At 44.1% G+C, this 57,671-nt stretch carries 60 protein-coding genes and 2 pseudogenes (1 of these 62 running past the window's edge); 32 read left to right on the forward strand and 30 right to left on the reverse strand.

Annotation, left to right across the window (positions count from 1 at the left end):
- A partial coding sequence (locus F6K49_RS06795) for an Rpn family recombination-promoting nuclease/putative transposase (RefSeq protein ID WP_293095325.1) occupies positions 1-782 on the forward strand: 782 nt, incomplete at its 5' end.
- A gap of 86 nt (positions 783-868) precedes the next feature.
- Here the strand turns inward: F6K49_RS06795 and F6K49_RS06800 are convergent.
- On the reverse strand, positions 869-4,501 hold the full coding sequence (locus F6K49_RS06800) for an AAA-like domain-containing protein (protein WP_293095328.1): 3,633 nt from the start codon (positions 4,499-4,501) through the stop codon (positions 869-871).
- A gap of 155 nt (positions 4,502-4,656) precedes the next feature.
- On the opposite strand from F6K49_RS06800, the gene F6K49_RS06805 reads away from it, so the two are divergent.
- Positions 4,657-4,806 carry a hypothetical protein gene (locus tag F6K49_RS06805; protein WP_293057351.1) on the forward strand — a complete coding sequence of 50 codons (150 nt, stop codon included), beginning with the start codon at positions 4,657-4,659 and terminating at the stop codon, positions 4,804-4,806.
- Here the strand turns inward: F6K49_RS06805 and F6K49_RS06810 are convergent.
- Both F6K49_RS06810 and F6K49_RS06815 read right to left on the reverse strand, forming a co-directional pair.
- Positions 4,735-6,072 (reverse strand): AAA-like domain-containing protein, encoded by a 1,338-nt coding sequence (locus F6K49_RS06810; RefSeq protein ID WP_293095331.1) that lies wholly within the window; start codon positions 6,070-6,072, stop codon positions 4,735-4,737. The genes F6K49_RS06805 and F6K49_RS06810 overlap by 72 nt on opposite strands.
- Positions 6,073-6,527: 455 nt before the next feature.
- Entirely contained in the window at positions 6,528-6,761 is a 234-nt protein-coding gene (locus F6K49_RS06815) for a hypothetical protein (protein ID WP_293057357.1), read from the reverse strand.
- Positions 6,762-6,955: 194 nt separating this feature from the next.
- Between F6K49_RS06815 and F6K49_RS06820 the strand changes: the two genes are divergently transcribed.
- Together F6K49_RS06820 and F6K49_RS06825 are read left to right on the forward strand one after the other, a co-directional pair.
- Positions 6,956-7,099, forward strand: coding sequence for a hypothetical protein (locus tag F6K49_RS06820; RefSeq protein ID WP_293021429.1), 144 nt, complete (start codon positions 6,956-6,958; stop codon positions 7,097-7,099).
- Complete coding sequence (locus F6K49_RS06825) at positions 7,047-7,313, forward strand: hypothetical protein (protein ID WP_293021427.1); 267 nt, start codon at positions 7,047-7,049, stop codon at positions 7,311-7,313. The genes F6K49_RS06820 and F6K49_RS06825 overlap by 53 nt, the downstream gene beginning before the upstream one ends.
- Positions 7,314-7,343: 30 nt before the next feature.
- On the opposite strand, the gene F6K49_RS06830 is transcribed toward F6K49_RS06825, so the two are convergent.
- The gene (locus tag F6K49_RS06830) at positions 7,344-7,490 is read right to left on the reverse strand and encodes a hypothetical protein (RefSeq protein WP_293021425.1); all 147 of its coding nucleotides are present in this window, start codon (positions 7,488-7,490) and stop codon (positions 7,344-7,346) included.
- Positions 7,491-7,528: 38 nt separating this feature from the next.
- Between F6K49_RS06830 and F6K49_RS06835 the strand changes: the two genes are divergently transcribed.
- On the forward strand, positions 7,529-7,906 hold the full coding sequence (locus F6K49_RS06835) for a hypothetical protein (RefSeq protein ID WP_293021423.1): 378 nt from the start codon (positions 7,529-7,531) through the stop codon (positions 7,904-7,906).
- A 137-nt stretch (positions 7,907-8,043) separates the two neighbouring features.
- Here the strand turns inward: F6K49_RS06835 and F6K49_RS06840 are convergent, their stop codons facing one another.
- From F6K49_RS06840 to F6K49_RS06850, 3 genes are all read right to left on the reverse strand, one after another.
- Complete coding sequence (locus F6K49_RS06840) at positions 8,044-8,574, reverse strand: gamma-glutamylcyclotransferase (protein ID WP_293021420.1); 531 nt, start codon at positions 8,572-8,574, stop codon at positions 8,044-8,046.
- A 309-nt stretch (positions 8,575-8,883) separates the two neighbouring features.
- Positions 8,884-10,521 (reverse strand): 2-isopropylmalate synthase, encoded by a 1,638-nt coding sequence (locus F6K49_RS06845; RefSeq protein ID WP_293095415.1) that lies wholly within the window; start codon positions 10,519-10,521, stop codon positions 8,884-8,886.
- A gap of 88 nt (positions 10,522-10,609) precedes the next feature.
- Entirely contained in the window at positions 10,610-11,128 is a 519-nt protein-coding gene (locus F6K49_RS06850; RefSeq protein ID WP_044495347.1) for an NYN domain-containing protein, read from the reverse strand.
- A 207-nt stretch (positions 11,129-11,335) separates the two neighbouring features.
- On the opposite strand from F6K49_RS06850, the gene F6K49_RS06855 reads away from it, so the two are divergent.
- Positions 11,336-11,536, forward strand: coding sequence for a hypothetical protein (locus tag F6K49_RS06855; RefSeq protein ID WP_293021415.1), 201 nt, complete (start codon positions 11,336-11,338; stop codon positions 11,534-11,536).
- A gap of 168 nt (positions 11,537-11,704) precedes the next feature.
- Here F6K49_RS06855 and F6K49_RS06860 read toward each other — a convergent pair whose 3' ends face one another.
- The 3 genes from F6K49_RS06860 to petN form a co-directional block, all read right to left on the reverse strand.
- Positions 11,705-12,526: a sulfurtransferase gene (locus tag F6K49_RS06860; RefSeq protein ID WP_293095334.1), complete on the reverse strand. Its 822-nt coding sequence runs from the start codon at positions 12,524-12,526 to the stop codon at positions 11,705-11,707.
- Positions 12,527-12,722: 196 nt separating this feature from the next.
- A complete protein-coding gene (locus tag F6K49_RS06865; RefSeq protein WP_267872114.1) occupies positions 12,723-12,857 on the reverse strand; it encodes a hypothetical protein in 135 nt (44 codons plus the stop codon).
- Positions 12,858-12,864: 7 nt separating this feature from the next.
- Positions 12,865-12,954, reverse strand: a complete 90-nt coding sequence (petN, locus tag F6K49_RS06870; RefSeq protein ID WP_010871354.1) for a cytochrome b6-f complex subunit PetN — start codon at positions 12,952-12,954, stop codon at positions 12,865-12,867.
- 338 nt (positions 12,955-13,292) lie between these two features.
- Between petN and F6K49_RS06875 the strand changes: the two genes are divergently transcribed.
- Together F6K49_RS06875 and F6K49_RS06880 are read left to right on the forward strand one after the other, a co-directional pair.
- Complete coding sequence (locus tag F6K49_RS06875) at positions 13,293-14,525, forward strand: RtcB family protein (RefSeq protein WP_293069533.1); 1,233 nt, start codon at positions 13,293-13,295, stop codon at positions 14,523-14,525.
- A gap of 346 nt (positions 14,526-14,871) precedes the next feature.
- Positions 14,872-15,513, forward strand: a complete 642-nt coding sequence (locus tag F6K49_RS06880) for an RtcB family protein (protein ID WP_364304733.1) — start codon at positions 14,872-14,874, stop codon at positions 15,511-15,513.
- A 339-nt stretch (positions 15,514-15,852) separates the two neighbouring features.
- On the opposite strand, the gene F6K49_RS06885 is transcribed toward F6K49_RS06880, so the two are convergent.
- Complete coding sequence (locus F6K49_RS06885) at positions 15,853-16,587, reverse strand: hypothetical protein (RefSeq protein ID WP_293095339.1); 735 nt, start codon at positions 16,585-16,587, stop codon at positions 15,853-15,855.
- Between the two features lie 205 nt (positions 16,588-16,792).
- Here F6K49_RS06885 and F6K49_RS06890 point away from each other — a divergent pair, with 205 nt between their 5' ends.
- Entirely contained in the window at positions 16,793-16,915 is a 123-nt protein-coding gene (locus tag F6K49_RS06890; protein WP_293029767.1) for a hypothetical protein, read from the forward strand.
- 705 nt (positions 16,916-17,620) lie between these two features.
- On the opposite strand, the gene F6K49_RS06895 is transcribed toward F6K49_RS06890, so the two are convergent.
- A complete protein-coding gene (locus F6K49_RS06895; RefSeq protein ID WP_293029771.1) occupies positions 17,621-18,283 on the reverse strand; it encodes a TVP38/TMEM64 family protein in 663 nt (220 codons plus the stop codon).
- A 131-nt stretch (positions 18,284-18,414) separates the two neighbouring features.
- Positions 18,415-19,113, reverse strand: coding sequence for a TVP38/TMEM64 family protein (locus F6K49_RS06900; protein WP_293095343.1), 699 nt, complete (start codon positions 19,111-19,113; stop codon positions 18,415-18,417).
- A 494-nt stretch (positions 19,114-19,607) separates the two neighbouring features.
- Here F6K49_RS06900 and F6K49_RS06905 point away from each other — a divergent pair, with 494 nt between their 5' ends.
- Positions 19,608-19,739, forward strand: coding sequence for a hypothetical protein (locus F6K49_RS06905; protein ID WP_293095346.1), 132 nt, complete (start codon positions 19,608-19,610; stop codon positions 19,737-19,739).
- 344 nt (positions 19,740-20,083) lie between these two features.
- On the opposite strand, the gene F6K49_RS06910 is transcribed toward F6K49_RS06905, so the two are convergent.
- A complete protein-coding gene (locus tag F6K49_RS06910; RefSeq protein ID WP_293095349.1) occupies positions 20,084-20,386 on the reverse strand; it encodes a hypothetical protein in 303 nt (100 codons plus the stop codon).
- 105 nt (positions 20,387-20,491) lie between these two features.
- On the opposite strand from F6K49_RS06910, the gene F6K49_RS06915 reads away from it, so the two are divergent.
- The 3 genes from F6K49_RS06915 (at position 20,492) to F6K49_RS06925 (ending at position 25,419) form a co-directional block, all read left to right on the forward strand.
- On the forward strand, positions 20,492-21,670 hold the full coding sequence (locus F6K49_RS06915; protein ID WP_293095352.1) for a mechanosensitive ion channel domain-containing protein: 1,179 nt from the start codon (positions 20,492-20,494) through the stop codon (positions 21,668-21,670).
- A gap of 550 nt (positions 21,671-22,220) precedes the next feature.
- Positions 22,221-23,429: a mechanosensitive ion channel domain-containing protein gene (locus F6K49_RS06920; protein ID WP_293043537.1), complete on the forward strand. Its 1,209-nt coding sequence runs from the start codon at positions 22,221-22,223 to the stop codon at positions 23,427-23,429.
- 838 nt (positions 23,430-24,267) lie between these two features.
- A complete protein-coding gene (locus tag F6K49_RS06925) occupies positions 24,268-25,419 on the forward strand; it encodes a mechanosensitive ion channel domain-containing protein (RefSeq protein ID WP_293043535.1) in 1,152 nt (383 codons plus the stop codon).
- A gap of 23 nt (positions 25,420-25,442) precedes the next feature.
- Here the strand turns inward: F6K49_RS06925 and F6K49_RS06930 are convergent, their stop codons facing one another.
- From F6K49_RS06930 to F6K49_RS06975, 10 genes are all read right to left on the reverse strand, one after another.
- Positions 25,443-25,610, reverse strand: coding sequence for a hypothetical protein (locus tag F6K49_RS06930; protein ID WP_293043533.1), 168 nt, complete (start codon positions 25,608-25,610; stop codon positions 25,443-25,445).
- A 4-nt stretch (positions 25,611-25,614) separates the two neighbouring features.
- Entirely contained in the window at positions 25,615-26,460 is an 846-nt protein-coding gene (locus F6K49_RS06935; RefSeq protein WP_293095355.1) for a phosphate ABC transporter ATP-binding protein, read from the reverse strand.
- A 114-nt stretch (positions 26,461-26,574) separates the two neighbouring features.
- Positions 26,575-27,468, reverse strand: a complete 894-nt coding sequence (gene pstA, locus F6K49_RS06940) for a phosphate ABC transporter permease PstA (protein WP_293095358.1) — start codon at positions 27,466-27,468, stop codon at positions 26,575-26,577.
- A 150-nt stretch (positions 27,469-27,618) separates the two neighbouring features.
- The gene (gene pstC, locus F6K49_RS06945) at positions 27,619-28,491 is read right to left on the reverse strand and encodes a phosphate ABC transporter permease subunit PstC (RefSeq protein WP_293095361.1); all 873 of its coding nucleotides are present in this window, start codon (positions 28,489-28,491) and stop codon (positions 27,619-27,621) included.
- Positions 28,454-29,308 (reverse strand): phosphate ABC transporter substrate-binding protein, encoded by an 855-nt coding sequence (locus tag F6K49_RS06950; RefSeq protein ID WP_293043525.1) that lies wholly within the window; start codon positions 29,306-29,308, stop codon positions 28,454-28,456. The genes pstC and F6K49_RS06950 overlap by 38 nt, the downstream gene beginning before the upstream one ends.
- 149 nt (positions 29,309-29,457) lie before the next feature.
- Complete coding sequence (locus F6K49_RS06955; protein ID WP_293043523.1) at positions 29,458-29,763, reverse strand: metalloregulator ArsR/SmtB family transcription factor; 306 nt, start codon at positions 29,761-29,763, stop codon at positions 29,458-29,460.
- Positions 29,764-29,843: 80 nt separating this feature from the next.
- Positions 29,844-30,839, reverse strand: coding sequence for an arsenosugar biosynthesis radical SAM (seleno)protein ArsS (gene arsS, locus F6K49_RS06960; protein ID WP_293095364.1), 996 nt, complete (start codon positions 30,837-30,839; stop codon positions 29,844-29,846).
- Between the two features lie 230 nt (positions 30,840-31,069).
- Positions 31,070-32,038, reverse strand: coding sequence for an arsenosugar biosynthesis arsenite methyltransferase ArsM (gene arsM / locus F6K49_RS06965; RefSeq protein ID WP_293095367.1), 969 nt, complete (start codon positions 32,036-32,038; stop codon positions 31,070-31,072).
- A 407-nt stretch (positions 32,039-32,445) separates the two neighbouring features.
- A complete protein-coding gene (locus F6K49_RS06970; protein ID WP_366514138.1) occupies positions 32,446-32,799 on the reverse strand; it encodes a hypothetical protein in 354 nt (117 codons plus the stop codon).
- Positions 32,792-32,938: a hypothetical protein gene (locus F6K49_RS06975; protein WP_293095370.1), complete on the reverse strand. Its 147-nt coding sequence runs from the start codon at positions 32,936-32,938 to the stop codon at positions 32,792-32,794. The genes F6K49_RS06970 and F6K49_RS06975 overlap by 8 nt, the downstream gene beginning before the upstream one ends.
- Before the next feature lie 377 nt (positions 32,939-33,315).
- On the opposite strand from F6K49_RS06975, the gene F6K49_RS06980 reads away from it, so the two are divergent.
- The 3 genes from F6K49_RS06980 (at position 33,316) to F6K49_RS06990 (ending at position 35,392) form a co-directional block, all read left to right on the forward strand.
- Positions 33,316-34,134, forward strand: a complete 819-nt coding sequence (locus F6K49_RS06980; protein ID WP_293024304.1) for a uroporphyrinogen-III synthase — start codon at positions 33,316-33,318, stop codon at positions 34,132-34,134.
- Between the two features lie 164 nt (positions 34,135-34,298).
- Positions 34,299-34,781 (forward strand): VOC family protein, encoded by a 483-nt coding sequence (locus tag F6K49_RS06985; protein ID WP_293024306.1) that lies wholly within the window; start codon positions 34,299-34,301, stop codon positions 34,779-34,781.
- A gap of 83 nt (positions 34,782-34,864) precedes the next feature.
- Positions 34,865-35,392 carry a hypothetical protein gene (locus F6K49_RS06990; RefSeq protein WP_293024307.1) on the forward strand — a complete coding sequence of 176 codons (528 nt, stop codon included), beginning with the start codon at positions 34,865-34,867 and terminating at the stop codon, positions 35,390-35,392.
- Here the strand turns inward: F6K49_RS06990 and dcm are convergent.
- The 3 genes from dcm to F6K49_RS07005 all read right to left on the reverse strand — a co-directional run bounded on the left by dcm (position 35,352) and on the right by F6K49_RS07005 (position 37,689).
- Positions 35,352-36,545: a DNA (cytosine-5-)-methyltransferase gene (gene dcm / locus F6K49_RS06995; RefSeq protein WP_293070381.1), complete on the reverse strand. Its 1,194-nt coding sequence runs from the start codon at positions 36,543-36,545 to the stop codon at positions 35,352-35,354. The genes F6K49_RS06990 and dcm overlap by 41 nt on opposite strands.
- A gap of 213 nt (positions 36,546-36,758) precedes the next feature.
- Positions 36,759-36,998: an efflux RND transporter permease subunit gene (locus tag F6K49_RS07000; protein ID WP_293024309.1), complete on the reverse strand. Its 240-nt coding sequence runs from the start codon at positions 36,996-36,998 to the stop codon at positions 36,759-36,761.
- 202 nt (positions 36,999-37,200) lie between these two features.
- Positions 37,201-37,689, reverse strand: a complete 489-nt coding sequence (locus F6K49_RS07005) for a hypothetical protein (RefSeq protein WP_293024311.1) — start codon at positions 37,687-37,689, stop codon at positions 37,201-37,203.
- Positions 37,690-37,740: 51 nt separating this feature from the next.
- Between F6K49_RS07005 and F6K49_RS07010 the strand changes: the two genes are divergently transcribed.
- Positions 37,741-38,634, forward strand: a complete 894-nt coding sequence (locus F6K49_RS07010; RefSeq protein WP_293039875.1) for a phosphodiester glycosidase family protein — start codon at positions 37,741-37,743, stop codon at positions 38,632-38,634.
- 75 nt (positions 38,635-38,709) lie between these two features.
- Here the strand turns inward: F6K49_RS07010 and F6K49_RS07015 are convergent, their stop codons facing one another.
- Positions 38,710-38,835: a hypothetical protein gene (locus tag F6K49_RS07015; protein WP_293095376.1), complete on the reverse strand. Its 126-nt coding sequence runs from the start codon at positions 38,833-38,835 to the stop codon at positions 38,710-38,712.
- Between the two features lie 70 nt (positions 38,836-38,905).
- Between F6K49_RS07015 and F6K49_RS07020 the strand changes: the two genes are divergently transcribed.
- From F6K49_RS07020 to F6K49_RS07045, 6 genes and pseudogenes are all read left to right on the forward strand, one after another.
- Positions 38,906-40,417, forward strand: coding sequence for a GUN4 domain-containing protein (locus F6K49_RS07020; protein WP_293095379.1), 1,512 nt, complete (start codon positions 38,906-38,908; stop codon positions 40,415-40,417).
- 325 nt (positions 40,418-40,742) lie between these two features.
- The gene (locus tag F6K49_RS07025; RefSeq protein ID WP_293095382.1) at positions 40,743-41,726 is read left to right on the forward strand and encodes an endonuclease/exonuclease/phosphatase family protein; all 984 of its coding nucleotides are present in this window, start codon (positions 40,743-40,745) and stop codon (positions 41,724-41,726) included.
- An 11-nt stretch (positions 41,727-41,737) separates the two neighbouring features.
- Positions 41,738-42,100, forward strand: a complete 363-nt coding sequence (locus F6K49_RS07030; RefSeq protein WP_293039886.1) for a cupin domain-containing protein — start codon at positions 41,738-41,740, stop codon at positions 42,098-42,100.
- A 366-nt stretch (positions 42,101-42,466) separates the two neighbouring features.
- Positions 42,467-43,825 (forward strand): zinc metalloprotease HtpX, encoded by a 1,359-nt coding sequence (locus tag F6K49_RS07035; protein ID WP_293071960.1) that lies wholly within the window; start codon positions 42,467-42,469, stop codon positions 43,823-43,825.
- Between the two features lie 70 nt (positions 43,826-43,895).
- Positions 43,896-45,160: pseudogene (locus F6K49_RS07040) on the forward strand (RNA-guided endonuclease TnpB family protein).
- 31 nt (positions 45,161-45,191) lie between these two features.
- On the forward strand, positions 45,192-45,929 hold the full coding sequence (locus F6K49_RS07045; RefSeq protein WP_293095386.1) for a hypothetical protein: 738 nt from the start codon (positions 45,192-45,194) through the stop codon (positions 45,927-45,929).
- A 205-nt stretch (positions 45,930-46,134) separates the two neighbouring features.
- On the opposite strand, the gene F6K49_RS07050 is transcribed toward F6K49_RS07045, so the two are convergent.
- Entirely contained in the window at positions 46,135-47,928 is a 1,794-nt protein-coding gene (locus F6K49_RS07050; protein ID WP_293095389.1) for a sodium:solute symporter, read from the reverse strand.
- Between the two features lie 1,208 nt (positions 47,929-49,136).
- Between F6K49_RS07050 and F6K49_RS07055 the strand changes: the two genes are divergently transcribed.
- From F6K49_RS07055 to F6K49_RS07085, 7 genes and pseudogenes are all read left to right on the forward strand, one after another.
- Positions 49,137-49,454 (forward strand): urease subunit beta, encoded by a 318-nt coding sequence (locus F6K49_RS07055; RefSeq protein WP_293039899.1) that lies wholly within the window; start codon positions 49,137-49,139, stop codon positions 49,452-49,454.
- Positions 49,455-49,586: 132 nt separating this feature from the next.
- Complete coding sequence (gene ureC / locus F6K49_RS07060) at positions 49,587-51,305, forward strand: urease subunit alpha (protein ID WP_293039903.1); 1,719 nt, start codon at positions 49,587-49,589, stop codon at positions 51,303-51,305.
- 121 nt (positions 51,306-51,426) lie between these two features.
- Positions 51,427-51,609 carry a hypothetical protein gene (locus tag F6K49_RS07065; RefSeq protein WP_293024765.1) on the forward strand — a complete coding sequence of 61 codons (183 nt, stop codon included), beginning with the start codon at positions 51,427-51,429 and terminating at the stop codon, positions 51,607-51,609.
- A gap of 37 nt (positions 51,610-51,646) precedes the next feature.
- Positions 51,647-51,961, forward strand: a complete 315-nt coding sequence (locus F6K49_RS07070; RefSeq protein WP_293024780.1) for a TMEM14 family protein — start codon at positions 51,647-51,649, stop codon at positions 51,959-51,961.
- Positions 51,962-52,100: 139 nt separating this feature from the next.
- Positions 52,101-52,880: pseudogene (gene tyrS, locus F6K49_RS07075) on the forward strand (tyrosine--tRNA ligase); the annotation flags it as partial.
- Between the two features lie 198 nt (positions 52,881-53,078).
- A complete protein-coding gene (gene pyrF, locus F6K49_RS07080) occupies positions 53,079-53,798 on the forward strand; it encodes an orotidine-5'-phosphate decarboxylase (protein ID WP_293024142.1) in 720 nt (239 codons plus the stop codon).
- A 10-nt stretch (positions 53,799-53,808) separates the two neighbouring features.
- Positions 53,809-54,777, forward strand: a complete 969-nt coding sequence (locus tag F6K49_RS07085) for a hypothetical protein (protein WP_293095392.1) — start codon at positions 53,809-53,811, stop codon at positions 54,775-54,777.
- 504 nt (positions 54,778-55,281) lie between these two features.
- Here the strand turns inward: F6K49_RS07085 and F6K49_RS07090 are convergent.
- Entirely contained in the window at positions 55,282-56,478 is a 1,197-nt protein-coding gene (locus F6K49_RS07090) for a transposase (RefSeq protein WP_293024131.1), read from the reverse strand.
- Positions 56,479-56,586: 108 nt separating this feature from the next.
- On the opposite strand from F6K49_RS07090, the gene F6K49_RS07095 reads away from it, so the two are divergent.
- Together F6K49_RS07095 and F6K49_RS07100 are read left to right on the forward strand one after the other, a co-directional pair.
- On the forward strand, positions 56,587-56,931 hold the full coding sequence (locus F6K49_RS07095; protein ID WP_293024134.1) for a hypothetical protein: 345 nt from the start codon (positions 56,587-56,589) through the stop codon (positions 56,929-56,931).
- Positions 56,932-56,998: 67 nt separating this feature from the next.
- A protein-coding gene (locus F6K49_RS07100) for a peptide ABC transporter substrate-binding protein (RefSeq protein WP_293024136.1) crosses the window boundary here: on the forward strand, positions 56,999-57,671 show its 5' end (the start). It continues 1,046 nt past the right edge of the window; only the first 673 of its 1,719 coding nucleotides appear in the window; its start codon is at positions 56,999-57,001; the stop codon falls past the right edge of the window.

The following is a 57,671-nucleotide window of genomic DNA, read 5'->3' on the forward strand; positions in this document are numbered from 1 at the left end:
TAGTGGACAGAAGAGCAATTTTTGATATTTATTGTCAGAGCACAACCGGTGAACGCTTCATTGTGGAAATGCAAAAGGCAAAACAAACGTTCTTCAAAGACCGCAGTGTCTACTATGCCACTTTCCCGATCCAAGAACAGGCGCAACAGGGAAATTGGAATTATCAGCTAACGGCAGTCTACACCGTCGGTATTCTGGATTTTAGTTTTGATGACCATAAGCAGGATTCAGAACTGTTGCATGTGGTAGAACTAAAAAATCAGCGGTGTGAAGTGTTCTACGATAAGTTGAAATTCATCTATGTAGAACTACCGAAATTTACTAAATCTGTTGATCAACTAGAAACCCATTTTGATAAGTGGTTATTTTTATTCAGGCATCTCGCGAGCTGTAATGCTCCCCCTGAACCGTTGCAAGGGGATGTGTTTGCCCAGCTATTTGAAGTGGCCGAGATTGCCAATTTCTCCTCTGAAGAGCAAGCCCTGTACCAGGATAGTCTGAAGGTCTACCGGGATATGTACAGTGTTAATCAAACCTTGATTCAGGAAGGTAGACAAGAAGGTCTCGAACAAGGTAGACAAGAAGGTCTCCAACAGGGTCTCGAACAAGGTAGACAAGAAGGTCTCCAACAGGGTCTCGAACAAGGTAGACAAGAAGGTCAACAAGCAGGTGAACAAGCAGGTATACAAAAGGTTGTTAAACAGATGAAGGCCGCAGGGTTATCCCTGAAGGATATTGCTCAATATACTGGGTTGAGTATGGATGACATTGATCAGTTGTGAAACTCTTGCCTCTTGCCTATTCCCGATTCCCGATTCCCGATTCCCGATTCCCGATTCCCGATTCCCGATTCCCGATTCCCGATTCCCTATTCCTCGCATACCCATAACTTCTCCTTAGCTCCAGGATTCCTAACAAAGTAATCTTCCAGCAAGTCACAGCCCCGACCCAGCAGCTCACCTAAACTTTTAACCTTCCAAATTCTGGCAGTGTTGTCATCTGAAGCAGTGGCTAGCCTCTGTCCATCCGGGCTGAATGCTACAGTTGATAGCCAGGACTGATGTCCGGTGAGCACGGCTAATGGATTGCCCTGTAAGTCCCAAATTCTGGCAGTTTTGTCAAATGAAGTAGTGGCCAGCTTCTGTTCATCCGGGCTGAAGGCTACATCGATTACCGAGGAATTATGCCCGGTGAATACGGCTAATTGATTGCCCTGGTTGTCCCAAATTCTGGCAGTTTTGTCGAAGGAAGCAGTGGCCAGCCTCTTTCCATCCGGGCTGAATGCTACACTCCATACCGCGCCCTGATGCCCGGTGAGCACGGCTATTTTATTTCCCTTTGTGTCCCAAATTCTGGCAGTTTTGTCCCATGAAGTAGTGGCCAGCATCTTTCCATCCGGGCTGAATTCTAGATCGATTAACTCGTCCTGATGGCCTTCGAGTAGGGCTAATTGATTGCCCTGTAAGTTCCAAATTCTGGCAGTTTTGTCAAATGAAGCAGTGGCCAGCATCTCTCCATCCGGGCTGAATTCTAGACTTCTTACCACGCTCTGATGCCCCGTGAGTAGGGCTAATTGATTGCCCTGTAAGTTCCAAATTCTGGCAGTTTTGTCAAATGAAGCAGTGGCCAGCATCTTTCCATCCGGGCTGAAGGCTACACTTGATACCCAGTCCTGATGCCCTGTGAGCACGGCTATTTTATTTCCCTTTCTATCCCAAACTATGGCAGTGTTGTCCCATGAAGCAGTGGCCAGCTTCTCTCCATCTGAGCTGAATGCTAAACTTGATACCACACCCTGATGCCTTGTAAGCACTGCTATTTCTTCATTGCCCTGTAAGTCCCAAATCCTGACAGTATTTTTGGATGAAGCAGTGGCCAGCTTCTCTCCATCCCGGCTGAAGGCTATATCCGTTACCTTGTTCTGATGGCCTTTGAGCACGGCGATTTGATTGCCCTGGTTGTCCCAAATTCTGGCAGTTTTGTCCCATGAAGCAGTGGCCAGCTTCTCTCCATCCGGGCTGAAGGCTATATTCGTTACCTTATCCTGATGCCCTCTGAGCACGGCGATTTGATTGCCCTGGTTGTCCCAAATTCTGGCAGTGTAATCGTCTGAAGCAGTGGCAAGGGTCTGTCCATCTCGGCTGAATGCTACACTCGTTACCCAGAGTTTATGGCCTCTGAGCACTGCGATTTCATTGCCCTGGTTGTCCCAAATTCTGACAGTGCCTTCCCCTGAAGCAGTGGCCAGCTTCTCTCCATCCGGGCTGAAGGCTACATCCGTTACTAAGCCCTGATGGCCTTCGAGTACGTCTAATTGATTGCCCTGTAAGTTCCAAATTCTGGCAGTGCCGTCTTGTGAACCAGTGGCTAGCTTCTGTCCATCCCAGCTGAATGCTACACTCGTTACCGAGTCCCGATGGCCTTTAAGTACGGCTAATTGATTGCCCTTTTTGTCCCAAATTATGGCAGTTTTGTCAAATGAAGCAGTGGCCAGCCTCTGTCCATCCGGGCTGAAGGCTAAACTTTTTACCTTGTCCTGATGCCCTTTGAGAACTGCTATTATTTTATTGTCCTCTAAGTCCCAAATTATGGGAGTGTTGTCATCTGAAGCAGTGGCAAGGGTCTGTCCATCCCGGCTGAATGCCACATTCGTTACCTGATCCGGATGCCCTTTGAGTTTAGCCCGTTCTCGGAATTTACTAATACTCTGCTGGAGGGCATTTATAGGACTGATAGCAGGATATTCCTCCAGGGGGCGACCATCTGTTACTATGTTAGACAGCTCTTGCCCAGCCTCCATTGCCTCATAAAAAAGCGTTTCCCCTCTTGTACTGGTGCCGTAGTAAACATTATTATCCTGTAACTGTCGTAGAATACTACGCCCTTGCCATTCTAATCGTGTGACCAATTTCGCTTGCTGTATTTGTTGTCTAGCGTTGAGACCAGCCACTATCGCAACAACTAAAGACAAACCCAGTACAATTGCCCCTCTGCGTATGGTTCGGTTAGCTTTTGCTTGAGCCTTGGCTAATATTTCACTAGCCTCTTTCTGAGCAGCCGCCAAAGCCTTTTGCACTTCTCCCTTGTCTAAAACCTGACTAGCTCTTAAGAACTGGGAATCCAAATCGCTTAAGGCTTTTCCCCTAGACCATTGTTCCGCCTGCTCTAATGCTTCCCCCCGCAACAAAAAAGACTCATCCTTATACCCAGAATCAACCCAAGCGGTAAACGTCTCAGAGTAGGGGCGTAGTCTGGCCAATTCTGTCTTGACCCAATCGGAATTGAAAACCTCCCCATAAACCCGGTTATTAACCTCCAAACAACCATCACGCTCAACCACCAGCCCCGATAACCTTAATTCCGTCTGTTCTTCACTTCCATCAGCAGCTAGACAACCGTGATCCAACACTTGCTGATACAAACCCAAGAGCATCCCAGCCCGTTGCTCATTTCTGAGAATGCGATCGCGTATAGTCTTCAAATGCTCCTGTTCATCCTGGGCTTCCCAATTGTCAATGATCTGGCTACGCACTATCTGGTCTAGGGAAAGACTGCGTTGCTGAGTTGAAGTATGAATGGGCGTAGGTTTGTTTTTGGTCAAGCCCCCTAAATCCCCCAATTCTGGGGGACTTTTAGAGTTTTGTTCCCCCCAAGATTGGGGGGCTAGGGGGGCAAAATCATACCCAGAATCAGCAACGCCGGAAAGACTATTGCCCGATTCCCAAGTCTGGACTACCAAACGACACAACCGCTGGGTCAGAAACGGTTGTCCCCCCGTCCAGTTTACTATCTCACCTAACACCTGTTCAGGATTATCCACCTTACCTACCAAACCCGGAACCAAAGGCTGTTTGGCTTCCTCAAAGGTAAACCCAGTCAACTGAATATCCTGACCAATATTAAACGGGGTGCGTTGTTTATCCTGAATTAAATCTGCAGCAGTTGCCACCCCCAGCAAACAAAAGGTGAGACGATTGTAGGCTGGCTTTTCTGCTCGTTGATTGTAACAGGCTCTAATTAACGCAAAGAAATCATCTTTAAACTTAACTTTAATAATACTATCAATTTCATCCAGAAAAATAACAATATTTCCCGGAATACTGGTTAACACTATCTGCTCAATAAACTTACTTAAGCACAAGACCGGAGAGATTTGAGCACGCTCCTCTAACCAACTGTCTTCATCAAATTTTCCGAAAAGCTCGAAATCATCCATCAATAACATCATCAAACTTTCATACCACATCGACACCGTGATATCTTCTCTACCAATCACTGTCAGATCGATAGACGCGCAAGCAAATCCCTCTTCTTTTAAGCGTTTTATGGTTCTTACCCGCAAACTAGACTTACCCATTTGTCGGGAATTCAGCACATAACAAAACTCCCCAGCCATCAATGCTTGATAAAGCTCCTGATCCGCTTGTCTGGTCACATAAGTAGGTTCATCCTGAGGTAAACTACCTCCTACTTTGTAGAGTGTTGAGTATTGATTGGTCATGGTTGGAAAGGGAACAGGGAATAGGGAATAGGGAACAGGGAACAGGGAACAGGGAACAGTGTGGGGAGTGTGGGGCGGGGGCGCGGGGAGTGTGGGGAGATGGGGAGTGATGTCAAAGTCCCCCAGAATTGGGGGATTTAGGGGGCGGGGAAATCATGTCAAAGTCCCCCAGAATTGGGGGATTTAGGGGGCATTGCTTAAGTCCTGTTCCTGGTCTATTGATAATAATAATATTACCCGACTCCCGATTCCCGACTCCCGATTCCCGATTCCCGATTCCCGATTCCCGATTCCCGATTCCCTAAAATGCGATCGCTAAAATAGAGACGATACAAATTAGATATCAAACTACAATCATTGCCATAGCGTTGCAGCAGACCCATACTTTCCAACTTGCGAGTGATAGTAGCATCCAGGCGCACGGGTTTAGTTGTACTAACTAATAATTTAACAGCGTCCAGTAATTCCGGATGGTCTTGAATACTAGTTAACAGTTGACGGAGATGACTGCCATAAATTCCGGCTTCTGTGGGGGCATTAGCCAAAAGGGTATCCAGTGTCTTCTCTACTGCTTGGTGATTTTTGAGATAATCAAACGCTTGGGACAATAAATAAGGATGTCCCCCCACCATTGCCATCAGTTTCCTTACTGAATCCCCAGACAAATTCAAGCCATAAGCCTGAGCAAAGCTGGTAACCTGCTGCTCAGTAAACTCTAGTAAATCTATCTGTAATCCCACATTAAAGGGCGACTGTTCAGTAGGTAAGCTAACATAAACTTCCGTAGCATAAACCACAATCAACCGTAGTTTTTTCCAAATCTCTTTACTCTTAGCATCTTCATGCCAACTACGCAGCAACGTCAGAAACCCTTCAGCAATCTCTTGATGAGAAAAAACTTGCTCTACTTCATCCAAACACAAAACTACCGGACTATCTAAAGACTTTAATAAATACTGCTCTAAGTATCGTTTGCAGTTTACCTTGCTGGGTAAACGCTTTTTCCAATAACTGTCTAACTGATCCGACAATCCTAAGTTGTCAGACACTCGCACACAAAACGATTGTAAAAAGCTATCCAAATTAGTGAAAGGTAGCTCATTCATATTTAAATAAACCTGAGCATAACTCTGTTTTTCACCATGGGCGATAATCTGCTGAATCAGTAAGGTTTTGCCCATTCGTTTCGGTGCTTTAATCCGAATTAACGCTCCCGGTTTAACAATTTCCTGATAACAACGAGCCTCAACAGGTGGGCGCTCAATATATATCTCTTGAGTTGCTCTAGAGGATAACCCGCACTCGTTTAATACTTGATCAGCCACTAACTCTGGCTTATAGGTATTAACGATTTCCACTAACTCACAACGACAATTATAACCGTTAGCTTCAATATCAAAATCTTTATATAGATTAGAAATATGATGTCTTACCGAAGATTTATCATTGACGTTTAGCACCTCGTCTCTGATTGCTTCATCTGTATTCCCACCAACCACAGCCTCCAACACTTGTCGCCTTTTCCAGGGCATGGTCTTGAATTTTTCCTCGAAGGCTTTTTTACTAATCATAGGCGATCGCTTATTTTACCCTAGATATTCCTCTTGTTAGTTTAGAGTATTGTCGATGATTTCATCAAGATAGAGACAATAATTTTACGATTATTTTTTACTATTTAAAAAATAATCACAGAGATTTTATTGGAGTTTCACTAATGTGAAGAGGTGAAGAGCCGTGAACTAACGTAAAGTTTGTTCGTCAGCTATCAGCTATCGTAAGCATTCAGCTATCAGCTATCAGCTATCAGCTTATCAGCTATCAGCTATCAGCTATCAGCTATCAGCCAAAGGCTGACGGCTGACGGCTGACGGCTGACGGCTGACCACTGACCACTGACCACTGACTACTTACCATTTACCTCAGCAACTGATTCAAAACAACAACATCCTAACTCAGTAAACTAACCTCCACAAAACAAATTTCACTCATGGTCGCCAGGGGGTCAAAACCCTGGCAAATTACTATCCTAGTCTACGTAAAAATAGCGAATCAAAAAAGTCATAATCTCATCAGGCTTCCCCGTAGGTTCGGGAGTACTCCACTCGTTGGGATAGGCGTATTTAAGGCCATAAAGGGCAATAATTGTCTTCCAAACTTTTTCAGGAGAACCGATCAAGACGAGCTTGACTTTCTTAGGTTTGCGACCAGGGTTTTCTGGAGTGTTCTTGTCATCGGAGTTAGGTGGAATGTTCTTGGTCATGAATCGTGACTTCTTTAAATGGTTTATACTATTAATATATTTATAAATTAATATATTGTCAAGGAATTTAGAATTTTTTTTATTATTAAATATGGAGATGATGGTAAGATAAACTAGTTTTTATTTGTCTATTTTTTTGGTATAATTAATCTAATAATTAAGCTTAAGCGCTACGCGCACGCTACTATTGCCTATTGCCTATTGCCTGCTCCCTACTCCCTACTCCCTACTCCCTACTCCCTAAAATCGAAGACTTTATACTTAAACTAATTGAAAACTGCTGTAATGAAACAAACCCACTATCTAACCACAACCGTTCAACAAGGCAACCGCCTTGAGATTTCCCTTCCAAATTTACCGGTAGGAGAAACCATAGAAGTTATTTTAATCGTACCTGAAATCGCACAAAATCATTCAATGGAACGCCAAGCTTTTCAACAACTTACCCTAGAAGAACGTCGTCGCATTTTAGCCCAACAAGCAGAAGCCATGAAAGACTATTATCAAGAAAATCAAGAATGGAAAGATTGGATAAATTTTGATAACGAGTAAATCTATATTTTTTAATTCGGTTAGTATAGATTACTGGGTTTTAGGGAACAGGGAACAGGGAATAGGGAATAGGGAATAGAAAAAAAAATCTGTGTATCTGATAGGTAAGCATTCAGTATTCAGCTTTTGAAGAATACCTGTTTTATTCAAAAGTTCCGTAGCTTCCCCATAGCGCATTAGCTGATATAGCAGTCGAAGCAAAACTTAATCGTAAGGTGGGCAGTAATAATACCAATTCCAAAGCTTACCATCGGGATGATACTTACTGCCCACCCTACATCTACTACTCTGTTTTTTTGATAAAATTAATCGTAAGGTGGGCAGTAATAATACCAATTCCAAAGCTTACCATCGGGATGATACTTACTGCCCACCCTACATCTTTTTCCCTATTCCCTATTCCCTACTCCCTACTCCCTACTCCCTACTCCCTATTCCCTTTGCTAAAGGTGGGCAGTAATAATACCAATTCCAAAGCTTACCATCGGGATGATACTTACTGCCCACCCTACATCTTTTTCCCTATTCCCTATTCCCTACTCCCTACTCCCTACTCCCTACTCCCTATTCCCTTTGCTAAAGGTGGGCAGTAATAATACCAATTCCAAAGCTTACCATCGGGATGATACTTACTGCCCACCCTACATCTTTTTCCCTGTTCCCTATTCCCTACTCCCTACTCCCTACTCCCTACTCCCTACTCCCTACTCCCTACTTCAAATAGCAATCCTCAGCTCGCTTTTAGTTGCAACTGGTGCATATGATCAAACAACTTCCAGCAATACTCCTCAGATATCCCACAGGTAACAGCACCCCGAAGTACCACATCGAAATACCAATCATTAGGAGCCATTTCCCGGTCTAACTTATTCACCACCACATAAGTCCGAACGCCCTGATACAACTTATTTTGACAGTGGACATTTACCATTTCCTGTCGGTAGAGACCGCGAGGCACACCTTCCCGCAGATCCAAAGCTTCACTCACCCGCCAAGGTAAATGATACAACACTCCTTCAACCCTTGAGCCAGGAGTTTTCACCACATCCAGCGTGCCACAATTACGACTTGGAGATTTGTTGTAAAAACCAATATGATAATCCTTAAGGGTAGCAGTACCAATCACAAAATTATGGGTATCTTCCCCAAGCGATCGCTTTAAATCTACTGGACACATACAAGAGCCATAAGCAAAATAGTAAAAGCCTGACTCTGTGTGAAGTTGGTGTTTTCTGTGAGTGTTTAGCTGGGCAGCTGACATACGCAATCCTAATTCCTAACTTATATCTGAATCTTGGCAAATAAAACCTTATTCTATCGAACAGTCGAGTAGTGGGGAGTGTCAAAAAAAACATTTCAGCAAAAAGAAATCCCACCGTTTCAAGCAGTGGGACAATTATTGAAAGGCAAACTATGGAGAGGTTTACCCTTTAGATATTAGATATAGCGTTTCTAGGAATTATGAGGTACACTTATCAAGTTCAAAGTCCCCCTTGATAAGGGAAACGGGGGATCTCTTTGTACCTCACCAAATTGCAAACCGCTATATTGATTCCATAACAATTTGAGATCAGACCCCTGCTCGAGAACCTATCGATAACTCAGGATCATTACTCAACTTACCGTTTTGCATGGCTGAATACAGTCGGTTCAGTGCATTCACATAGGCCTGTGCTGAAGCCACAATAATATCCGTATTCGCCGCATAACCCGAATAGACCCGTTCATTGTGCCGCAAACGAATAGTCACTTCCCCAAGAGCATCAATTCCTCCCGTTACCGATTGCACCGAAAACTCAATCAGTTTATTAGGCAATTTCACCACCCGATTCACCACCCGATTAATGGCCTTGTACACCGCATCCACCGGACCAGTACCAATAGCAGCATCACTAAGTTCTTTACCTGTAGGTGTTCGCAGCGTAATCGTAGCCGTAGGACTACCATGATCCCCACAGGAAACCTGCACCAACTCTAAATGGAACACTTCCGGTGCCTGGTAAACTTCATCATTAACAATAGCTTCTAAATCCCAATCCGTAATCTCCTTCTTCTTATCCGCCACCTCTTTAAACCGAACAAACGCCTTATTCAAGTCATTGTCCGACAAATCATAGCCCAACTCCTTGAGGCGAGAACGGAAAGCATTGCGACCGGATAGTTTACCCAGTACAATCTGATTTTCCTTTAACCCAATCGACTCCGCATCCATAATTTCATAGGTCAGCTTGTGCTTAAGGACCCCATCCTGGTGAATACCAGACTCATGAGCAAAAGCATTCGAGCCCACGATCGCCTTATTCGGTTGTACCAACATCCCCGTAAGACTCGAAACCAGGCGGGATGTCTTGTAAATCTGACGAGTATCAATAATGCTTAGGGGTTCCTTCGACTCTGGGGGGCGTCCGAAGAAAGGATTAAAATACTGACGGCGGACATGTAATGCCATTACCAACTCTTCCAAAGCCGCATTACCAGCCCGTTCTCCAATACCATTAATCGTGCATTCCAATTGCCTGGCTCCATTTTTCACTGCTTCCAGGAAGTTAGCCACTGCCAGACCTAAATCATTATGACCATGGACAGAAATAATTGCCCGGTCAATATTGGGAACATTTTCCTTAATCCCACGAATCAAGCCACCAAATTCGCTTGGGGTAGTGTAACCTACAGTATCAGGAATATTAACCGTAGTCGCCCCCGCATCGATTACCCGTTCCAGGACTTCGTAGAGATACTCGGGATCGCTGCGCCCTGCATCCTCCGGGGAAAATTCCACATCATCCACAAAAGACTTCGCATAAGCCACCATTTCTGGCGCAATCTCTAACACTTCCTTTCTAGTCTTCTTCAGTTTGTACTCCAGATGAATATCCGAAGTGGCAATGAAAGTGTGAATACGGGCATTAGCTGCCGGTTTGAGGGCATTCGCCGCCGCCTTGATATCATCACGACTTGCCCGTGCTAGACCACAAATCGTTGGTCCAGATTCTATGCCCACGGCTTGAGCAATTTTTTGCACCGCCTCAAAATCCCCAGGACTAGCGTAGGGAAAGCCTGCTTCAATCACATCTACTCTCAATCGTGCCAGTTGGTGAGCAATAATCAGCTTCTCATCCACATTGAGGGTTGCTCCAGGAGATTGTTCCCCATCCCGGAGGGTAGTGTCAAAAATGATAATGCGTTCTGATTGAGGTTGCTGGTTCATAACTAACTCGATTGGTTGATAGTCAGTGATTTGAAGAGAACGGTCGTCAGTCAACTAGACCGACAGTTTGCTTTGTTTATAATTATAACTATGAATCAATTTTTTCAATTTGATCACGGACATCATTTAGATCAATATAACGGTCAGTGGCATTCCTCAGTTCCCTAGCAATCATCCCTTCTGTGGAAACCACCGTAATATGAGTATTTTTAGAACGCAGTAATTCAATTGCTCGTTCAAAATCTCCATCTCCACTAAACAAGATAACTTTGTCATACTGTTCCACAGTATTAAACATATCCACAACAATTTCTATGTCTAAATTAGCCTTTTGTGAATAGCGACCCGAGTTATCATCATAATATTCCTTTAAAATTTTAGTACGAACCGTGTATCCTAGACTAATTAGAGCATCTCGGAACCCCCGCTGGTCTTGAGGATCTTTGAGTCCGGTGTACCAAAATGCATTAACTAGAGTAATACCAGGCTCGTTTTTAAAGTAGTCTAAAACCCGCCTAGGATCAAAAAACCACCCATTCTTTTGTTGGGCGTAAAACATATTATTGCCGTCTACAAAAATAGACATACGTTTCAGTGGACAATGCATATTTACTTAAACCTAACAATTTTCTATATAATCTTTAATATAATTTTTTATTCTAGCAGTTTTTAGCTAGTAAATTAGTAATTACCTAAGACTTAACTAGTTAGTGGTAATTAGTGATTTGATTACTACTGATAGAGATGACTTATCTGTACTTACCTAGTGAAAGAGTAAGCAATAGGGGGATAATTTCAGGATTTTGAGGATAGGATGCCAAATTTACCCTCCTCTGTCTTGGTGCGCGTTATAGCAGAAGTCAGAAGTCAGAAGTCAGAAGTCAGAAGTCAGAAGTCAGAAGTCAAACTCTTGCGCTTACTTAGGTTTGAGACTTTTGTCATGTCCGCGCCTGCCCTGGCGACTGCTATACCATGGCGAGGTTCAGGCAGCGCCTTGTCGCACCGCTTCAGTTAAGTCCTAGGGAGAAGGGTAGCAACTCAGATCGAAACAATTAGGAGTATCAAAGTAGTGGTAGTTTAACGGGACTGGCAAGCTTTTGGGCAAGCAACACACCTAAGCTATTGCTTGCTTTGGGTAGTGCCACAGTTTCTCAAAGCAAGCAAAGTCAACGGGTTGGGAAAATTATAGATAAGAGCACCAGTCACTCCAACTCCCAGCATAAAGCTTGCCAGTATTAATTCCTGCCAATGCCAGGGAGAAGAGATTTACACAAGCGGTTACACCAGAACCACAATAAACCTGAATTTCTTGTTTGTTCTCCAGCTCAGTCCAGCGCTCTTGTTGCGATGCTAATGGTTGCAAATAACCATTGGTGTCCGTGACACCATGCCAAGGGTAGTTGATGGCACCAGGAATGTGACCGGCAACAGGGTCAATCGGTTCTCGTTTACCTAAATAGCGATCGCTTTCCCTAGAATCTACCAAAGCCACCTCTGGCAAATCTTTACGTACTTTCACAGTATTAATATCCACTACCAAATCAGAGCGCAACTGCTCTACAAATATGCCTGGTTTTGTGGTAGGCTCTTGATCAGATACTGGATACCCTTGGGAATGCCATCCTGTCCAACCCCCATCCAGCAACGCCACTTGGTCGTGTCCCAAGTAGCGCAGCAGCCACCACAAGCGGGCTGCAAAAGCAGAACGGGAATCATCATAGGCAATCACTAGGGTTTTTCGGAAATTAACACCAATCGCTGCTAATTTCTGGGCTAACTTCCCAGGTTCAGGCAAAGGATGACGCCCACCATGACGCTCTACTGGTCTCGAAAGGTCTTTATTCAAATCGAGATAGTGAGCGCCAGGGATATGGCTAACTTTATACTGTTCATAGCCCAGGTTTGGATCAGATAGAGCAAAACGGCAATCGACAATTACGATGTGGGGATCATCAAGATGATCACTCAGATACTGACCAGAAACTATAAAAGCTTGTTCCGTCATGTGACATCACGGATTATAAATTTTAGTATTGATTTAGAACGAATAAGCTTTAGCGATATCAAGTGAGTCCAAGGATTTACGCTCCTAGGACTCTCTTCAAACAAAACAAATTAACGTTTGCTTGTTTGGTTGAGATATAAGTTGGTAGTGCTTCCTTTAGAGGGATGAAAACCCCCAGCCATCCGCTGTCAGATTTTCATCCCTGTTTATCCCGCTGTTTGCGGCGGCGATCGCGCCACTCAGCAGCAGTTAGATAAATGATTCCTCCGCTGACCACCACTAATAATCCAGCGGCAGCAAAGAACAACATAGTGATTACGGGATTTTCCACGATACTGTTAAAACCCGTTACGACCCCAGACAACCATTGAGATTGACCAAGTGAACAAAACCAGTACAGAAACCCAGCCTAGTGTCAGAATATCCATAGCAATATATAAAAAAATTACTCAATAACTCCAAATCTTATAATAGTTCAATTTGACACAGCCACCTCCTACAGAAGTGGAATTCATTTGGGAATTATCTAGTTATGGGGTTAACCCCCCGGTCTTTCAGCAAAGCTGATCATCCAGAGTCTGGCTAGGTTTCAGGTCAAGAGTATTTTACCTGGACAGGGGGATAGTGTGACACTTACTAAACTGTCCACAGATTCCTTCAAGAAAACTTGTGATGATCACCTGATCCTGAGATTCGACCTTATGGCAATGTTTGTCACAATTTTGTATTATGTTGTAATATATAAAAAAAATAAATAATTATTGTTATGCCTTACGAAAAACTAGACATCTCCACCCCAAAACCGGTGCTGTCTTGGGCGAATCACTCCCTAGCTGCTCAGGAAACCCAAATGGCGAAAAATGTTGCGTCTCTGCCATTTGTGTTTAAGCACGTCGCATTAATGCCAGACGTTCACCTAGGTAAAGGCTCATTAGTTGGCTCTGTAATTGCCACCAAAGATGCCATCCTGCCAGCAGCTGTCGGGGTAGATATTGGTTGTTTTACAGGTGATACCCTCGTTCCCTTGGCTGATGGCAAATCCTACTCACTCCAAGCACTAGCCAGCAGTCAGCGAGAAATTATTGTCTACTCCTGCACACAAACCGGAAAAATCGTCCCGGCTAAGGCTACAGCCAAATTAACCCGCCGTAACCAACTACTCTTAAAGGTCGTTCTCGACAACTCAGAAGAAATTAAATGTACTCCCGATCATCGATTCATGCTCAGGGATGGTAGTTACCGGGAAGCCCGTGACCTCAAACCAGGGACATCCTTGATGCCTTTCTACTCCCAAATCGATAAAGATGGTTACACCTTAATCCAGCAACCCTATTCTGGAAGATGGCAAAAGGCAGATGAGATTATCTCTGCCACTGATATCCCTACCACTGATATCCCTGCCACTGAATGGTTAGAATCTCAATTGTCAGGAAGAGTACCATCTTTTCCAGGTCATAGAACAGTCATTGACCACCATATTGATCACCATATTGATCACCATAACCTTGCTCCTGCCGAGCATCCAAGCTCAAATCTGGTAGGGGGGGCAAATCACAAAGTCGTCAAGATCTTACCACTTCAGGAAAGACAAGATGTCTACTGCCTAACTGTGCCAGAGTATCACAACTTTGCCCTGACCGCTGGTGTGTTTGTTCACAACTGTGGCATGTCTGCCATCAAAACCCCTTTTGTGGCAGAGCAATTGGAGGGCAAGCTCAAGAAGATTCGCTTGGAGATTGAAGCAGCTATTCCCGTTGGCTTTAATGAAAACAAAGATATCGAAAAACCAGTAGTAAACTGGCAAGGCTGGCGTGACTTTAAGGAGCTTCATCCAGGTGTGCAACGGCTAGATGGAAAATCCATGAAACAGCTGGGTTCCCTTGGTGGTGGCAATCATTTCATTGAATTGTGTCTTGATACCGAAAACCAAGTGTGGCTGATGCTACACTCCGGTTCACGGCATATTGGTAATCAGCTAGGTGACATACTCCCACACTGACAAGCGCGGTTCAGTGTGGGCTTCTTACCAACTCCAGCTATTGCTTAGGATACTCGGTAAGCTTTATTAACGATACGGGATGCCCCTCCGCACCGGAACAATACAAAAAGTTCTATTTTTAAACACGCAGGTGGCGGTTAGCTCTTAATTTGTTTTCCCTGCTATTTTTATTATAACGTTTTTCAGGCTGTTTATCAGAGTTCCTGTCCGCGATTCATCCCGGAGATGAAACCTGTTTATTAGGGCAGCCTTAATCATAAAGTTTTAACCCTTTTACGCATAGCCGACCAACCATAAAGGCTGCCCTATTCTTGCGGTAACTTCGTTCCCACACTCATGCTGCGCATTGAGGTGTGGGGCATGTCTAGCGGAGGAAGCTAAAGAATTAGCAAAGCTGGCACATACTCACCTTCCTGACCGAGATTTAGCATACTTTGTCGCAGGAACCCCTGAATTTGCTGCCTACTGGCGGGATTTGCAATGGGCGCAAAACTATGCCCGTTACAATCGCGATATCATGATGGCTCGCTTCAAGCGAATTGTAGAGAAACATCTGGCTGGTGGTAAGTCGTTCAAGCCCTTGTTATCAGTTAACTGCCATCACAACTATGCCGAGAAAGAAGTGCATTTCTCCGAAGAGGTTTATGTTACTCGAAAAGGAGCAGTGCGAGCTCGTACCGACGACTATGGTATCATCCCTGGTTCCATGGGGGCAAAGTCTTTCATTGTTAAGGGTAAAGGCAATCATGACAGCTACTGCAGCTGTGCTCATGGTGCTGGTCGTTTGATGTCTCGCAGCAAAGCAAAAAAGCAGTTCACCGTTGATGATTTAGTTGAGCAAACTAAAGGTGTTGAGTGCCGTAAGGATAAGGACGTTATCGATGAAATCCCAGGTGCTTATAAGCCAATTGATCAAGTGATGGCTAATCAGTCAGATCTAGTTGAGGTAGTGGCAACTCTGAAGCAGGTTGTTTGTGTTAAGGGTTGAAAACTCTCAAAACTGAATCGAATCATTAACTGTTAACCATTACGTAAAAAGCAACAGAAGCATAAACGTTTCTGTTGCATTTTTACTGTTGTCATCTCCCAAAAAAAACAAATATCTACAGACATCAGCCATTTTGGTAAACGTTTATGACTGAGATCTTGCACCATTGTCATTAATCTTAGGGTGGGCAGTGCCTACCAACGCGCTTTGCAAGCTTCATTATCTGTCTGGTGCACTGCCCACCCTACATGAAGCAAGCTTATTGAGAATGGTGCAAGATGTGAGTATTACTCGATTCAACACTTGTGTAGTCCGACACAATTAAAGATTACTGTTCACTTAGGATTTAGAGCGGGATTTTATAGTGAGAATTACCAAATCCCCCTCCCGGTCAACCCTTAAGTGAATCTGATAGTTTTTTTGTTCCGTGATTAATAAATTTTTATGGTTTTCACTAACTTCTTTCAAGCCATAGTTAATCCAATCTATACCATTTTCCCATTCCGGTGATACTACCCTAATGAATAATCCTAAAAGTAAAGCAGCTTGGCTTTCATGAGAGTATTTATAGGGAATTTTAGTGGCGATCGAGGCTTGAGTTATATTGTTAACATTTCCCAGGAGATTAATTAATACTGTGCCCCCCGTATTGTTGCCTATAAAATTAATTTGATTATGAATATTTTCTCCCTGGTTAAAGGTAAAACCAATGGCTTCAAAGCCAGGCTTAATATTGTCTATCCCTATCCCTATCCCTAGTCCAGTTTCTTCATAGTCAGTTATAATAGCTAGCATTAGTTTATTGAGCAGTGAAGCTTTATATACTAGTTGTTCAGAACTAGTTTTAGCAACACTTGATAATGAGTTTTTTGGTTCTGACGTGTCTTTGAACCAACTAATCAGTGATTCTATTGGATTTACAATAATTGTTGATGAATCCGTCAATCGAAAATTGTTGTTTTCGATAAACATGCTGATTACCCCTAAGATAATTACTAGAGAAGGTAACAGGCAAAAAGTAATAATGAACGATTGTCCATTGAACCAATTTTTAGAATACTGTTCTTTAGTCATTTCCTGCCAAGCTCAAAGTCGCCAAGGGTGGATATTTTATTAGTAATAGACATAGGTGTGAAAACGATTATGGAAGCGTTACCCCACTTAACCTTAAACCTAATTTCAACGCCTATGTCTAAGGTCGGAGAGACATAGTTATTCGGGTATATATCATCGGTAACTGATAATAGGTAATTGCCAATTTACAATTGAGGATCATACTATGGCTGCTATTAAACACCACTTGTATATCGCAATTACCTATTACCTATTACCTATTACCTATTACCTATTACCTATTACCCATGACCTATTAACAGACACTCATCTCTATCAACATGCATAGAAAATTAGTATTCTGGTTGAGATGTTCTTGGAGTCAATCGCGAAGTTTAATCACACATTGTGAAAATCTTGGGAAGGCTATCCTCAGTATTGTATAGTAAATATCCCCCAAAATGTTAAATTTTGGTGAAAAACACTTGGTGAAAAACACTTTTAGGTGCGCTTTTGGAAAGCGCACCTTAAGTGTCTTGCTATACAAAACGAATGGCAAGCACTCACCTTCGGTCTCACGGGACTTGTGAAAACTTAACGTTTCAAAAATTAAGGTAAAAACTTTAACGAGTAAAGTTTAAGTTAAAAGGAACTACTGACAGAACCTTCCTTTTCCCCTTACCTCAGCGATGCAGCTTCGGAACAGGGGAGGCAGCGCCGCCAAAGGGGGTTCCCCCCATGAGCGACTGCCGTGGTTTCCCCCACTCGCTATTGCATCAAGACAGGGAAAAGATGAGGGGTTACACCCTTCATATTAACAAATATAACAGATTCCCGTAAATCCCTCTCTTATTCTTTACTTGTCTTACGGATACGTTTCAGGAAAAGCCTAGCAAGTCGGGGTAGTTGATCAGAAAATTTTTTACCCTATTGACCCACTGATACCACGTTGCTTTCTTGCCATGGTACTTCCTGGGATTGATAGGGGAGATCGGGAGGATGGGAAAGATGGGAAAATGAGGAGAATGGGACAGGAGAATGGGCAACAGGAAGACTATTTCTTTTTTCGCTTTGCCAACAGTGGCAAGGCAGACAGTATACCTAGGAAACTCAGTGCTAGGAAAAATGGTAAGCGATCGCCTCCTTGCAAAGCTTCCCCTCCAGTTACTCCCAGCCAAGTATAGGCGAGGGTACCAGGAATAATCCCAAAGAAAGTGCCAAGGGTATACTCTACCGAGCCAATCGGGGTTAGACCAAACAGGAAATTCACTACATTAAAAGGAGAAATGGGGGCAAAGCGTACTGCTAAGACAAACATCAGGGGTGTCTGCATCACTGCTTGATTGAAGCTGACCAATGCTTTATGATGCCTGAACTTGTATTCAACCCAATCTCGCAATAGGTAACGCGCTACCCAAAATGCTCCCAATGCCCCCAAGGTTGCTCCGATAACAGACCAGAAGGTACCCCAAACTAAACCAAACACTGTACCACCAGCGATAGTCAGTACTGTGCCAGGAATTCCTAAAACCGTTGCCAGAGCATAAACCAGGATAAATAAACAGATTGCCCAATGGCCTAATTCTTGCAACTGTTGCACTAGGAACCTTTGGTTAAATAAGGCTCTGACAGGAGTCGAGTAACACAATAGGACCAAAATAAATAGCGCGATCGCTAACCAAAGGCTTCGTCTTTTCAGCAATATGTTCAATCTCATCAATCTTCTACCTTAATCACCTTAAATTGTCAGGACTTAGGGTCAGGACTTACGCAACACTGGACTTTCATTCGCCCTTATATTCGCCTTTATGGTGTAGGGTGCGTTAATAACGCACCCTACAAGCAGAGTTATTGCCTAAGTTTTGATTGTTTCCAAAGTAGGGGGGTGGTAGATAGCACCGCTAATACAACTAGTGCTGCGATCATTTGCCAGGGGGGACTACCGCTGATAGCTTCCAGACCACTGCGACCTAACCAAGCATAAGCAAAGGTAGCCGGGATAATTCCCACTGCGGTGGCTATCACATAGGTGGGTAGAGGAATTGGTGTTAAGCCGAACAAATAGTTAACCGCATTGAATGGAAAAATTGGCGCGAGGCGAATTGAGAGCACAAACCAAAAACCATTTTTCTCAATGCCCTCACTGAGTTGATCAAAACGAGAGTCCTGAAACTTATCCTTAACCCAATCACCAGCAACAAAGCGAGCAATCATAAACGCAGCCGTTGCTCCCAAAGTAGCACCAATCACAGTCCACAAAGTCCCGAGCATTAGTCCAAACAGAGCACCAGCCGAAAAGGTTAAAATCGCATCAGGAACAGCTAGTACTGTGGCAACAATATAAATTAAAATGTACCCCAGTGGTCCAAAAATACCCATTCTCTCCTGAAGCCATCTCAGATTTTCCAGCTTCAGCCAAGACCCAACCGGCGTAAATAGCAAAATTAAGGCAGCTGTCACTAGAACTATTGCCCCAATCCCTAACCTGAGTCCTAGCTTTCTCTTGGACTGGGGCAGATTTTGAGATGTCGAGGATGAAAGGTTCATGAGCTGGGGAAAAGGTAATGGGTAATTGGTGATTTTGAAATAGGGTGATTTTGAAATAGGATTAGTTTTGGGCTGACAAACTAATTAGGAATCGAATCCTATCACATACGATATCAATATTGACTATATTTATTGACACAGTATCGGTAGTGTTAACGTCCCAAGAGCAAATTTTTATAGATTGTCAATGGGCATTTTAAACTACTCATTAAGTCCTAGATATTTCCAGTATACATGAATCTATTAAATCCTAGCTTAATGAGTTTTTACTGAGAATAGCCTTAATCAATAACGAGCTAGTTTGGTCAATCAGCGAATCAGTGCAAATCATACAGATAGAAGTTAGGCAAAAGTGCAAAAGTTCCTGATAGCAAGTTGCTTGATGGTGATGTTACTTGCTGAGCACAAGCTCATCCCCCTCATCCCCCTCATATCAAGTCGGGTTGAATACCCATCATAAAAGTGTGGGGACCCGGAGATGGGGAGATGGGGAGATGGGGAAATGGGGAGATGGGGAGATGGGGAAATGGGGAGATGGGGAAATGGGGAGATGGGGAGATGGGCTAGGCATAGAACAAGTTAATATGCTATTGTTTTCGCCATCTACACAAGAGAATTTAGATTAATTTTAGAAATAGGGTACCCATATCACAAGTAGAACATGCTAGTATTATGTCCGTCTTTACGAGATGACTATAGACTAGTCAGCCTGGGAGGTCTACCACATGATCAAGTTTTAGTTTCAAGTTCAACTAGCACGGTAATTAATTGTTTACAAGTTGGGTTGACAAGTCTGGCCAAGCAGGAGTAACTGGGTTGTCTTGATGCTTGTCTTGATGCAAAGCGCGAGTGGGGGGAAGCCCTTCAGGTCGGCGCACCCGTCGCTATTCGAGATCTCGGCATCAGCTCCTGGCACGACCCTGGAAACTATGGGCAGAAGACCTTTGATTCTACAAGCCCATGGCTCTAATCAACCCAAACTGGGCAGTTGATTGGTTGCAGTTGATTCGCGATCGCTAAACAAACCAATAGCTAGTAATCCTTCGCAAAATTCAACATCTGTGTCTTGATGCAGTCGGTATTTCCGCCGTCTTTTACTAGCTAATACTTTTCGGTAAATTCCAGCGTTGATTGACCGAATAGTTTTCCTAAAAACGGATAATAAACGTTTCAAACTGGCTCGTAGGGTGCTGCGGAAACCGCCAATCGCTCTAAATCCTGTTTGCGGACACAATCCCCATTGCATACCCAGCACTATTGGGTAAATTAGCAACTTATAGTAAAATCATTTCACCAATCGACTTGCCATCGACTTGTCATCGACTTGCCATTTAACTAGGCAGAGGTCGATCTCTGCTGTTGCATTTTCGTCGAAACTATGGAAAACATTAAGAGTACATTCAACAATACAATCAACGTAATCAAAGAAAGGATCTTTGATACCGACTTCAAACTCGCCAACATCCCTCTTTCCACGATAGTTATTGTGGTGCTCATCCTCTTCCTCACCCAGATATTGCGAGGCTTGTTCACTGCCATAATCATTAACAGAATCGAGCGTCTCACTAGCGGTACAGAAACTACCCTAGACGATGAGTTCATTAAGATTCTTAGGGCACCATTAGGCTGGCTAATTTGGCTGGCTGGACTATGGCTAGTATATCTAGTTGTGGGCACCCATCTTACTCCTGCACAGAATGAGAAAATCCCCGAGATTCTGTTTGTGACCGCTCTGTTCATTGCCACCTATATCCTTTACCGTGCTGCTCCACTACTGGGGGAGCTTCTAGGCGGATTGGCGGCCAACACTGAAACTGAACTGGACGATTTGTTCGTGCCCTACTTCCCAAGGCTTTTTCAGATCGCAGCAGTGCTGATTGCGGCCATTAAAGCCAGTGAGATTTTGTTGGGGGCATCTGCTGGTGCACTGATCGGTCTACTCGGTGGTGCAGGTGTCGCCTTAGGTTTGTTATTCAAAGACATTATCTATGACTGGTGTTGTACGGTGATTATCTACGCTGATGGTCTCTATAAACCTGGTGACTGGGTAGGAGTGGACGGAGTCAATGGTTTTGTTCAGATCGTCAGTATTGGTCTCAGAAGTACAACACTTCGCCTTACTGAGTGGGGTTCTATCAAAAAAGTTCCCAATTCTAAAATGATTGCTGGCGTTGTGGAAAATTGGTCACAGAAGATTGGCGATAGATTTGAGTGGGGTATAAATTTAACTCTGAAAATTGATGGCATTTCAGCGGAGCAAACTCTCCGAATTTGTCAGGCTCTTGAAGAAAGAATTCCGACTATCGATGGCTTGCACAAGCAAAAAATGTTAGTTTTATTTTCCAAAATTGAAGAGAATGCTCGCGTGATTATAGTTAGGGTATTTGTGATTGATCCCAACCTCTACTATGCTGCCCAGCAAGACTTGAACATAGCCATATTAGAAATCCTGCAGAAAGAGGAGATTGATCACCTGCATATTGAGCTGGAAAAGCAACTTCAAGACTACAAACAGATGAAGGGAAATTTAGTTAGTGAGGTGGTATCTAAATCCTAGCAATGCTTTGAACAAGCGATGCAGCGCTCGCTCCCTTCGAAGCTGCATCGCTTTTAGGTGCGACCCGTGGCGAATTTAATTCGCCACGGGTCGCACCTCAAGAATTTGTACCTGACCGAATTGAAAACCGCTGTATGAGATGCACCCCAGATAGTAAACCTTTCAAACTGGCTCCTAGGGTGCTGCCCAAACGGGCAATTGGTGTCAATCATGTTTATTACATACCTAAGTAGTCGGACAAAAGTAAAATTAACTGTTGAAATAGGGAGCAGGGACTGAGGCCGTGGGCCACGCGGGGCGCGTTCGGAGCTGGGAGCAGACGGACTTTTGGCAACTTTACACAAGTTAATACAGCGATGCAGCAAGGGAACAGGGGGTTTCCCCCACTCGCGCTTTGCATCAAGAAGTGAGGTTTATTTTTGTCGAGGTACTTAGCATGATTCGCTAAATTCGCAACTTATAGTAAAATCATGCTACCAATAGACTTGCCATCGACTTGCCATTTAGCTAGGCACAGGTCGATCTATGTTACTGTATTTTGGTCCAAACGATGGAAAACCTTCAGGGTACATTCAACACTACAATCAACATAATCACAGAAAGGATCTTTGATTCCGACTTCAAACTCGCCAACATTCCTGTTTCCACGATAGTTATTGTGGTGCTCATCCTCCTCCTTACCCAGATATTGCGAGGCTTGTTCACTTCAATAATCATTCACAGAATCGAGCTGATAACTAGCCGTACAGAAACCACCCTAGACGATGAGTTCATTAGCATTCTTAAGCAACCATTAGGCTGGCTAATTTGGATCGCTGGACTATGGCTAGTCTATCTAGTTGTGGCAAGCCATCTTAGTCCTGAACAGAATCCGAAAATCCTCGAGATTCTCTCTGTGAGCGCTCTGTTCATTGTCACGTATATTCTTTACCGTGCTGCTCCACTATTGGGGGAGCTTCTAGCCGGATTGGCGGCAAACACTGAAACTGAACTCGACGATTTGATAGTCCCCTACTTCCCAAAGCTTTTTCAGATCGCAGCAATCCTGATTGCTGCCAGTAAAGCCAGTGAGATTTTGTTGGGGGCATCTGCTGGTGCACTGATCGGTCTACTGGGTGGCGCAGGTGTCGCCTTAGGTTTGTTATTAAAAGACATTATCTATGACTGGTTTTGTACAGTGGTTATCTATGCTGATGGTCTCTATAGACCCGGTGACTGGGTAAAATTGGACGGAATAAATGGTTTTGTTGAGATACTCAGTATTGGTCTGAGAAGTACAAAGGTTCGTCTTCTTACTGTTGGTGGTACCAAAAAAATTCCCAATTCTAAAATGATTGGTGGAGTTGTGGTCAATTATTGGTCACAGAATCCTGGCGATACGTTGGAGTTGGGAGCAATAAATTTAACTCTGAAAATAGATGGAATTTCAGCGGAGCAAACTACCAGACTTTGTCAGGCTATTAAAGCCAAAATTCCGACTATCGATGGATTGCACAAGCAGAAAATGAAAGTTGTATTGTCCAGCATTGAAGAGAATGCTCGTGTGATTCTAGTTAGGGTATTTGTGATTGATAGAAAACTCTATTTGGCCGCCATGAATGACTTGAACATAGCCATATTAGAAATCATCCAGAAAGAGGAGATTGATCACCTGCATGTTGATCTGAGAAAGGAACTCCAAGACTACAAACAGCTGAAGGAAAATTTAGTTAGTGAGGTTAAGGAAAATTTAGTTACTGAGGTGGCATATAAATCCTAGCAATCCTTTGAACAAGGGATGCAGCGCGGCTGCATCCCTATTCGAGCTCTGGGCATCTGTTCCTGGCAGGACCCTGGAAACTATGGGGACAGGACCTTTGATTCTACAAGCCCATGGCTCTAATCAACCGAACTGGGAAGTTGATTCGCGATCGCTAAACAAACCAATAGCTAGTAATCCTTCGCGGAATTCAACATCCATGTCTTGATGCAGTCGCGAAGGGTGCATCAAGACATGGCATTTTTAGTTTATTGAATCCCTTGCCTTGCTATTTAAGGGGTAATCGCTCATTTAAACTACTCATTTACTATAATCAGTCTAGGAGAGCCGATCACGTTTCAAACTGGCTCCTAGGGTGCTGCGCAAACGGGCAATTGCTCTAAATCATATTTATTGCATACCTAGCAGGATTCGGTAAATTCCCCACTTATAGCTGAAGTTCCCCCGTTCATTTGTACTACTAGACCAGTTAAAGCCTCTCCCCATAAGGGATAAGCATGATTGGTCCCAAAAATTGTGTACCCATGTTGGTTCTTGAAGTATGTCTGCAATTGGAATATAATCCAACTATAGGCACTGGTCGCATTTTTATTTGAGAACCAAATCGCTCAAACGCCCTTCAGCTCAACGTTGTGAGCATTCTCAATAAGACTGTACCCAGTAGCAATAAGTACCGGCAAGCCTAGGAACGCCACAGAGCTTGGGATTGAGGTTTCGAGTAGCTCAAACTTTGGGGGAACTTCAGTTATAGTAAAATCAATCCATCAACAGACTTGCCATCGACTTGCCATTTAGCTAGGCACAGGTTGATCTCTGCTGTTTTATTTTGGTTGAAACCATGGAAAACCTTAAGAGTACATTCAACAATAGAATCAACCTAATCAAAGAAAAGATCTTTGAGTCCGACTTCCAGCTCCCCAACATTCCTGTTACCACGATAGTTATTGTGGTGCTCATCCTCCTCTTCACCCATATATTGCGAGGCTTTTTCACTTCAATAATCATTCACAGACTCGAGGGTCTGACTAGCGGTACAGAAACCACCCTAGACGATGAGTTCATTAGGATTCTTAGGGCACCATTAGGCTGGCTAATTTGGATCGCTGGACTATGGCTAGTACATCTAGTTGTGGCCACCCATCTTACTCCTGAACAGAATCAGAAAATCCCCGAGATTATGTTTGTGAGCATTCTGTTCATTGCCACCTATATTCTTTACCGTGCTGCTCCACTACTGGGGGAGCTTCTAGCCGGATTAGCGGCAAACACTGAAACTGAACTCGACGATTTGTTCGTCCCCTACTTCCCAAAGCTTTTTCAGATCGCAGCAATCGTGATTGCTACCATTAAAGCCAGTGAAATTTTGTTGGGGTCATCTGCCGGTGCACTGATCGGTCTACTCGGTGGCGCAGGTGTCGCCATAGGTTTGTTATTCAAAGACATTGTCTATGACTGGTGTTGTACAGTGATTATCTACGCTGATGGTCTCTATAAACCCGGTGACGTGATAGTATTGGACGGAGTAAGTGGTAGGGTAAAGATACTCAATATTGGTCTGAGAAGTACAAGGCTTCTTATTACTGATTGGGGTTATATCAAAAAACTTCCCAATTCTCAAATGATTTCTGGAATTTTTGCAAATTGGTCAGATAAGACTGGCGAGACAGTTCAGTGGGGCATAAATTTAACTCTGAAAATTGATGGGATTTCGGCCAAGCAAACTAGGCGAATTTGTCAGGCTATTAAAGAAACAATTCCGACTATCGATGCCGTGAACAAGGATAAAATTAAAGTTGTATTTTCCCGCCTTGAACAGAATGCTCGGGTGATGAAAATTCGGGTATTTGTGATTGAGCCCAAGCTCTACTATGATGTCCAGAGCAACTTGAATCTAGCCATATTAGAAATCCTGGAAAACGAGGAGATTAATCAGCTCCATGTTTATATGAGAAAGGAACTTAACTGGTTGCCTGACACCAGTATGAATTAGGAACAATCGTAAGCTATCAGCTCTCAGCTATCAGCTCTCAGCTTAAGCGCTACGCGAACAGCTTTTGAATAAAATAAGCTGTTCGCGTAGCGTGGCCAACGGCCAACGGCTGACCACTGACGGCTGACCGCTGTTCGCGCAGCGTGCGCGTAGCGCATATGCTTACGGGAATTCGGAGCAGGGAAGAGCACAGCTTTATCCTCTCATTCCATTCACATAGGCAGCTGTCAAGGCTTGTTGAGGTGATTCAAAAATCTGCTCCACACAGCCGTATTCAATCAATCTCCCCACTGCTTCCTTAACCCAGAAGACGGCAGTATAGTCAGCAATTCGTCTAGCTTGAGCTAGGTTGTGGGTAACAATCACCAGGGTGTAGCGTCCCCTGAGCCTAGCTATCAAATCTTCGACCACACCGCTGGATATGGGATCGAGGGCACTACAGGGTTCATCTAACAGGAGTACTTCTGGTTGCAATACCAAGGCACGGGCAATGCACAGGCGCTGCTTTTGACCACCAGACAGAGCAAGAGCCGAGGTGTGGAGTCGGTCTTTTACTTCATCCCACAAACCAACATCCCGGAGTGCGGTTTCGATGAGCTCAGCAATGTTATCCCGGTTTTTAACACCATGTTCCCGCAACGGAAAGGCCAGATTCTTCCAGATTGAGAATGGGAAGGGACTCGGCTTTTGGAAAATCATTCCAACACGACGACGAAGTGCAATTAGCTCCATCGCACCACGCTTTGCGATCGCATCCATCCGAGGACTCAGCACATCCAGGGAACCCATGCGAATCCTACCGGTAACTTTAGCATTAGGAATCAAATCTGTCAAGCGATTTAGGCAACTTAAAAAACTAGTCTTTCCACAACCAGATGGTCCCACTAGTGCGGTAATCGAACCTTTATAAATTGGCAACGATACATCAGCAAAGGCCGGTTTTGTTCCATAATGTAAACATAGCCGCTCGGTCTGAATCAATGGGTCGTTTATAGACTGGCTTACCGGTAATCGCTGTTTTATTTCTAAAGGGTTAACCATTGTTTTTAGGAATTAAAAATTAGTTGCGTAGGGTGCGTTAGGGGGACTGGAGATTTTCCGCCTCGTAACCAGGGTTAGGTTGCTGCCCGTAACGCACCACTGGCTCAAACAGCTTTAATGAGATGCACCCAACCAATACTGAGTCATCCATGCTGCTGTACCATTAATCAGCAACAACAACACTAGCAACACTAAAGCTGAGGCATAAGCATTAGCATTTCCCCCTGTTACATTCATCGACAAATCAAAAATATGAATCGACAGCGATCGCCCAGAATCCAGCAAAGACTCTGGCATCCGATCCACATAACCACTAGTAAAGATCAGTGCTGCGGTCTCAGCGATCGCTCGCCCTATCCCTAACACTAATCCCACCACTAGTCCGGGTGCTGCCGCTGGTAACAGCAAATTCCAGAGAGTGGTAGTGCGGGATAAACCAAGGGCAGTGGCAGAAAGCCGATAATCATCACTAACGGCGCGAAACCCTTCCTCTGTTGATCGAATTAGGATTGGCAACACCATACAGGCTAATGTCAACCCCCCAGACAAAATTGAAAAGCCTAGCCCTAGGGTTTTGCAGAAAAAGGCATTGCCAAATAGTCCAAACACAATCGACGGTACTCCTGCTAGCACATCTAAGCTACGACGAACCAGACGCCCGAAAATACTCTTAGTATCTGTGAACTCAGCTAGCAGTATTGCTGTCCCTACTCCTATCGGAACCGAAACAGTCATACATACACCTAAAATTAGGACAGTGGAAACCAGAATTGGAGCAATCCCTCCTTCCCGTCCAGCATTCTTTGGTGCAGTAGTCAGGAATTCCCAGTTAATTTGTCCGACACCGTGCCAGACGATATCACTCAAAATCCAGAGGAATACAGCAGTTACGAACAGTGCGATCGCCCAAATCATCACCGTTGAAACTTGGAAGTTGTCGATTGCAGGTTGGAAGTTGTCGGTTGCAGGTTGGAAGTTGTCGGTTGTCGGTTGTGGCTTCGTTTTCATATCATGTCAGGATAATTACCCTTAATAAAAATTTCCCTATCTCCCTATCTCCCTATCTCCCTATCTCCCTATCTCCCCATCTCCCCACACCTCCCACCCTCCCCACCCTCTCCTTAATTATGGGTATTCAACCAGACTTGATATAAGTTCTTACTCATAGATTCCGCCCTTGCTGATGATTTCTGCAATTGCTACCAGTACCAAAATTATTGCCATCAGCAGCAAGCCACTGACAAAAAGTGCTGAGCGGTGATTGCCCATAGCGTAAGCCATTTCCAAGGCGATATTGGCAGTAAGAGTTCGCATCGGCTCAAATAGGCTTTTGGGAGTTTGCACCACATTGCCACACACCATCAGCACCGCCATGGTTTCTCCAATCGCCCGTCCTGTTCCTAAAATCAAGCCAGTAAACAGCCCCGACTTAGCAGCCGGAAACACAACACCTCTGACTGTTGCCCAGCGGGATAGTCCCAGGGCTGCTGCTCCCTGTAGGTATTCTGGGGGGACTTTCGCAAAGCTAGCGTCTGCGCTCAGAGCAATAGTTGGCAAAATCATCAGGGTCAGAATCGCAATTCCAGCTAGGAGACTGGCTCCCGGTGGCTGAAAGCGTCCAATTAGGGGAACTAGCTCCACCAAACCCCAGAAGCCGTAAACAACTGAGGGCATCCCTGCCAACAATTCAATTAGCCGTCGATAAAGTCCAGCAATCGGTGGAGGTGCGTAATACTGACAAAAGACTGCAGATAGAATTCCCAGGGGTGTAGCCACTACCATCGCCCCAGCGGTGACCAACAGGGTGCCCCAAAGCATCGGGGTGAAGTTGTACAGAGTCTCAGCAGGATGCCAGGATGGATCGGTAAAAAAGGGGAGTAATCCTACTTGTCCCAATACTGGCAAGGCTTCCGTGATTAGGAACACAACAATCAGCACCACGATAGCACCAGCCACCACAGCACAGCCTTTTAGGGTCGAGATTAGGATAGTATCACTCCGAGAGGGGGACAAAGTTTTGCTCTTTAACAATGTCTTGTACCTTTTGCGATCGCGAAAACTCAATAAATGCTTGATCTAACCCAACCGGAATAGTTTTGGTGACTAACGTCAGGGAACGAGATAGGGGAAATGTGCCGTTTTGAACATTTTCTGTGGTTGCCGCTATTCCAGCAACGGGCAGTAACTTAATCGGAACATCCTGTTTGCTGCTATATTCTGCTGTGCCAATAGAGACATAACCAATCCCATTAGGATTACCCGCTACTGTTTTAATCCCCTGCTCATTATCCCCAATCACCACATCTGCCTTAATCTCGCTATTTTTCAGCTGGAAGTACTTCAGAAATAACTCCAAGGTAGAGCGCCCCTCGGCTTTGTTGACTACTGTAATTGGTGCCCTCTTGCCTCCCACATCCTGCCAGTTATCAATTTTGCCCTGATAGATATCCACAATCTGTTGATTACTCAGGGATTGCACCGGATTAGTTTTATGGACGATAATCCCAATCCCATCACGAGCGATCGCAAACCCTTGCAGATCTTTCTCGCTCTGCTTGAGGTCACGAGACACCATCCCAATATCAGCGACTCCTTGGCGAGCATCTGCAATACCGCGAGACGAGCCTCCTGTCTGCACATCCACCCGTACACCAGGATTTTCTGATTCAAAACGCTTGCCAATTTCCGACGCCAGGGGGGCTACTGTACTAGAACCGGTTAAAACCAACTTACCCTGCAACTGATCTGTTGATTGGGTAGCTACTTCCGGAGATTGGGCACAGGATTGTAGCCAAAAGCAAGCTACTAAACCCATAGACATTGATGCTAGAGTTGTTAAATTTTTCATCAATCATCAGTCAGTCATCTTATCTATAAAATAATGAGAGTGCTCAGTTATAATTGCTCAGTTATAATTGCTGGATTGCTCAATAATTTCAAATCCGCCAGACTTGATATCACTGACAACTCAAAACTGAGCACTTACTCAGCACTTTGTTAATCAAAACATAGGCAACAACATCCCAAATCAATTGCTCTATTACCATTGGCTTGCCGAATGGTGAGCGAACACTGATAAAGCACCGCCTTACCATCTCGCGTCGCCCTAACAAATCCCTCATCCCGCAAAACTTTGAGATGATGGGATAGCAGGCTTTGCTCTATTCCCAACACAGCCTTGAGCTCCCCAACATGTTTTGGTCCTTCCATCAGGATTTCCATAACAGTTAGACGAGTGTTGTCCGCTAAAACTTTCAGCTTACGGACACAGAAGGCTTGAGATGATGGACGTTTTGAGTTCATAATTCAGCACTTGTCAGCAGTTGAATTATCATTGATATGAAAATTCATTCATATTATAATCAAAAAAAACTCTGATTAGATCAAATCAAAGCACCACCACAACTGGAACCAGACCCTGCTGTACAGCCATAACAATAGGAAGCGGTGCGAATTTCCTCAATGATGTCTAAACTTCCTGCTTCCAGAAGTTTACTAACTGTCAACCTTTCTCCAGTACCAGACGTTGCTGCTACATTTTCCATCTGATTAAAATCGCAATCGTAGACATTACCCAGATAGTCAATAGACAGTTCATTGCGACACATCAAATGCTCCACCGTACTGGCATTGAAACTGTTTTCTAGAAACACCATATAGGGAGCATATAGCTTGGTGCGTTGTAAATGAAACTTTGTTCTACCAACGGGGATATTTGTAATTGTAAATAGCTGGTTGAAGTCAATATCAAACTGTTCTTTTAGGAACACTTTATAATCCTTTTCCAACTTAACCTGATTAGGAGTCATAGAAAACTTTTCACTCAGTGGCAAGGAAGGATTGTAGACCAAATCAAGAATTAATTTGGGGTTTCTGCCATAGCCCAACCGATTCAGCCATTGAATCGCCCGAATCGAATCATCGTAAACCCCCTTGCCGCGCATTTTATCTACATTATCTTCCAGATAACAAGGCAAAGAAGCTACTACTCGTAATTGGTGCTTAGCGAAATAGTCAGGTATATCCTCATATCCCGGTTCAAAATAAATGGTCAAATTTGACCGAACAATTACCTCCTTTCCGGTTTGGTATGCTGCTTCAACTAATGGCTTAAAGCCATAGTTCATCTCTGGCGCACCACCAGTCAAGTCAACGGTCTTAATTTGAGGAAACTGATGAATCAGCGTAATAAGCTGGTCACAAATTTCTGGAGAAAGTTCTTCAGTTCGTTTAGGACCAGCTTCCACATGGCAGTGAGTACAAGCTAGATTACAACGCTTCCCCAGATTAATTTGTAAAACCGTGATTGGGTGTTTACTTAAGGGAGCTTGCAGTTTTTTCCGGAACGGTGTAACAGCTGAAACGTCTGTTTTAATCATAAGTTTTATTGACTTGTAATTGCTAGAAGTATTAATTTTGAAGGATGACTTCTGAAGTATTACTTCTAAAGTAGGATTTGTAATTTACTAATCTTTAATTAGACCATGGATTGGTTGATAAACAAATCCATGGTTTTTATTCTTCAGCCTACTCTACTTCAGATGCCAAAGATGAACAGCATTCATACTTCATACTTCATACTTCATACTTCATACTTCATACTTCACCTCTAACAACAACCACCACCAACATAGTGCCAACTTGAATCGGTGATTAAGATTTCTTCTGGATTCACCTTTCCTAATTTCGCGGCTGTTTTATCACAAACAGCGGCTGGCACACCACGGGAGAGGATGTGTCCCGCATTGTCATCAAAAAACTCTTCCGCGCCCATGTAAATTGCTGTCTTGCCAGTAAAAATGCATGGTCCATCTTCTGGGATCACAACTTTGAAAGAAACAGAATCCAGACTTTCCAGCAGCAGGGGTTCTTCTAGGTTGTAGTTTTGGCAATCCAGAAGCCGATAGGGACGCTTTGCTCGAATTTCTACTTGACCAAAACCTGACCTGACCAGGTGCTGAACATAGGATTGATAAGTGAGCGCACCAGACAGACACATAGCTCGTAGCCGCTCATCTTCCTGTAGATGGGGTGGAATCGGACGAGTTGCAATGGGGTCACTCATTAACAGTCGTCCACCTGGTTTTAACACTCGATAGGCTTCTTTGAGTGCCTTCATCAGGTCAGCCGGTTCAAAGATGTTGAATAGGCAATTCTGAGCAACCACATCTACAGAATCATCTGGCATCGGTAGGGCAAAGGCATCCCCTTCCCGAATTTCCACAAAACTCTGGTCAAACCAGGCATTGTCTTGAGCAGCAATTTTCAGGTTACGGGTAGCCGCCTCCCGCATGGCCTGAACTGGCTCAACAGCAATCACACCCCCTGGACGTTGGGAAAAATAAGCAAATTGTAACGCCTCCAAGCCACCACCAACACCGACATAGAGGACAGTTGGCTGATTGCTGAGTTCTGTGGGATGTACCGTAGTACCGCAGCCATAATTCATCTCCGCCATCAGTGGAGGAATTTTCAGTCCTGGCAGTTGTAAGGGGCTACTTTGGACACAACACAAACCAACTTGGGGTGTTTGGGCGACTTCAGAATAAAATTCAGCAGTTGTTTCGAGATAGGTCATCAGAATCCTTTACTTGGCAAAGATGGTAATGCTATTTATAGTAGGGTGGAAATTGAAAACTAATTCTGAACCAGTATAGTTCCTCAGTTGAGCTTTAATGCTACAAAATTCATGTATCTTCTGATACCAAATCCCGGTTTAAAACCCCGTTGATTATTTTGATCATCTAGTCAGCGAAGCGCGGACTGTGTCATCTTCGAGAAGGTTTCGCCTATGTCTAGCCGCTATTTATTATTGGTTTAGGCTACAGGGAAGCTTTCAATTGGGGGTAGGGGGTAGGGTGACCGGGTGTGGGGACAAGTTATAGTAGTAGATTGGACTACTACTAAACTTGTTTGCCCCTAAAACAAAGTTTTTAGGCGGGGTATTAGACCCCTATGAGTAAGGGACAGTTTTTCCCCTACCCCCTACCCCCTACACCCTACCCCCTGTCCCGAAGGGACTGATAATAGTGGATTTAAAGCACCAGGCAGACGAGTAGTGAATTCTTGGACACCCCCTAGTTTATAGCTTAAGGCAATCAACCAATCCATCAAAGGGGGTTTAAGTAGATAAGGTTCTCCCCACAGAGTAGGATGGAGCCAGTTGCCCGTACGATAGATTTCTCTAGCGATCAGGGCCCTGGTGCCTTCATCCCAGTCTCGTAGGGGTACGTTTCCCAGAAAAATACCCCAAAGGAAAAGGGCAGCCAGGAAAAGGCTTAGGATCCACTTGATATCCGTGAAAAAGGGATTTTTTAAGGTAAGTGCTAATTTATTCATCTATAGGAAAGGGAACAGGGAACAGGGAACAGGGAACAGGGAACAGGTAGTAGGGAGTAGCGTAGGGTGCGTTAGGGACGGGCTGGCACTCATTTTCCGTCTCGTCGTCAGAGTTGAGACAGCCCGCCCCGTAACGCACCACCGGGTCTGCATCAAGACGGGGTAACTAAAGTTGAATGTACCTCATAAGTATGAAAAACGCTATATTAATGTTTGTACTAGTTTCGCACTAGGACGGTTATATAGCATTTCCATTTGATTTGTGAACATAATCTCTTTGGGAAAGGCAAGAGGCAAGAGGCAAGATTAAATTAATTATATAGTTATTTTTGGTATTCACAAAAACTGTAATTATTTTTTTAATTATTTTATAACTGTTATCTATAGCATTTATAAAATAATCATTAAACTTAATGCTAATTTAGCATAATACTAAAAAATCCTTGGAGCTCTTGACTACTGTTCCCTGTTCCCTGTTCCCTGTTCCCTGTATTGATATAGATTTACAATAAAAAGATGCACCCTCTATCTCCTTCCAATCAACTCCCTCTCTATGGCAAAAGAATCATTGTAACAGCACCGAGAAACTATGGGTCTCGGTTATCTCAACAAATCATTAATCAGGGTGGACTTCCCATAGTGATGCCAACTATTGAAACCTGTCTGTTGGAAAATTCCCCTGAATTAGATGCTGCTCTCAGGCAAATTCATAAATTTGATTGGATTGCTTTCACTAGTCGCAACGGAATAGACGCTTTTTTTGAGCGCATGGCATCCTTGGGTATTTCTACATCTGTGCTGAAAAATTGTCAACTATCTGCGATTGGAAAAGATGCCGAAAGATTGTATGATTTTGGAGTAACAGCTGATTTAGTTCCCGCTGAAGCTAGCCCAACAGGAATTGTTACTGAATTGTCTAACTATCCAACTATTGATCAGAAAACTATATTAGTTCCTATTCCAGAGGTGGTCGGGATACCAGAGCCTAATGTCATCCCAAATTTTATTTCGGGTTTACAGGAATTAGGCATGAAAGTCACTCCGGTATTGACCTATCAAACCCGAATTTTGGATCAAACTATCTATGATGTAGAATTAAATCTGATTAGTCAAGGCAAGATAGATGTAATCGCTTTTAGTAGCACCGCAGAAGTAACCGCTTTTTTGACAATGGTTAACTCCCCCCAGGATTATAACCATTGTGTCGTTGCTTGCTTTGGTCCCTATACCGCTGCTAATACTGAAAAATTGGGATTAACTGTTTCTATTGTATCCGAAAGTTACAGCTCATTTCATGGATTTGCGAATGCGATCGCAAAATTTTTTGATAGGTAACTTTCAGCTATAATTAACTATATGAGGTACATTCAATTTTCTTATCCCTACTCCCTACTCCCTACTCCCTACTCCCTACTCCCTATTCCCTATTCCCTACTCCCTACTCCCTACTCCCTATTCAATTTGCTATATAATTAGCTAAGGTAAAATTAAGTGGGTGAATGGAAACCAATCAGCCCTCAGTCAATCCCAATACCCCTAATCTAGATGGGCTTCACATCAAGCGCCCCTGCTTAGTCGTTGCTGATCTCGAACGAGCATTCACCATTTACCAAGATATCCTAGGATTTAAGCTCGACTATCTCGCTGAAGCATCCCCAGACTCTTACCTCTACCAAGTGTTTCAGTTTCCCAAAAGTGCTCAGCTCAAATTTGCATCACTCAGTACAGAAGACGAACCTAGAGCCCTGGCTCTGACCGAAGTCAAAGGAATTGAATTACCCACCCCTACCACTCCCTATCGTCTAGCACTGGTGGTCAGAGTAAAAGACCTGACCCTAACCATTCAGAAAATCCGTGAACTGGGACTTGACACCATTGAGCCCAATTACTTTACTAGACCACCAAACCTCCATTTCACTGAACAAGCATTCTGCGATTACGACGGTCATCGGATTATGCTGTATGATGTGACATCCGGTTGATTAGTTTAGCAAAGGGAATAGGGAGTCGGGAGTCGGGAGTAGCTTGGAGCAAGCAACAGTTAGCATAGATGAGGAAGATTTAAGTGCCGACTCTGCAAGTCCAAGAAGCGTATTCTTTTTATAGAAGATTTATCCTGGAATATAGTCAAGATAAAGCTGAAATATATCAAAGATACGGCTTCACTGTACAAGGAAGCGTAGGTTCAAAAGATTGGGAGGTATTTGCAGCAATCTTGGTCAATGACAGAGCAAGACGAAGAGACGGGGCAGATTTGATCAACTATGAAGTTAAATCTGCTGTTATTGGAAGCAGCTTTGAGTACCAATATCACAGGAATCACGGACTGGATAAATTAGCTGATGATAAATCTGTTGATCATATTTTTATTGCCAGAAGTCAAGCATATACCAATATTGAAGTTTGGTTAGTCGAGCGTGCCAAAATGCTTTCCAAATTTGATAAATGGTTACCCGAACTCCTTCAAAATTATCAAGCCGAAGCGAGACAGCGGTTTCGACGCTCAGTAACTTATGGGTTTGTCAAGAATCAAGGTGTTAAGCTTTTGGAGATCAGCGATGGAGTGCTAAGGTATTTTCTGGAATCAACTTAACCAAAGGATTCAAGATATGGGAAGCAATCCAGGTAATCACAGGTACACAGACAGCATCACCAAATCCACTCAAAGCTTGATTGATATGTGATGGAATGGGGTAATCATCAGGAACACCTTGTAGCCTTGCATATTCACGAGGTGTCATCAGACGCATTCTGATAGTTCCCTTTCCAACTCTGACCAACATTTGCCGACTACTGCCACCTCTAGCAGTTCTTAGGCAGCCTGCAATGCTATCTTTTCTGAGTTCTGCTCTTTGCTTGCCCTCACGAACACGCCTGTACATGGTGCAGTAAGAGTAATAGGATAAATCCTGAAATTCTTTTAGATAGTCTAGATTTACAGGGGACATCATAGTTAAGTGGCGTTGCACTTTATCTTCAAGCCACCAACGCTCGTCATGATCCGATATATTCTCTACAACACCACTTAAGCCAGTTTTCACCTTTTCAGGCAGTGGTGGAACCTCTATGAAATTCCAGCGCAGATCATGATTAGCTGCGATCGCTTTTTCAAGTGCTTGAGTTTTAAGTGACGAAGAACGCCTTGCAAAAATCAACATGTTCTGATTCACATCGGATGTATGCACCCCAATCACAAAAATTCGTGGTCTACTTTGAGGCACGAAATGGGCTGCATTGATGGCATAAACATCACAGGCATAACCCAACCGATTCAACTCCTCAATGGTAATTCGGAAGTCTTGCCCACCATTTGAAGTAAGCCAACCCGTCACATTTTCAAGCATCACAAGGGGAGGCTTATTCCCTTGACTGTCAAGAATTTGAGTAAAACCCCAAAAAGCGCTAGAGTATTGACCATGAATACCCTTTAAATTGCCTGCTAATGATAAATCAATACAGGGAAATGAAGCCGTCGCCAGCAAAGTATTGGGAATATCGGAATGGCAAACCGAAAAAATATCTTGAACTCTATAGTGCTTGCTTGCATCCTTAAAGTAAGCAGAGTACATTTCAAATTTGTCATAGGCCCAATCATTAGCGAAGACAACTTTCCAGCCTACTTGCTCTAGCCCCAATCTCACCAAACCAATTCCTGCAAAATACTCTGCACAGGTCAGATGTTTATCAGAGGTATCGGTATCACCCACACTGGGTAGAGTCTTGTTTTTCCTCACCGAAAAGGCCATAGTTATTACGTTACCAATCTATTTTGAAGCTTCGTAGCTATTGCTGTTCATAGCTATGAAAGTCTAGCGTTATTCGTTCTGCTGGAGCAACTACAGCGTTTTTCAAAACTATGCGGTACACAGGATTTTTTACCTGTTCTCTCTTCTCTATTCCCTGTTCCCTAAAACCTAAAAATTTGTACCTCACCTAATTTAAAACTGCTATAATTCCTATTACGAATCCTGAGGCTTATGATTAGGAGTCAACTGTAAATACAGACCAGGGACAATCAGAAATGCAATTAGCGTAGACGACATCAAGCCAAAGATAATTGCCATACACAACGGAAACCAATTAGCTTCACTAAACGCCAGGGGCAATAAACCAATTATCGTCGTAGCACTAGTTGTCAGGATTGGTCGTAAGCGATCGCATGACCTGTCACAAGCCCTCCCTGATGTTAAGATAAGCAACTATACCATCAAACGGTGCTCTTAACACCGTGTCTTTGAGGATAACATTCCTCTTGTTAAGCTGGGCTTTAGCTGAGCTAACCGCAGATTCAGCGGTATCTATCTGAGCCTGAGCCGCAATCAACTCACCTCGCGCTGCCTCTAAACTGGCTTGGGCTGCACGAATCTGACTCTGGGCTGATACAATCCCAGCCTCCGCTGCTTAAACCGCTGCTTGCGCATCCTGGAATTGGGTGACCGCCCGGTCGCGATCGCTTGCAGAAACAACCCCCTGTTGCCACAGTCTTTGGTACCGTTTCATCTCAGTTTCCGCCAAATTCCGAGCTGCGATCGCCTTTTTCATATCTGCCTTAGCCTGAGCCAGACTTGCCAGAGCTCTGGCTTGATTCGCTTGCTCAGCCCGCACCGATGCCTGAGACTGTTGCAAACTAGCCATGGCTGTGATTACCCCTTTGGTAGCTTCCACCTCCGCTGCTGCCGCCACCGTTACATCAGACGCTAACTTACGCTGGTCTACTCTTGCCAGCAATTCACCCTGTCGTACAAAATCTCCCTCCCGCAATGGTCTACCATTAATCTTTTTGATGTACTCAACGAAATAGGGATCCGTGTAGGAATTGTGATAATTTTTGATGCTATATTCCCTACGCTCCGGGTTCAAGCTTAGCTTTAAAAAAGCGGGGAGTCGCACCGCTGCCTACTCCCTGTTCCCTTTGCTATAGTTACTTGGTTTTAAAAGAACGTGAGAAAAATCCTTGGGCTGAGCTTGATTGCCATAGGTTTAGCGGTTGCGTGGTTATCTATCCAGGATCACCAGCCACCCGATGCCCTTTCTTCAGATGTTTCGCCACCCCAGAAACAGATCAAATACCAATCCCATCCTCTAGACTTTAGTGTGGTTCATACCTTATTAATTCCAGCTGATAGTGGATTTTCCGTTACTCCCGCCATATCGGAACAGTTAATCACCTTAGAAGATTTAGCCCAAAAGCACCAAGCTGTAGCTGCCATCAACGGCGGTTTTTTTGACCCAAAAAATCAGAAGACCACCTCGATTGTAATCAAGCAAGGGCAACTAGTAGCAGATCCCCGTGACAACCAGGGGCTGATCCAAAATCCCAGCTTACAGCCCTACATGGATAAAATTCTCAATCGATCAGAATTTCGGCGATACCGTTGTGGGTCAACAGTCCGCTACGATATTACTCTACACAGTGAACCGACCCCCCCCGGTTGTCAATTATTAGATGCCCTAGGCAGTGGTCCATTGCTGGTTCCACAAATTACATCAGTCACCGAAGGTTTTGTAGCTGTAGAAAATGGGAAAGTCATACGAGATGCCCTAGGGAGCAGCCGACCCAATGCTAGAAGTGCAGTCGGTATTACTCCTGATGGCAGCATTTTGTTAGTAATGGTGGCTCAAAAACCAGAAGCTCCCAGAAATTCCGGTATGTCCTTCAGAGCCTTAGCTACCTTCCTGAAAATTGTCGGGGTGGAAAAAGCCATGAATCTAGATGGAGGAAGCTCCTCCGCTCTTCATTATAACGGCAAAACCGTTTATGGCAGAGTGGACAAAAACGGAAATCGAATCAAAAGAAAAATTAAATCGATTCTAATGGTTAACCAAGACCCGTGACTAGTCGGGAGTAGGGAGTAGGGAGTAGGGAGTAGGGAGTAGGGAGTAGGGAGTAGGAACCCTCTGACAATCTAATCAGTCCTTAATTATTATATAGCAGTTCTCCTCTTGATGAGGTACACAAGATTTTTTCCCGATTCCCGATTCCCGATTCCCGATTCCCGATTCCCGATTCCGAGATCCGCTGTTCCCTAAAATCAAAAACTTGTGTACCTCACCGATTTTATAAATGCTATAAGAAGATAAGAGATGGCAAAATGTGAAAAAGTAAATGGCTAAGAAAGTAGCACTGCTGATCGCGGTTGATCAGTATGCAGAAGGTTTAACTACCCATCAAGCTGCATCCCATGATGTGGAAGCAATGCAGCGAGTTTTGCAAGAGAAAACCCTAGGGGATTTTAATCGGGTAGAGTTGCTGATCAATCCCAATCTGGAAACCATAAAACAGGCAATTAATAACCTAGTTGACCAATGTGGTGTCAATGACTTAGCCCTAGTTTTTTTCTCTGGCAAAGGAATTATTAATCAGGATGGTAAACTGTATTTAACAACTAGCATCACGACTAAAGACAACCTTGAAGGTACTACATTGCCTGCTTCTTTTTTACACCAGCAATTGAGTCGTAGTGATGCTCAGCAACAAATAGTAATTCTTGAGTGTGATTACTATAGTGCTTCAGTTGACGGTTCGCTGACAGAACCTGTGAGTGTCAATCTCAAGGAAGAACTCAGTGCTCCAGGGCGAGCAGTTCTCACCTCCTCCACAACTACACAAACCTCTTTTGAACAGAAACCAGCTCATTCTTCCCTTTACACCCAGTACTTAGTGGAAGGAATTGAAACTGGTGCAGCAGACCGAGATGGGGCTGGCTTAATCTATGTTCGTGAATTACATAACTATGCCACCGAAAAAGTCCAGACTATTAAGCCCGAGATCGAGCCAGCTCTGTTTCTCGATAATAAAGGGTTGGATATTTTACTGACTATTTTAATGAATCAAGACCCCAACGATGATCCCGATAGTGAGTATCGCAAAATCGAAGCCAAGTATCGCAAAATTGTGGAAAACTATGAACGGTATGGTAAAATTCCTGAAATTGTTCAATATACCTTAACTAAAAAACACAAGGAGTTGGGGATAACTGTTGACCTACACCAACCTGACCAACTCATTTCTGATCAAGGCATAGACTACTCTAACTTGCGAGATTTACTAAGAGCCGGTAAATGGAAAGAAGCCGATCAGGAAACTTTTGCTCTGATGGTCAAAGCAGTTGATCGAGAAGAAGACAACAATATCGACCCTGAGTCAATCAAGAATTTTCCCTGTACCGATCTACACACCATTGAGGGGCTTTGGCTAAAGTATAGCAGTGGGCAATTCGGCTTCAGTTTGCAAAAAGAAATTTGGGAGAAGCTTGGGGGAAAACTTGATAGTGACGATAATAACGTTGATAAACTGGAATTCAACCGAAGCGTTTATGTTTTAAGTTCTTATTACAACCCAAACAGTATTTCCCGCAGTAATTATTTCCCTAACCTATTAGCGTATCAAACTAAGCTTTATCAACAATTTGGTCATCGTGTGGGATGGCGACAGCGGAAAGGATTGCACCTCAGAAGACGATGGAAAAATTATGAAGACCTGACATTTTCCGTAATCTGGGCTCCAGTGGGTCACCTGCCAACTCTAGTTGGTCGTGATGGCATGAATTTGGGAGTATTATCGATTTGGAGGATGAGGGTTAATTTATTCTCTCACCTTGAGGAGTGTTGGTTATAGGATTTAAGCTTGTCCAACGGGTGCATCTCATATTTGTAACAAAGAACGGAGGTGTGGGGAGATGGGGAGATCGGGAGATGGGGAGATGGGGAGATGGGGAGATGGGGAGATCGGGAGATGGGGAGATGGGGAGATCGGGAGATCGGGAGATGGGGGAAATTTTGATTAAGGGTAATTATCCTGACATGATCTAAGCCCTTGGTTGAAGTTGTTACAAATGGCCTAAGCCTGCGAGGTTAGAGCAACTCCAAGAACAGAGAATCCCCGCATCTTTAGATGGAGAAATGCCAAGCTAGAGAAATAGTTCTAAGCACAAATAAGAATCATGCATCGAAACCGTTTCAAAGTTGGAACCTTTAACCTATGCAACTTAGTACTACCAGATGTCCTATACTATAGGAAAAAGATATATACCCAAACAGAGTACGCTCTTAAGACCACCTGGATTGGTGAACAACTGAGGAAGATGAAAGCTGACATTGTTGGCTTTCAAGAAGTATTTCATCAAGAAGCTCTCCAACAAGCACTGGCTCAGAGCCAAGTTTATGACAATGCCACCACTGTGTTCGCAAAGCCTACCGGTAAAAGTCCAGTTGTTGCCCTGACCTCCAGGTTTCCAGTGCTTGAATACAACGTCATCAAAGATTTTCCCACTACGGCATGCCTGGATATCGAAGGAACAGACATCCCACTCAAGCGTTTTTCTCGACCAGTGTTAGAAGCACATCTCAAGCTGAGTGACACAATTGATTGTACAGTTTTTGTAATTCACCTCAAGTCCAAGCGTCCGATCATCCCAGATGGAGTAGACCGCAACGACCCGATTGAACAAGCCAAAGGACAAGCGAGATCTCTAATCCTCCGAGCAGCTGAAGCAACAGCTTTGCGGGTAATTTTGATGGATAAGCTACAGCACAGGGATCATCCGGTAATAGTGATGGGTGATGTCAATGATAGTGGTGTGGCTATAACTTCTCAAATTGTTTCTGGAGAGCCCCCTTTGAGAAAACTCTGGTTTCAGAAAAAGCAGATGATCTGGGATGTGTTGTTGTATTACGTCAAAGACATTCAAGCTCGACAAAACTATGGTGACTTCTACTACACCCACATCCATAATGGCCACCACGAGAGCCTAGATCACATCCTGGTCAGTCAGGAATTCGTGGTTCAAAATCCCAAACGCATTGGCAGAGTTGGGTATGTCTCCCTTTTCAATGATCATCTAATCGACGAAACCTTGAGTGACGAGAAAATTGAGAGTTGGCAATCTGATCACGGACAGGTCGTTGTCTCCATTGAACTTGATTAATAAGGTGATCTATGAACACTGAAGAGATAGCTAACATTTTCAACTTACCTCCTGAACTTCCTACCGAAGAACTGTTTGAACCGTTGATATCTACCGAGAGCCTATTAATCGAGCGCATCATCTCCACTGGACAAACCACACCAACCGGAGAGTGGTATGACCAAGACCAAGACGAATGGGTAATCCTGTTACAAGGGCAAGCAACCCTTAGCTACCTTGACGGTTCCAGTGTCAAGCTCAAACCAGGGGATTATCTATTTATTAAAGCTCATCAAAAGCATCGAGTGGAATATACCAGTGCTGAGCCACCCTGCATTTGGCTAGCCGTTCATGGCAATTTGCAACAGCAGCAGATCACAAAAGCTATAGAGTAATCGCCCTTCAAGTATGCCCCTAAAATATTAAGTTATGTAAAACATTTCATAACTTGATTAGCTACTCCTGATTACTTAGTATAGGTTACTGCTGTGATGGGGAAATGCGATCGCTATTTATTGTCGTCTCATTTTCCCTTAACTCTAGTAAATTTATATTTCCGAAATCCGTCTAAATCAGGAAACTCTGTCCTTAGATGGGAATAGTTTATATAAGCCCAACCAAGACCAGACTACCTTCAATGACAGTTCATATAACAGTTCATAGAAGTGTAGGGCCAGACTGAACTAGGAGATGATGAGAAGACGCCGATGTCACTATAAAATGGATTAAATGCTCTCAAACAAAAACGTTATGCAGAGGCGGTGCAATGGCTAGAAGACTATTGCCACTATTGCCAACATTCTCGCGATCACCATTCTCAAGAGTATAGTCAAGCCCAAGCAGCTCTGGTGAAAGCCTATAGCGGCAATGGTGAGAACAAAAAAGCGATCGCCCTCTGTCGGAAGTTAGAAAATCACCCAAATTCCCAGGTCAGCAATTGGGCAAAAAAATGTCTGACCACCCTCACCTCAAAGTCAACAAAAACAACCCTAACAAAAACAATAGCTAAAGCCATGTCAAAATCCCGTCACAAAGCCGGAAGAGTGGCGCAAACTGGAATCAGGTTAGCCATGAAAGGCATTGCCGGTAATCTTGCCCTTGCCTCTGGTGTTACCATCTCTTTACTATTTGGGATGGTATTAGTCTTATCTCTGAGTTTGCTGCTAATCCTAAATAGTAACAATCCTGTTACTGGGTTAATCATCTCAGTTGCCATCACCCTAATTTTTAATGTTGCTGCCTTTTTCATCTCTCCCTGGATCATGGACTTAACCCAACGGTGGCTTTACCAAACCCGTTGGGTAACCCTAGCAGATATCCAGCGCTATAGTCCTGAAAGCGCAGAGGTGATTGAGCGGGTCTGTCAAGAAAAAAATATCAAACAACCTCGATTGGGTATCATTGACGACCAAAATCCCACCGCGTTTACCTATGGTTCTTTACCAAACAGCGCTCGTTTAGTCGTTAGTCAGGGTTTATTTACTTACCTTGATGATGATGAAATCGCCACAGTTTATGCCCATGAATTAGGGCATATTGTCCACTGGGACTTTGCCGTAATGACCTTAGCGGCGACTTTGGTACAAATCACCTACCTGATCTATTCTTTCGCTAGACGGATCAGTCGCGGCGGTGGTAACAGTAAAGGCAAAGATGCTGCTCAAACAGCAGCAATGGTAGCTTATGTGTTTTACATCATCGGCACTTACCTGGTGCTGTACCTATCCCGAACCCGAGAGTACTATGCTGATCACTTTGCTGCTGAAACTACCGGTAACCCAAATGCTCTATCACGAGCTTTGGTGAAGATTGCCTACGGTATCGTGGAAGAAGGGGAACGAGCAAAAGAACCCAGTAAATTGATTGAAGGAACCCGCGCCCTCGGTATTTGCGACCACAAAGCTGCTGCTTCCACTGGTACCGCCTATCGTATCGCCTCAGACTCCCAGAAAGTTGGACGAGTTTTTCTATGGGATATCTTTAACCCCTGGGGTTGGTGGATGGAGTTGAATTCTACTCATCCCCTAACCGGTAAACGAGTCCGCGCTTTAACAAAACTCGCGAAATTCCCCAACCTCGTGCGTTGTAGGTTGGGGATGGATAGCGAGCCAGGGATTTGACTTTATACCTTGACTCCTTAATAGAAAATATATATAATAGTAATTAAGGTCGATAAAGAGGTTGAGTGTAATGAAACATAGAGCCGTCAAAGTCAGAATCTATCCCACCCAAGAACAGGTTCAAATCCTTGCCCAACATTTTGGGTGTGCTCGTTGGTGGTGGAATTATGCGCTAAATCAGTGTATAGAAACCTATAAAGAAACTGGCAAAGGGCTAAAACAATCTGCACTCAACTCTATGCTACCAAAACTCAAAAAACAAAAAGAGACTGAATGGCTAAAAGAATGTTATTCTCAGGTTTTACAATCTGTGAGCCTCAATCTTAGTCGTGCCTATCAAAATTTCTTTGTTCGCGTAGCGTGGCCTACGGCCAGGCTAGGGCTGAATATCCTAGGTTCAAATCATATCATCAGCGCCAATCGATTCAGTATCCCCAGAACGTAAAACAAGTTGATGACTGCCTTAAATTTCCTGGGAAATTAGGATTTGTCAAGGCAATAATTCACCGACCACTAGATGGAGAAATCAAAACTGTAACCGTCAGTAAAACCCCCTCTGGGAAGTACTATGCTTCTGTGTTGATGGAATATGATTCGGATTATTTACAGCCTTCCACAAAGGGAAAGTTTATCGGAATTGATTTGGGCATTAAGGATTTTGCTATTACCTACGATGGCGAAAAGATTTCCAAGTTTAGGAATCCAAGGCACTTAGCTAAGTACGAAAATAAACTGGCCAAAAAGCAACGTATTGCTGCCCGAAAGAAAAAAGGCAGTAATGGGCGCAAAAAAGCCAAAAAGATTGTAGCTAAGGTATACGAACAGATTGGAAATGTCCGCCAAGACTACCTCCATAAGCTATCTAGGAAGATAGTTGACAACAACCAAGTAGTGGTAGTCGAAAACCTAAATGTCAAGGGCATGCTGTGCGCTACGCGCACGCTTCGCGAACGTAACCATAAATTAGCTAAAGCAATATCTGATCTAGGTTGGGGAACTTTTGTGAATTTTCTTTCTTATAAGTGCGAGAAAGAGGGGAAAGTGTTGGTCGAAATAAGTCGATGGTTCCCTAGTTCCAAAACCTGCTCTAATTGTCATTACCGAATCAAAAAGTTGCCACTGGATATCAGGACTTGGACTTGTCCAAATTGTGGAACTCATCACGATAGAGATGGTAATGCGGCAAAGAATATTAGGGCAGAAGGCATCAGAATGCTAGCCTCCTCTGGGACGGAGGAGGTCAACGCCAGTGGAGAAGAAGCAAGACCAAGACGTGGACGCCCGTCCAAGTTAAGGCATTCTTCCGTGAAACTGGAAGCCCCGACCTGGCCGTAGGCCACGCTTTCGGCAAAGCCGTTCGCGAAGCGTGGCCTACGGCCTCCGCTGCGCGAACGCGAACAACGTAGTAGGTCGGGGTAGTTCACCTACTTATGCTGAGCAAATGGACTTAGAGACTGAATTTGATATGGCTACTGTCGTCCGAGAAGGCAATCAGCTCAGTAAGAAAAAGCTCTATGGTAATTTTGCCGTGGATATCGTATTGTTCAATGCTCAATTCATTGGTAGTATTACTGGTTTAATTATTGGTTCTATCGTCTTTAGCCTGACTGCTCAGGTAACAGTATTGCCCAGCTTTATGCTTTTTGGCTTTGCTGTGGGAACCTTGATTAAGACCCTAGTGATGTACCCAGATTTCAAGCAATCGTCTCGATCGGATATCTTCACCTTAATGTGTGACCCGTACGCCAGTCCTTTGCGTGGTCGTCCCGTGAAACTCCAAGGTGAGTTAATTGGTCGCGGCGATGCTGGCTATAAATTTGGTTCCGATCTCAAGCTTCAAGACCCCAGTGGGATGATTTATACGCGCTATGCTTCTCGCTTTGGTCCAATCGGTAACTTCCTCTTTGGTAGCAGTAAGGTGCAGAACTTAATTGGCTCCCAAGTCAATGTAGTTGGCTGGTTCCGCAGAGGAATTGCCCCTTGGCTAGACTTGATCCACTTGGAAAGCAATAGCGCCACTGTCAACAGTTACCATCGTTTCTGGTCATTGACTGTTGCAGTTGGAGCAATTATTTTGGGATTTGGACTTTTCTTTGTCCTCTGATATCCTGTCCAGTTGTTTCGGTAATCGGTAATCGGGGGGTTTGAGGGAATAGGGAGTAGGGAGTAGGGAGTAGGGAGTAGGGAGTAGTGATGCAGCGCGGTCTTTCCTACTTTTCCCTGTTCCCGATTCCCGATTCCCGATTCCCGATTCCCGATTCCCGATTCCCGATTCCCGATTCCCTATTCCCTTTGCTATACTTTAAAACTTAATCTAGTCTCACCTCTTTTGACAGGTGTCTAAACCAATTAAAGTACAAACAAATAGATAGGATAATAAATAAAAACAACAGGATACCAAAATTATACCAACGTTTCATCATTAACATGATTCCCATTAAAAACAACACTATCTGCCAAGGAATTCCGATCAATGTAGATAGAATATCCCGCCGATTTTCGTTCCTGATTTTTGCCTGACTATTAGCTGGGAGGTTTTGACGGATTACTCCCCAAAATCCAAACGGTCGAGTGACTCGATAGAAATTATCCATCACCTCCCGGTCAGTTGGCTCAGTTAAAAATGTCCCTAGGATACATCCTAGTAATGAGCAAATGCTGGGAATTAGAAACAGAGCATATTCCTGAAATTGAGCGTAATTTAAATTGGGTATTACTATTGCCTTGGTTAAAATAGCCGCTACCATCCCCGCCACCGTCCCAAGGGCAAATCCATAGCCATTAAAGCGCCACCAGTACCATCTCAACACCAAAGGAATAGACAGTCCAGCACCTAGTCCCAGGGTTAGCCATCCCCAAATGTCATTGATATTGGTGATATTGAAACTAAATAGCAATCCCACCACTACAATTACAATTGATGCCCAGCGGCTTTGAATAATTAGTTGTTGGCTAGAGGCTTGGGGATTGATATAAGCTTGATAAATATCCTTAACCCAGTAAGCAGCACTAGCATTGATGATTGAGTCAAAGGTAGACATAGCTGCTGCAATAAAACAAGCTATCAGCAACCCTTTTATCCCCACTGGCACATATTCTGCGATCACCGTTGGTAAGATAAGTTCAGGGTCAGCAATTACCGCCTTAGTGGTTCCGTAATGGATACCCAATACGGCAAAGGCTGTAACCAAGGGCCAACGGAAAGAAAGCAAGATTATCCAAAATAGGGACAGTAACCCAGCTTCGCGATCGCTTTTTGCGGCAAAATAGCGTTGAATCATATAGCCACCCCCGCCGCCAAACCCTACCATAATTTCTTTGAACAGATAGAATAAAATCACCCCACCGAACAAATTGAAGATGGCATAGTCTCCCGGTAGCTCAACTGCGATTGGAGGTGAGATACTGCTCCACTCCGCGAAATTCCAAGTTTGCAATTGCTCAGCCCCAGGAATCGAGACCGAGAAGGTATCCGGGATAGTTGCCGTAGAGAATGCGATCGCACAAATATAGATAATCGCAATAAAAATCAAAATACCTTGAAATACATCCGTCCATACCACGCCGTAAAAACCGCTAACAGCCGTGTATACCAGGGCGAGCAAAATCAAAAATATCGAAGCATAGCGGTCATCAATACCCAGAAATTCCCCCAAGAATTTGCCCCCCCCAACCGAAAAGTAACTCATTGAGCCAATAGCAAAGATAATATTAGCAACAGCACTTATGATCCGAGCCGTATTGCCTTCCCGTCCTGAGCCGAAGCGCAAGTGCATCCATTCCGCCAAAGTCATCACCTTTGCCCGTCGGTTCCACTTGCCCATGAATATCATAAAAATAGCCATAATTAAGACAACGCCACCCCGGATTTCGATGAAAAATCCCTTCGTTCCCAGAGCATAAATTAAGGCGCTGATCACCATCGTCCCAGCCAAATCAGTATTGGAGGCCATTCCAGAAGCCCCCAAAACCCACCAGGGCAGATTGCGATTTCCCAAAAAGTAGGATTCTATACCCTCAGATGCTTTCCGTTGAAGAATAACCCCAAAAAGGACTATACAAATCAGGTAAATAGTAACAATGATGTAATCAACTGGATGCATTAATTTTATTATGAAGGATTAAGGATTAAGTATTTCGGCTTGGGCAATCACTACTGGCTTGATCTCGGAAAAATCAATGGCGACAAGAAAGTTTTGCATGATATCAAGTCCGAAGCGCATTGGTATTGTATAACACAAGAGTCTTCTGCAGGTGTTGAGGCTATGGACTCTCAATACCAATAACAAATGACAACGGACTTTTGACCAAAAAACTAAGACTATAAACGAACGACGCCAGCAGACTTGATCTGATCTAAACAGTCAACTATTAGCAGTCGGCTAACGATATAGCTTTATCCTGGACAAGCAGTTAATATATTCCTCTTCTGTCACTCTCCGAATTAAATAAGTAATAAATATGGAAGTTTATCAAGAATAAAAAAACGGTTTAACCAGAATTATTTACGGGTAAATCTGCCCAAACTAATTCACTTTTAGTTTGTTTAAATCCATATTCCACCCAAGCTCTTATTTGATATATTTTGCCAAATTTGTCATAGGTTATTTTGGGAATTTTCGTCATGACAAACCAAGTTGAATCGGCTGGTATTCTCTCTTTATCCGTTGTGCTCTCCCAATATTGTCTTAATCCTCTCTTTCCCTAAATAACTTCTCTGTCTTGATGCAAAGGGCGAGTGGTTTGTTCGCGTTCGCCTTTGGCGTGGCCTACGGCCAAGCGCGCCTTTGGCGATAGTTACCGTAAGAGAGGGTCGCCTTTATAGTCAGCAGGTTATGCAGAAAAGGGTTAAATATTTTTGAATAAGGCGACCCTCTCGCTTCGTTTCGTCTGCCGTGGTTTCCCCCACTCGCGCTTTGCATCAAGACAATGGTGTAATCCTTGTGCATTTTCTAACCCTACTACCTTACCTATCTCTGGTCAACTATTTCAAAGTCACTAAGCACGTCCCAAATGAATGTATTTAAAGTACTCCTAGGCTCTTACTTCTACAAATAAGTTTTTGTACAGTTCACAGTATGTATCTACTTTTCTCACTGTGGAAGCAGCCTGTCTCGCCTCTACCATACTCGACTGACGGGTTTAATAGGTTTGCTCTTCATTTTACAACTCCCTGAGTGACAGAAGAGAGGTAGATGCGTTTGCCCTGCTTCAGTGTGTCAGTTAAGGCTACAAAAAAAATCGAATTTACGAGATAATCAACTAATTCACGAGATAATAAAAAGCTAGTCAGGGTTTAAGGAGTTAGTTAGTGATTCCAGGCGAAATCATTCCCCAAACAGGGGAAATAGAACTCAATGCTGGTCGTGCAACCATCAGAGTACGGGTAGCGAATACAGGCGATCGCCCTATTCAAGTAGGGTCTCACTTTCACTTCTTTGAAGTCAACGAAGCTCTCCAATTTGACCGGGAAGCCACTAAAGGCATGCGCTTAAATATTCCAGCTGGCACCGCTATCCGCTTTGAACCGGGAGACGAACGAGAGGTGGAATTAGTCACTCTTGTCGGTAGTCGTCAGGTCTACGGCTTCAATGGCAAAATTAATGGTCAACTTGATAGCTCAACTTGATATATAACTACTATTTTTTTCTAAAGCAAGCCCTACCCACAGGTAATCCGAGAGTTTGGCCAAGGGGATAAAATTACCCATTACCCATTACCCATTACCCATTACCTATTACCCTCAATCAAGGAGTTATTGATGAGTTATCGTATGGATCGTCGTGCCTACGCCGAAACTTATGGTCCTACCGTAGGCGATCGCATCCGCTTGGCTGATACAGAACTAGTGATCGAAGTGGAACAGGACTACACCACCTATGGTGATGAAGTTAAATTCGGTGGTGGTAAAGTGATTAGAGATGGAATGGGACAATCCCCCATCTCCCGCGCTGAGGGTGCTGTGGATTTGGTGATCACTAATGCCCTCATCCTGGATTGGTGGGGTATTGTTAAAGCCGATATTGGTATTAAAGATGGCAAAATAGTCAACATTGGCAAAGCCGGAAATCCCTACATCCAAGACAATGTCACTATTATTATTGGTCCTAGCACCGAAGCAGTTGCTGGGGAAGGAATGATTGTCACGGCTGGGGGGATTGATGCTCACATTCACTTTATTTGTCCCCAACAGATTGAAACTGCGATCGCATCTGGTATCACTACTATGATCGGCGGTGGTACAGGTCCAGCCACTGGCACTAACGCCACAACCTGTACTCCTGGTGCTTGGAATATTCACCGGATGCTGCAAGCTGCGGATGCATTTCCTGTGAATCTAGGGTTTTTAGGTAAAGGCAATAGTGCCAAACCCGAGGGATTACAGGAACAAGTGATAGCAGGTGCGATGGGATTGAAGCTGCACGAAGACTGGGGGACTACTCCAGCCGCTATTGATACCTGTTTAAGTGTGGCGGATCAGTTTGATGTCCAGGTGGCAATTCATACCGATACCCTAAATGAAGCCGGGTTTGTGGAAAATACCATTGCTGCCTTCAAAAACCGAGTCATTCACACCTACCACACCGAAGGAGCAGGGGGAGGTCATGCTCCAGATATTATTAAAGTGTGTAGTGAAGCTAATGTATTGCCCTCTTCTACCAATCCTACCCGTCCCTATACCCTTAATACCCTAGAAGAACATCTCGATATGCTCATGGTGTGCCATCACCTAGACCGGGGCATTCCTGAAGATGTGGCCTTCGCTGAGTCCCGGATTCGTCGGGAAACTATTGCTGCTGAGGATATCCTTCATGATTTAGGGGCTTTTAGTATGATTGCCTCTGATTCTCAAGCCATGGGACGGGTGGGTGAAGTGATTATCCGTACCTGGCAGACAGCCCACAAAATGAAAGTGCAACGGGGAATGTTATCCACCACTACTGGGGAAACTGGGGAAAATGACAATTTCCGAGCCAAGCGTTACGTTGCCAAGTATACGATTAATCCTGCGATCGCTCACGGAATTGCTAATTATGTTGGTTCCATCGCAGAAGGGAAGCTAGCCGATTTGTGTCTGTGGCGTCCAGCCATGTTTGGAGTCAAGCCAGAGATAGTGATTAAAGGTGGTGCGATCGCATGGTCCCAAATGGGTGATGCCAATGCTAGTATTCCCACACCCCAGCCGATTCATATGCGTCCGATGTTTGGTAGTTTTGGTGGTGCGATCGCAGCCACATCCGTTACCTTTGTCTCCCAAGCTGCCTTAGACCAAGACATCCCAGCTCAAATTGGCTTACAAAAATCTGCTGTTGCCGTTTCCAACACCCGAAACTTGAGCAAGACCGACATGAAACTCAACGATGCCTTGCCACAGATTGAGGTCAATCCAGAAACCTATGAAGTCAGAGCTGATGGGGAATTATTAACATGCGAGCCCGCAACGGTTTTACCCATGGCACAGCGTTACTTCTTATTTTGATAATAGCAGTTATCAATTGGGTGAGGTACAAATCCTTGGGTTTTAGGGAGCAGGGAGCAGGGAGTAGGGAGTAGGTGTAATATTTGTGGAGTTGGAGACCCGGAGCCAGGGAGGGGGGGGAGTGAACAAAAATCCTGTGTACCTGATGAGTATGATAATTGCTATAGCCGTTATAGGGTTTACCATATTTATAAGGTACATTCAACTAGTTACCCCTACTCCCTACTCCCTACTCCCTACTCCCTACTCCCTACTCCCTAATGTTAAGTTTTCTGCTGAACTGACCATAGAGGTATCGAGCTAGAGGTATAACTTAGTTCAGTTTGACAAAAAATTTAACGATGAATCTAAGTATTGCAGCAGTACTCTTATACGGAATCTTAGCCCTGATCGGGGGAATCATGGGCTATGCTAAAGCCAAAAGCAAAATATCTCTCATTTCTGGTATAATCAGCGGTTTATTGCTAATATTTGCTGGAATAATGCAGCTTCAAGGACAACCCTGGGCACAAACTTTAGGGATAGCCGTAGCAGCTGCACTGGTGATTGTGTTTGCCATCCGGCTCGCTAAAACTCGCAAGTTTATGCCAGCTGGACTCATGATCATTGCTGGTGTGGTGTCTCTAGGGGTGATGCTTTATCCAGCTATGGCTTAAAACCAGGCTTTTATATAGTCCCGCAACTAAACCCCAATAAATAGGTATAAAACAGTATTTAACTGTATAAAACCGACATTGACATTTTGCTAGCGCTAGAGTACACTTAAGATGTAGGACACAGTCAGTTAACAATGCCAAGTTGTTAGCCACTATGACCGTAGGGCAAATGCTGGCTAAGGAAGGGTTTGCTGAACGCTATCAACAACAAAATCCTATTTTCCTCCATGAGTTTCTCTACCCATTGATGCAGGGCTATGATTCTGTGGCAGTTAAGGCTGATGTGGAGTTAGGGGGAACTGACCAAAAGTTTAATATTGCCTTGGGACGGGATTTACAACGGCATTTTGGGCAATCTCCCCAGTTCGGCTTACTGCTGCCAATTTTGATTGGGACGGATGGGATACAGAAAATGTCCAAGTCTTTGGGGAATTATGTTGGCTTGTCAGATGATCCCCTGACCATGTACTCGAAGCTGGAGGGGACACCAGATGATCTGTTGAAGCAATATTTTGAGCTGTTGACTAATGTGCCATTGGATCAGCTTCCAGCACAGCCACGGGAGCAGCAAAAACAATTGGCTCTGACTATTGTGAGCCAATATCACGGTGAAGCAGCGGCAAAAGAAGCTCAGCAAGCAGCACTGAACTTAGTAAAGGGTAGCACCACTGGTACGGGGGATTCTGTGCCAGAATTTTCATTGTCTTCTGTGGAGTTTCCCGCTAAGTTGTTCTATATCCTTAAAGAGTCGGGTTTGTGCCAAAGTAGTGGCGAAGGAAGGCGACAGATTCAAGGGGGAGGTGTTAAGTTGGATGGCGATCGCATTTCAGCGGTTGACCAGACCTTTGATTCCCCTGATCAATTGGTGGGAAAGGTTTTGCAGGTGGGGAAAAAGAAGTTTGCCCGTTTAGTGAGTTGAAGGTATCACTGGAGGTTAGGAGGTTGAAGGTTAGGAGGTTGAAGGTTAGGAGGTTGAAGGTTAGGAGGTTGAAGGTTAGGAGGTTAGAAGGTTAGAAGGTTAGAAGGTTAGTAGGTTGAACGCGATCGCGTGGCCGAAAGGCCAGGGTTAGAAGGTTAGAAGGTTAGTAGGTTAGAAGGTTAGGAGGTTAGGAGGTTGATGGTTGAAGATCGGATTATTGTTCCTTTGGATGTGCCGAGCCTGGAAGATGCGATCGCATTAGTGGAACAGTTGCCTGAGGTTAGCTTTTGGAAAGTAGGTCTGGAACTGTTTGTGAGCACTGGTTCTGAGATTATTCATGCTCTCAAACATCGGCAAAAGCGGATATTTCTGGATCTTAAATTTCACGATATCCCCAATACGGTAGCTGGAGCAACAAGGGTTGCAGCCGCCTATGGTGTGGACTTAATCACCATTCATGCCGTTGCTGGTCGCAATGCTCTTAAACGAGCGGCTGAAGCGGCAGTTGAGGGAGCTTTGGCAGCGGGATGTCCCCCCCCGAAGTTAATTGGTATTACTCTACTGACCAGTCTCAATTCCCGGGATTTGGCCTTTGACCTGAAAATTCCGATCGAGTTGCCCGAATTTGTCTTACAAATGGCACTACTAGCTCAAGAGTCAGGTTTGAATGGGGCAGTGTGCTCCCCCATGGAAGTATCACAGCTACGACAAGTGTGTGGTGATGATTTTCTCCTGGTTTGTCCAGGAGTACGCCCCCAATGGTCCGAACAAGGTGATCAACGACGGGCAATGACCCCAGTAGCTGCTCTACAAGCTGGTGCAGATTACCTAGTCATAGGGCGACCAATTACCGCTGCTGACGACCCAGTGGCTGCCTGGAATAGGATTTGTGAGGAATTAGCTGGTACTAGTGTATAGCTTTCAGCTGATGGGATTACTTCTCATTGCTTACTTGGGATTACAGATTAATGGGTTGAACCTTAGCAAGTTGAACCTGGAAGGTTTCCCAGAACAGTTTCAACTAGCGTTCTTTCAGAAGTTGGCAACAGGGAACAGGGAACAGGGAACAGTGGACAAGAATTCACGAAAAGCAATGCAGCGCGGTCTTGGGGGAAACCCCCACTCGCTATTGCATCAAGAACAGTATCAGAAAACTACTTTTGAAAGAGGTCTACTGTTCAACCTACCCTACTCGAACGCCAAAGCCCAACAACCAAACCACCTCCAACCTATCAACTTTCAACCTATCAACTTTCAACCAAACCACCTCCAACCTATCAACTTTCAACCTGCCAACCTTGGCCTATTGGCCACGCTACGCGAACAATCTACTAACCTCCAACCTCCCAACCTTAACCCTTCAAGGTTCTTCCGACCTGCCAACCTTGAACCTTCACCCGATCAAACCTGTTCGGTAGAGGTGGAAACCTTAACCTCCCTATTGCTTAAGGATTTACCTAGCTATGCCAATCGAGTGATTCAGAGAGCGCGGCGCTCAGACTCGACTCTGGACAATTTCAGTTATGTCATCGTGGCAGGAAAGCCAGAGTTTGAACCTCTGCCCCTTAAGTCGTTTCAATCCACGACCGTACCTAACCCAACAGATACCGAAGCACTTGAACAAATCTTTCTAACTACCCTAGAGCGCAAGTATTTCAAGGATAAAGCTGTAGAGCTTCAGAATTATCACTGGCTATTTTTGACCAAAAGCTCTGATGGTTGGCGCTTAGTGATGATTTTTTCCCGTATTGGTTCTGTTTCAGAAGGCAAACTTCCCACACCGCCACGGGAAAGTACTAATGGTGTTATTGGTCAAGCGGTTAAGACTTGGCTGCGGGATTGTCGTGCTGGGACAATTCGATCCTTTGAACAGAATCCCGTCAATTCCGATCCTTGAGATGGCTAAGCATTCAGCGGTCAGTGGTCAGCGGTCAGTGGTCAGCGGTCAGTGGTCAGCGGTCAGTGGTCAGCGGTCAGTGGTCAGCCGTCAGTAGTTAGCCGTCAGTGGTCAGCTGTCAGCTTATTTTATTCAAAAGCACCGATTGCGCATCAGCTGATAGCTGATAGCTGATAGCTGATAGCTGATAGCTGATAGCTGATAGCTGATAGCTGATAGCTGATAGCTGATAGCTGATAGCTGATAGCTGATAGCTTAAGTTTAGAAAGATTTAAGAATTTAGCAATTTTCAAGGAATTATTGAGATGTATGTGAATCAAAAATGCGATTGACCGTTCGCGAAGCGTTGGGCTTTGCCCGAAAGGTCACGCTACGGGAACGCATTTGCCAACACTAGCTGGTTTCCTTTACTCTTCTACAATCTCGACTAAGTCCTGAACCATTACATCAAACGTCCTGGCTAATTTATCCATAGAAGTATATTGACACTCCCCACTGATAGAATCAGGGGGATTCTTGGTTCAACGAGCTGACTTGCTCAACCAGACCGGAATCAGGAAGAGTAGAGGCCAATTCTCCCCAAGCGTTAAGTAAAGTTCCGGTGTGCCCCACCGTACTTAAGGCTCTAGTTAAAATATTTTTGGCAGCATTGTGGTCTCTGTCTAGCTGACATCCACATTCACAGACATGGGTTCTAGTAGATAATGATTTTTTGACCACTTTGCCACAGCTGGAGCAATTTTGGCTTGTATAAGCAGGGTTCACTGCAACAGTTACCCGCCTAAACTTTTGCCCAAAATATTCCAACCATTCCCTAAACTGGTACCAACCTGCATCATTAATAGACTTAGCGAGACAGTGATTTTTAACTAAATTTTTAACCCTCAAATCTTCATAAGCGACCAAATCGTTAGATTGGATTACGCAACGTGCCAGTCTCTTGGCATGTTCTTCACGCTGCCTACTTATTTTGAGGTGCTGTCTACCTAGTTTATTGATAGCTTTCTTCCGGTTAGCAGAGCCTTTCTTCTTTCGGGAAACTCGACGTTGATAAAATTTTAATTGTTTCTCTCCACTGCGATAGAATCTAGGATTAGGTTCAGCATAGCCATCAGAATCAGTGTAAAATTCTTTTAATCCGACATCTAACCCCACAGTAAAGCCAGTAGCTTCTAGCTGTTCTGAGTTATCTACCTTGACGCAAAACTGGACATAGTACCCATCGGCTCTTTGAACAATCCGAACTCGCTTAATTAGCTTCTGGTCGAAGCACCACAAGTCCCAGGTGCCTTTGAGCTTGACTTGCCCAATGCCTTTCTTGTCTGTGAATTTTATAGACTTCTTATCTGGGGATAACTTCCATCCAGATTGCTTATATTCGACTGACCTAGAATGCTTTTTGAAACGGGGATAACCTTTCTTCCCAGGGATTTTATTCTTGCAATTATCAAAGAAACGTTTGATAGCGCGTTCTACATTCTCAACTGATGCCTGACAAGCATGACTGTTGAGGTCTCTGACAAACTTGAATTCGTCTCTTAGTTGAGTGTTGTAACGATAGAGTTCTTTTTTCCCTGTACCACGATTGTCCATCCAGTACCGAAGTACTTTATTGCGGACAAAGCGAGCCGTTCTAATGGCTTCATTTATTGCCAACCTTTGAGGCTCTTTGAGAACAGCCTTGAACTCCATGACCAACACTCGTGTATCACCTCCTTGGGTTCTTACTTTACTTACTATTATAGACTACAATCTAGATTTAAAAGTCCCCGAACAGTTAGGGAATAAATTCCCGTTCGGGCTAACCCCATGAATAGAATTCAGGGGCTTGCGCCCTCAGGATTTTCGGTCACTGAAAATACGGTAGCCTTGTTTTTTAATATCCAACCAGAGGAAATTTATCGCATCGATTGCTGGCAGCACGTTGTTTACGTACACGCCAAAGGTGTCAGTCAATTTGTCAGCTACGCCGATTTTCCGCCAATTTTAGGGGTAGACCCCCCAAAAACTGGAGATTACGACCGCTGGCTTAAACGGCGAAAAGGCACAAATCCAAGCAATCCCTGGGTTTTTGGAGCCGATTCTACGCCCAGCAGTTTAAGCAAGCTTCCTCAAAGCTTAATCTTTATCAGTGGGGAAAATTGGTTGGTCTAGTCAAAGGTGTACTTTTTGAGGCAGAATTGCAACAATTGCGGCAAATTTATGTGAACGAGAAAAGTTGGTGGGACGATTTTTGACTAGATACTATATCCTGATTCTATTGAGTCTTCTGTGTTTAACTGCCTGTAATTCTCCTGATAGTGGAGTTTTACAGTCCAACCAGGACAGTACTTTGAAGCTACTGTACTGGCAAGCACCCACTATCCTCAATCCTCATCTTTCCAATGGTTACAAGGATTCCGAAGCCAGTCGGATTACCCTGGAACCCCTGACTAGTTATGACAAAAATGGGGAGATGGTGCTGTTTTTGGCAGCAGAAGTCCCTACGGTAGAGAATGGTGGAATTGCGGCTGATGGTAAGTCGGTGACTTGGAAACTAAAGCGCAATGTAAAGTGGTCCGATGGCACCCCTTTCACCGCTGCTGATGTGGTGTTCACTTACGAATTCATCACCAATGCAGCAGTAGGCTCGACTAGTGCTAGTACCTATAAAACTATCAAAAACGTTGAAGCAATCGACGACTATACAGTCAAAGTCAACTTCAAGGATGTTAATCCAGCTTGGTTTTTAGTCTTTTCCGGTAGTGCTGGCATGATTTTGCCACGCCATTTATATCAAGATTTCAATGGTGCCAATGCACGACAAGCGCCAGCCAACTTGATGCCTGTAGGAACCGGTCCCTATCAGGTCGTAGAATTTAAGCCAGGGGATACCGTAGTTTATCAGCCAAACC

The organism is Moorena sp. SIO3I6 (assembly GCF_010672095.1).

Excerpts from the sequence above, each read along its gene's own strand:
- F6K49_RS06800 (WP_293095328.1), bottom strand. The coding sequence starts at position 4,501 with ATGACCAATCAATACTCAACACTCTACAAAGTAGGAGGTAGTTTACCT.
- F6K49_RS06805 (WP_293057351.1), top strand. The coding sequence starts at position 4,657 with ATGTCAAAGTCCCCCAGAATTGGGGGATTTAGGGGGCATTGCTTAAGT.
- F6K49_RS06810 (WP_293095331.1), bottom strand. The coding sequence starts at position 6,072 with ATGATTAGTAAAAAAGCCTTCGAGGAAAAATTCAAGACCATGCCCTGG.
- F6K49_RS06815 (WP_293057357.1), bottom strand. The coding sequence starts at position 6,761 with ATGACCAAGAACATTCCACCTAACTCCGATGACAAGAACACTCCAGAA.
- F6K49_RS06825 (WP_293021427.1), top strand. The coding sequence starts at position 7,047 with ATGAAACAAACCCACTATCTAACCACAACCGTTCAACAAGGCAACCGC.
- F6K49_RS06830 (WP_293021425.1), bottom strand. The coding sequence starts at position 7,490 with ATGCGCTATGGGGAAGCTACGGAACTTTTGAATAAAACAGGTATTCTT.
- F6K49_RS06840 (WP_293021420.1), bottom strand. The coding sequence starts at position 8,574 with ATGTCAGCTGCCCAGCTAAACACTCACAGAAAACACCAACTTCACACA.
- F6K49_RS06845 (WP_293095415.1), bottom strand. The coding sequence starts at position 10,521 with ATGAACCAGCAACCTCAATCAGAACGCATTATCATTTTTGACACTACC.
- F6K49_RS06850 (WP_044495347.1), bottom strand. The coding sequence starts at position 11,128 with ATGCATTGTCCACTGAAACGTATGTCTATTTTTGTAGACGGCAATAAT.
- F6K49_RS06855 (WP_293021415.1), top strand. The coding sequence starts at position 11,336 with ATGCCAAATTTACCCTCCTCTGTCTTGGTGCGCGTTATAGCAGAAGTC.
- F6K49_RS06860 (WP_293095334.1), bottom strand. The coding sequence starts at position 12,526 with ATGACGGAACAAGCTTTTATAGTTTCTGGTCAGTATCTGAGTGATCAT.
- petN (WP_010871354.1), bottom strand. The coding sequence starts at position 12,954 with ATGGATATTCTGACACTAGGCTGGGTTTCTGTACTGGTTTTGTTCACT.
- F6K49_RS06875 (WP_293069533.1), top strand. The coding sequence starts at position 13,293 with ATGCCTTACGAAAAACTAGACATCTCCACCCCAAAACCGGTGCTGTCT.
- F6K49_RS06885 (WP_293095339.1), bottom strand. The coding sequence starts at position 16,587 with ATGACTAAAGAACAGTATTCTAAAAATTGGTTCAATGGACAATCGTTC.
- F6K49_RS06890 (WP_293029767.1), top strand. The coding sequence starts at position 16,793 with ATGGCTGCTATTAAACACCACTTGTATATCGCAATTACCTATTACCTA.
- F6K49_RS06895 (WP_293029771.1), bottom strand. The coding sequence starts at position 18,283 with ATGAGATTGAACATATTGCTGAAAAGACGAAGCCTTTGGTTAGCGATC.
- F6K49_RS06900 (WP_293095343.1), bottom strand. The coding sequence starts at position 19,113 with ATGAACCTTTCATCCTCGACATCTCAAAATCTGCCCCAGTCCAAGAGA.
- F6K49_RS06905 (WP_293095346.1), top strand. The coding sequence starts at position 19,608 with ATGGGGAAATGGGGAGATGGGGAGATGGGGAAATGGGGAGATGGGGAA.
- F6K49_RS06915 (WP_293095352.1), top strand. The coding sequence starts at position 20,492 with ATGGAAAACATTAAGAGTACATTCAACAATACAATCAACGTAATCAAA.
- F6K49_RS06920 (WP_293043537.1), top strand. The coding sequence starts at position 22,221 with ATGGAAAACCTTCAGGGTACATTCAACACTACAATCAACATAATCACA.
- F6K49_RS06925 (WP_293043535.1), top strand. The coding sequence starts at position 24,268 with ATGGAAAACCTTAAGAGTACATTCAACAATAGAATCAACCTAATCAAA.
- F6K49_RS06935 (WP_293095355.1), bottom strand. The coding sequence starts at position 26,460 with ATGGTTAACCCTTTAGAAATAAAACAGCGATTACCGGTAAGCCAGTCT.
- pstA (WP_293095358.1), bottom strand. The coding sequence starts at position 27,468 with ATGAAAACGAAGCCACAACCGACAACCGACAACTTCCAACCTGCAACC.
- F6K49_RS06950 (WP_293043525.1), bottom strand. The coding sequence starts at position 29,308 with ATGAAAAATTTAACAACTCTAGCATCAATGTCTATGGGTTTAGTAGCT.
- F6K49_RS06955 (WP_293043523.1), bottom strand. The coding sequence starts at position 29,763 with ATGAACTCAAAACGTCCATCATCTCAAGCCTTCTGTGTCCGTAAGCTG.
- arsS (WP_293095364.1), bottom strand. The coding sequence starts at position 30,839 with ATGATTAAAACAGACGTTTCAGCTGTTACACCGTTCCGGAAAAAACTG.
- arsM (WP_293095367.1), bottom strand. The coding sequence starts at position 32,038 with ATGACCTATCTCGAAACAACTGCTGAATTTTATTCTGAAGTCGCCCAA.
- F6K49_RS06970 (WP_366514138.1), bottom strand. The coding sequence starts at position 32,799 with ATGAATAAATTAGCACTTACCTTAAAAAATCCCTTTTTCACGGATATC.
- F6K49_RS06980 (WP_293024304.1), top strand. The coding sequence starts at position 33,316 with ATGCACCCTCTATCTCCTTCCAATCAACTCCCTCTCTATGGCAAAAGA.
- F6K49_RS06985 (WP_293024306.1), top strand. The coding sequence starts at position 34,299 with ATGGAAACCAATCAGCCCTCAGTCAATCCCAATACCCCTAATCTAGAT.
- dcm (WP_293070381.1), bottom strand. The coding sequence starts at position 36,545 with ATGGCCTTTTCGGTGAGGAAAAACAAGACTCTACCCAGTGTGGGTGAT.
- F6K49_RS07020 (WP_293095379.1), top strand. The coding sequence starts at position 38,906 with ATGGCTAAGAAAGTAGCACTGCTGATCGCGGTTGATCAGTATGCAGAA.
- F6K49_RS07025 (WP_293095382.1), top strand. The coding sequence starts at position 40,743 with ATGCATCGAAACCGTTTCAAAGTTGGAACCTTTAACCTATGCAACTTA.
- F6K49_RS07030 (WP_293039886.1), top strand. The coding sequence starts at position 41,738 with ATGAACACTGAAGAGATAGCTAACATTTTCAACTTACCTCCTGAACTT.
- F6K49_RS07050 (WP_293095389.1), bottom strand. The coding sequence starts at position 47,928 with ATGCATCCAGTTGATTACATCATTGTTACTATTTACCTGATTTGTATA.
- ureC (WP_293039903.1), top strand. The coding sequence starts at position 49,587 with ATGAGTTATCGTATGGATCGTCGTGCCTACGCCGAAACTTATGGTCCT.
- F6K49_RS07070 (WP_293024780.1), top strand. The coding sequence starts at position 51,647 with ATGAATCTAAGTATTGCAGCAGTACTCTTATACGGAATCTTAGCCCTG.
- pyrF (WP_293024142.1), top strand. The coding sequence starts at position 53,079 with ATGGTTGAAGATCGGATTATTGTTCCTTTGGATGTGCCGAGCCTGGAA.
- F6K49_RS07085 (WP_293095392.1), top strand. The coding sequence starts at position 53,809 with ATGGGATTACTTCTCATTGCTTACTTGGGATTACAGATTAATGGGTTG.
- F6K49_RS07095 (WP_293024134.1), top strand. The coding sequence starts at position 56,587 with ATGAATAGAATTCAGGGGCTTGCGCCCTCAGGATTTTCGGTCACTGAA.